The following is a 57,671-nucleotide window of genomic DNA, read 5'->3' as shown; positions in this document are numbered from 1 at the left end:
GTATGTTTAATGGGGTGAAAGATGCTTTGGATTATGGCGGTACAAACTTTGCAGCATATCCTTCAAATCAATTTACCATCGCCGAAATTCCACAATACAAAGGGGCGGCAACGGCTTACCCGGGTGTGGTTTTTAGTGCAGAGCGTATTAATTTTTTAGGAGATTATAGCCAAAGGAGTGCCATTAATCAAAGTTATGCTATTGCCGCTCACGAAACTGCGCACCAATGGTGGGCCAATAAGCTGTCGCCAATGGATGGACCAGGTTATGCCATGCTTACCGAAGCACTGGCTAAATACACCGAAAATGTGCTGATTGAAAAGCGGTTTGGTAAAATGTACCTGCGCAAATACCTTGCTTATGATAATAACCTCTATTTTTTGAACCGGAACAACAGCGAAAAAGAATTGCCACTGGTTACAACCTTAGATCAGCCTTATGTGCACTATCAGAAAGGTGGATTGATCATGTACGCAATAAAAGAATTGATAGGCGAAAAGCAGTTTAATGCAGTACTGCGGCAACTGATTGCAGATCACGAATATCCGAAGCCGAAAGCAACACCAGCCGACTTTGTAAATGCGTTGTTAAAGCAGGCTTCAGCTGAGCAAAAAAAGTTTATAAACGATTGTTTTAACCAGGTGGTAACTTACGATTTAGGCATTAAAATGCTTGCTTGTGAAACCTTAAAAAATGGTAAATATAAAATAGATTTAGAAATAGCTGCCGAAAGGTTAAGTGATGGCAATAAACAATCGCCTGATCTGGAAATAGATTTGGCCTGTTTTAACCAGCTGGAAAAGGATTGGGATGTAAAAACGAAACCGGTTTATTTTGGGAAGTATCACATCAGGCAGAAAAGAACTAAAATTTCAATTATTGCCGATCGTAAACCAAAAACGGTAGCTGTTGATCCTTATGGATATTTATTGGATGAGGATAGGAGTGATCATGTTGCTGTGGTGAAACAATAGGATTGTTATTTCTAGCGTAATTCCTTAGTTCCGTCATTTCGAGCGGAACGCAGCGTAGCCGAGAAATCTAATTAGATAGATTTCTCCGTTTCGCTACCGGTGAAAAACCGGTACGCTTCAGTTGAAATGACGATTTTACTAATGGTTTTATCTAAAGTCTAATTTCTCTAGTTTCGTCATTTCGAGCGGAGTGCAGCGTAGTCGAGAAATCTGTTTTGATAGATTTCTCCGTTTCGCTACCGGTGAAGAACCGATACGCCTCAGTCGAAATGACGATTTTACTAGTGGTTTTATTTAAAGTCTAATTCACTAGTCTCGTCATTTCGAGCGTAGCCGAGAAATCTGTTTCGATAGATTTCTCCGTTTCGCTACCGGTGAAGAACCGGTGCGCTTCAGTCGAAATGACGATTTTACTTATAGATTCTTCGTAAGTATATTTTTATTAGTTTCGTCATTTCGAGCGTAGCCGAGAAATCTGTTTGATAGATTTCTCCGTTTCGCTACCGGTGAAGAACCGGTACGCTTCAGTCGAAATGACGATTGCTCCAGATAGATTTCTCCATTTCGCTACCGGTGAAAAACTGGTACGCTTCAGTCGAAATGACGATTTTACTAATGGTTTTATCTAAAGTCTAATTCACTAGTCTCGTCATTTCGAGCGTAGCCGAGAAATCTGTTTGATAGATTTCTCCGTTTCGCTACTGGTGAAGAACCAGTGCGCTTCAGTCGAAAGGACGATTGCTCCAGATAGATTTCTCCGTTTCGCTACCGGTGAAGAACCGGTGCGCTTCAGTCGAAATGACGGCAAAAGTCAGTCTAAATGACGATTACTCAATTTGCCCTAAAGCCCTTTGGCGTACACTGCATCTGGCGTTTGAAAAATATATTAAAATTAGCCGGATATTCGAAACCCAGGCAGTAAGCAATTTGTGCAATGTTCCACTCCGTATGTTTTAATAAAGCAACGGCTTCTGTTGCAATTCTTTTCGAAATATGCTCTGAAGTAGTTTTACCGGTTACTTCCTTCACCGCATGGTTAAGGTGGTTTACATGTACCAGTAACCTGCAGGCAAAATCATGAGCAGTTTTTAACTCTAAAATATGCTCGGTAGAACCAATCGGGAACTGCCTTTCCAACAGTTCAAGAAACAATGCGGTTAAACGTGCAGATGCATTGTTCTGTTTAAATAAAATATCCTGAGGTTTAACTTTTAATGCTTCATGCACGATCAGTTGCACATAATTCCTCAGCAGATCATACTTATGGATGTAATCGCCATCCATTTCTTTCATCATTTTGCAGAAAATATCCCTTAAAGTTAATTCCTGATCCTCATCAATATGAATCACCGGACTATCGTTTATGCGCCACAATAACGAATCGCGAAGGGTTTCGTTGCGGTTATGGATAAAATTTTCGGTAAAAAGACAGAAAAAACCAGCAGGTTTTGGCGAAGTGCTTTCCCACGAATACGGAATATTCGGGTTGGTAAACAGCAATGCCCGCCCTTTTATTTCTATATCTGCATCAGCATAATGTAAAATCCCATTGCCAATAATTAACGAAATTTTATAAAAATCCCTGCGACTAAAAGCAGAGGGGATATTGGTACAAACCACACTTCTGTTAAAAACATTAAAGTGCCCAATGTCATTAATCATCCCCAGGCTTGGCGTAGGGATTTCTGGCCGGGTAATTTTTAGCCTATTATAAAAATCCTCTAAAGTTTCCTTTTTTTGAAGCGTAGAAAGCTCTTGGTTTTTTGATAACATAATTAATCCTTAGTCACGTAAAGTTATGGTTTAATCCCCATTCCTTCATGCATTTCCTCTGTTGGTTCTGCCACTAATTTGTCACCTTCTATTAAATTTCCGAACACTTCAACCTTATCATCGGTTTCCCTGCCTTTTTTTACAGCTACTTTAACCGCTTTATTATCAGCTACTTTTAATACGAATAATCCTTCGCTGGTGTCTAATAAGGCCTTTTTCGAGATGATAAAAGTACTGGCATTGGCCGGAAGCGGAATATTCAGTTCTGCTACCATGCCCGGCAACAAAACTTTCGAGGTATTTGGTACGTCCATTTCTACCCGTTCTGAACGTAAGCGCACATCTAAGGCGCCTGATAAACGTTTTACTTTCGCTTTAAATGTTTGGCTGGGTAACGATTTAACAGTGAAACTGATTTCGTCGCCAGCTTTTAAATATCCGGTGTAAACCTCTGGAATGGAAACCGCCAAACGCAGGTTTTTCTGGTCCTGCAAGGTAAATAAAGGTAAGTCAGAGCCTTTTCCTGTCGGACCAACATAAGCGCCTAAATTTACATTTCTGGCAGAGATAATCCCACTGAATGGTGCCCTGATGGTTAAATAATCTTGAACCGAACCTACTTCTTTATATGCTGCTTTTGCGGCTTCGAGTTGCGCCAGGTCTGAATTTTTCTTGGCCATCGCCTGGTCAAGATCGTTGGTAGAAATGGTGCCGGGGGTTTTGCTGGTTTCGTATAAACGGTTATAATTCGCTTTACTGGCAGTATAGATAGCTTCCTGAGCTTTAATTCTTGATTGTGTTGCAGCCAGTTGCGAAGTCATTTCTGGTGCTTCCAGGGTCATTAATAACTGACCTTTGCTCACTTCCGAACCGATATCTACTTTTAGCGATTTAACGAAACTGCTTACTTTAGCATATAGGTCAACCTGTTGATAAGCAATCAGTTCACCTGGTAAGCTGAGTTGTGTGGATAGTTTTTCTTTTTTAAGATCGAAGGTGGCTATGCTTACTTCTTTTTCTTTTTTTGCCGCAGATTTTGATTCTGAATGCCCACAACCGTATATGGCTGTTAGCATTAAAAATCCGGTACTCAATAATCCTGTTGAAAATATCTTTGTATTCATTTGTGCTGATGATTTTATTCGTTTTCTTCTAAACCTTTAATGTAGTGGATGCTCTCTGTATCTTCGGGATCAAGCGACATCGAATCGGTTGTTTGTTTGCCCTGAACCCATGCAAATACCAGCGGCAATATAATCAATACCGCGAATGTTGAGGCCAGTAAACCGCCGATAACTGCCCTGCCCAGTGGGGAAACGGCTCCTCCACCTTCGCCATGACCGATCGCCATAGGCAACATACCGGCAATCATGGCAATACTCGTCATAATGATCGGGCGTAAACGTAAAGCTGCTGCCTCGCGTGCTGATTCGAGCGCATTGCCATTGTGTTTCCTCAGTTGTTCTGCATTGGTAATCAACAACACCGCATTGGCAATGGATACCCCAACCGACATGATAATCCCCATGTACGATTGAAGGTTTAGTGTTGATCCGGTTAGGGTTAACAACAATAAAGACCCCAGAATTACAGCCGGTACGGTTGCTAAAATAACCAATGGCACTTTAAACGACTGGAAGTTTGCAGCCAGCATCAGGAATATAACCACAATGGCCACAAATAAGCCTGATTGTAAGCTATCTAAGGTATCGCCCAATACCTTGCTCATTCCAATTGCGGTAACATTTAATCCTCTTGGCAATTCGCCCAGGTTTTTAATGGCTTTATCCATATCTTTTGATGCAGTTCCCAAATCGGTATGGTAAAGGTTTGCCGTTACCGAAAGGAAAGGCATGGCTCCAATGTTATCATTTTCACCGGCAGTGGTATCTGGCGTAATTTTGGCCACATCACTTAACACGGGACGGGCCGAGTTTTTCAATAATGGAATTTCTCCGATATCATCCTTACTGGTCATCTGGTTAAGCGGAACCTGCACCTGCACATTGTATGGCAAAGCTGCTTTTTCATCCAGCCAGATATTTTTATCTGTATAACGTGATGATGAGGTAGAAGCAATCAACGACCTCGAGATATCGGCCATATCTACACCAATCTGCGCAGCACGGGTCCTGTCGATATCAATATTCAAAGATGGATATTTAATCGGCTGGGCAATCTGAACATCCCTCATGTAAGGGATTTCTTTTAATTCGGCCAGTATTTTGTTGGCATATTGTTCGTTCAGTTTTTTGTTTTTTCCGGCAATGCGGATTTCAACAGGAGTAGGAGAGCCCTGGCTCAACACCTTGTCTGTTAATTCGATAGGCTCGAAAGAAAGTTTAACATCTGGCAAAAGTTTTTTGATTTTATCCCTGAACACATCCTTAAAATCGTCCATGTCTTCCTCAAAATCTTTTAAACTTACCTGGAAAACGGCTTCATGCGGACCAGCCATGTACTGATAGATGGGGTTTACAGAAAACTGCGATGGATGCTGGCCTACATATACGGAAGAAATACCCACATGTTCAGCACCGACCATTTTTTTGAGCTCGGCCAATACCACATTTGCTTTTTCTTCAGTACGTTCTAAACGTGTTCCATCGGGTGCTCGCAAACGCATCTGGAACTGGCTTGAATTTACCCTGGGCAATACATCACGGCCAATATTGATCAATAACAGGGCAGCTGATCCAATAATTAGTACCAGATAAATTAACACAACAGATTTCCGGTAAGGGAGTATGCGATCAAGAAAACGCATAAAACGGTTCCTGAACTTATCAAAGAAGCCTATTTTGCCATCGCCACTAAAATCTTCGCGTTCTACCAGAACTCTTTTTTGGTTCAGGGTATCTTTTTCCGATTCGAGTGTAATGCCGGTTGCTTTAAAATCTGCCTCATCCTGTGTAACGCCCGGATGGTGTGCCTCGCCTTTTTTAGGGTGAGCAATCATCAGCCAGTTGGCCATAATCGGAACGAAAGTTTGCGATAACAGGAACGAGACCACCATAGAAAAACCGATTGCCAGTGCCAATGGCAGGAATAATGCTCCGGGGATACCGGTCATGGTAAAGGCAGGTGCAAATACGGCAAGGATACAGAACAGGATCAGCAATTTCGGGAAAGCAATTTCCTTACAAGCATCCCATATAGCCAGGGCCTTGGGTTTGCCCATATCAAAATGCTGGTGGATGTTTTCTATCGTCACCGTTGATTCATCTACTAAAATACCGATGGCTAGAGCCAACCCGCTCAAAGTCATGATGTTAATCGTTTGTCCGAATAGTTTCAGGAACAAAACCCCTGCAATGATGGATGTCGGGATGGTGAGGATCACAATCAAGGCTGCACGTTTATCGCCAAGGAAAAGTAAAACCATTAATCCGGTTAATATGGCGCCGATTGCCCCCTCACTGATCAAACTTTTTACCGCATTGATTACATAAACCGATTGGTCGAACTCATATGAAAGTTTAACATCTTCCGGCAATGAATTTTGAATGTTTGGCAGGTTTTTCTTTAAATTTTTCACCACATCCCAGGTAGAAGCATCTCCTGATTTGGCAATGCTTAAATAAACCGAACGTTTACCGTTGATTAAAGCGTAACCAGCCACCAGATCGGCGCCATCTTTAACAGTGGCCACATCGCGAAGCTGTAAATTCTGTACACTGCCTTTAAATAGCGGAATGTTTTCAAAATCCTTAACTTTTTTGATGGTATAATTGGTTGGCGTAAGGTAGTTTTTATCGCCAATTCTCACATTTCCTGAAGGTGCTGTCTGGTTATTTAACCTGATGGCTTCCACCACCTGATCTACCGTTAAATTATGCGAACGGAGTAAGGAAGGATTCACATTGATTTCTATCGTACGCGGACTACCACCAAATGGGGCAGGAGAAAGTAAACCCGGAATGGCCGAGAAACTTGGACGAACATAAGTGTTTGCTAAATCCTGCAATTCGTTGTTTGTGCGTATCGGACTACTCAATACCAACTGACCAACTGGTAGTGAAGAAGCATCGAAACGGATGACGAAGGGAGGTTGCGAGCCCGGCGGGAAAATGGCCTGCGCTCTGGTAGAAAGCGCACTAAGCTCGGCTGCGGCCTGGGCCATGTTTGTACCCTCATAATAGGTTAATTTCATCAGCATTAAACCCTGCGTATTTTTGGTTTCGATACTCTTGATACCGTTTGCAAAAAGCAGGATGTTAACGTATTGCTTACCGAAATAAGCCTCCATTTGATCGGGAGTGTAACCGCCGAAAGGATGGGCAATATAAATTACGGGAAGGTTCATTTGTGGCAGGATATCAACCTTGATCTGGTTGATGGCCCCAATACCGAAAAAGAACAATCCTGCTACTAAAACTAAGATGGATATGGGTTTGCGGAGTGCGAAACGTATTAAATTCATTTATATAGCCAGATTAAAATTCGTTGATAAATATGTCGTAATTGCCCAAAGCTGCCGATTTTAGCAGCAGCGCCTGCCATACATTGGTAAAGGCAATATCCCGGTCTGTTTCGGCCCTGTTTAGGGTAAAAAGTGCCTGCGTAAGATCAACCAGGGTGGTTAATCCGTTTTTGTACAGGGTGTTTTTTTGTAGATAAGCGTCAGATGCGGCTTTAACCTGGATAGGTGCTTCCCTATAATTGGCCAATGCATTGTTCAGTTTAGTTTCGGCCAGTGCCAGTTGCGCCCTCAATTGCTGATCTACCATGTTGTATTCTTCTTTCAGACCCGCGCTAATGTATTCTTGTGCACGTACTTGCGGACGATTTTTAAGTAGAGTAGATAAATTCCAGGTCATTCCTATGCCAATCAAATAGTTTCCGCGGGTGGGATTTATACCATCTGCATAACTGGTAGAATAAGCGCTCTGATCCAGGGCGTAACCCGGGCCAAAACCCGATCCCCTTCCTTGCATTACACCAAAAAAAGTAAATGTAGGGTAATAGAGTTTTTTGAAATAGTTAACCTGTTGATTACTCACATCTACCCGGTTTTGATAAAACTTTAAAAGCGGATGTGAACTTTTGACTGCAGTATCTTGCAGCAGATTACCTGGAATACGCGTAATAGAAGCGGTATCAAGATCGTAAGAGGTGGCCGTTAAACCCATTAAAACCCCTAAACGGTTGGCTTGTTCCTGCTCAAGGTCTTTTGCCTTAGTTAAAGCAATTTTAGCATTCGAAACTTCGGCTTTAGCAAAGGAAGAATCTACTCCTGCAATTAAGCCGTTTTTAGCCCTGATGATGGCGGTGTTTTGAAAGGTAATGGCACGATCGAGATTTTTCTGTTGCGATCTGGTTAAGCGCTGGGCAGCCAGTAAATTTAAATAAGCAGCAGATACGCGGATTTCCTGCTGGAATTTCTCCTGCTCCAGATCATTTTTATCCCTTTGGTAGGCAGCATTGGCCACTTTTATGCGGTCGCGGATTCTTCCGAAAGTGAAAAAGTCCCAGTTTACATTCGCTAAATATAATCCGCCAAATGCAGCATTCCAGTTTTGCTTATCTAAAGATGGACCAGATGAAGCAGTACCTAAGCCACCTAAGCCATACTGCGGACCGTTTTGGCCATTAATGGTGCCATAATCTTGCTGGGCACTTAAACTAAAGTTGGGGAGATACTCTCTTCTGGCCTGTTGTACAGAAGATTTTGATGCATTTGCATAATTATCTTTTGCCCTAATGGTGCCGTAATTGGTAATGGCGGTGTTAACAGCTTGTTTTAAGCTAAGTGTTTGAGCGCTTGTACCAACAGAGAAACTAATAAATAATAATAGTGAAAAATAAAATAAAGATATGCGTGGCATAGTGTATAATTTACACGGCAAATGTAAATTATGGCCGCAATATCAAAGTATTCAGTTCAAATCAAAAATTATGCGAATCAAATAATAATCGAAATGTTACTTAATGACCAATAAAAACACCCTTTTAACCAATTTTGATTAATCAGTTATCATGCCGAACCTCAAAATAAGACAAAAGGATTACAAAAAAGTGCCACCTTCATTTTGAATGATCATCCGTTGCTATGAACATTTACCAGTCAGGTCGTCATTTCAAGCGGAGTGCAACGAAGTCGAGAAGTCTGTTTCTAGGCAGATCTCTCCACTCCACTGCGTTCCATTCGAGAGGAGGGCGTTTATGAAATTATTACCCCTCTTCCGTATATTTTTTAAAATTATTCAGGATAGCCTGCCATCCGCCACGTTGCATTTCAACCGGATTGGTCGATTCCGGATCAAAAGTTTCAATCACCCTGGTCTGTTCGCTTAGGGGCTCGAAAATGACACTTACATTTCTACCATCTTCCAGGCTATATTCAATTTTTTTGTTGGTATCAACCGTAGTATAAGTTCCGCCAAAATCGAAACTGATGCTGCCATCTTTTGCGGCCATGGTACTTTTAAATTTACCACCTACTTTTAAATCATTTTCCGAATATGGAGTATGCCAGTCTGGCGAAGCAAAACTCCACTTGGTAATGTGATCAGGATTGTTCCAGAATTCCCAGACTTTTTCTACCGGTGCATTTACTGTTGTTTCTACGGTGATTGCTGTTGTATTTTCCATTTTTTTGTTGTTTTAAATTTTATTTAAAGTTATTGGATCTTTTACAACCGCAAAAGTGTAAATGCGACAAAATTAGGGGTGAAATGCTTCGGATAATTTGCTGGAAAAACTGAAAATTAATGTAATTCGGTATAGATAAAGGTTACCGTATCTTTCGATACCAGTCCGCTCATATTGCCACCGGTATAAATTACTTTGTAACTCGATCCTTTTTTCAAATCGTAAGCTTTAAGCAAATCTGCGTTTGCAACCAGGCTATCTCCGGCATTTACTTTCGAATAACTGGATGCAGGTGGCGGCATTACTCTTTTTGCCATCGCCCCTTTGTACTGTGCTTCTTCTCCTTTTTCGTCGGTGATGCTTAAATAACTGCTCATTAAGGGCTCAAACGGGGTATGCCAGATACAGAAACTTTTAGCAGTATCACTGTTATTGTACACCACAAACCTTAATAATAGTGGATCGCCGGGGGCAACATTACCATTAATTTTTATTTTGGCTTCAAGCGAATCTGTTTTTCCTGATGTAGTAGCCTGTGCTGTGCTGTCGCTTTTGCTGTTTGCCGTATTTCTTGTGGCTTCGCTACAGGCTGAAAATAAAACCAGAAGGGCAGGGATAATTAATTTGATGTTTTTCATGAGCTGTTTTTGTTATATAAGCAAATAAGGATGGATATTGTTTGCTCTAAACTAAATCGATTAAGTAGGGTAATTTTAATTAACCGGTTAACCGTTTGAAAAGTTGATGTTCGATCGGTATGGATTGTAAACCCATACTAACAGTTAATTATTGTTTACCAGAAAATAAGCAATACGGCAGGTATATCCTGTAGATTTTGGATGGTGATATTCGCTGGTACGCACACTTAGTTTATGCTCACCACCTCCTAACTGGTCGCCTAATAACAAATACCAGGGTAAATGCAGGCTTGCGCTTCATTGCGTGTACAGATCAATTATTTTTTCTTCTCCGCCATCAATCCGGTAGTGCAGCATGCCGGCATCAGGTCCTGATAAAACGGCGATACCTACTGCATTGCCTTTAAAAATGAAATCGAAGCTACTGTTTCGCGTGCTGCTTTCCAGTACAGGGATATTTACGAAACCAGGCCTGGCTTCTAAACCGTCAGCAGGTTTCCAGTTTTTGTTAATGCTAAAGGTATTCAGGTTTTCTGCCGCGCTAATGTTTACGTATTGACCTTTGGTATAGGCAAATTTATCAATGATTTTAGGTACACCAGAATCTGCTTTTTTATTGGTGTTCTTTTGGTTTTCTTCGAGGTAAGTTTTAATGGTATTAAAATAAAGCTGTTGTCCGAAAGGCGCAGGGTGAAGGTCTTTAAAATCAGCGGCCCAGGTAAATTCCTTGTTGGCAATGCGTTTATCAACTTCTAAAGCCAGGTTTATAAATGGCAAATGGTAATATTCGGCCAAATCGCTGTGTACTTTTACTTCAACCGGTGTTTTATCTTTATCGAAATCATTGTTTTTATCTTCATCGGCAAAAGCCATCATTACAATATTGGTTTTCGGGTTTTTGCTTAGCGTATGCCTGATGATACCCTCTAAAGCGCGACGTTGAGTTTGTTCTGCCGTTTTATTTACATGATCATTAACGGCAGATTCTACAAATAATAAATCTATTTTCCCGCTGTCGAGCACATCACGCTGCAGGCGGAAAGCATGTGGTAAACTACCTAATGAAGGAATACCTGCATTGATAAATTTAAATTTTGTATGCGGATAGGTTTTAGTTAAATAATTGCAGGCTAAACTACGCCAGCCTTCCATATTGGTAATCGATCCACCTAAAAAAGCAATAGTTACAGGTTCCTTTTTATCTATTTTTTCGGCAAAGTTGGTGCTGTAACCGTTAAATGTGATAAATGAGGCAGATTGAAGTTTGTTTTGGGCAAAACTTTTAGAAATTAGCGCCATAGCCAATAGCGTGAGGCACAGAAAAGAGCTTAGTTTCATGGTTGTTTGTGTAGCCCAAATGTAATAAAACAAATCGTCATTTTGAATTTGAGTTTATTGCATAAAATCGATATGACCTACAAAAAAATCCTATCTATAACTTCCACAATTACCGTCATTTCGAGCGTAGCCGAGCAATCTATCTCAATATAGATCTCTTCACGTTGCCATGCCAAGGAGATGATGAACTTCCCTTAACTAAATCTATAAACTTTATGCAGTTGTAATTTTCTTCCTCCTGAACCTTTTCATCTGGCCCATATGCTCTGTCGGGATGTTATCGCCCAGCAGTTTACCCCAGGGTTTCAGTCCGTCAATCCGGTCGAAAATGATTTTTAATACTGCGATAAATGGGATGGACAGGAACATGCCCGGTATGCCCCAAAGTGCGGCGCCCATTAGTACAATTACAATAGAAATTAAGGCATTAATCTGTACCTTGCTCGAAACAATGCGTGGTACGAGAATATTATTGTCGATAAACTGGATTAAAGCATAAGCCGCAATAATTAATAACTGGGTGGTAAAACCATCTTTAGTTAAGGTGGCCATCAATACCGGCAATGCAATGGCAATAATACCACCAATATAAGGGAGCAGGTTTAATATGGCGCCGATAACGCCGATGAGAATAGCATTTTGTACACCGAGGATCAATAAAGCTACAGAGTTCATTACTGCAACAATAGAAGTTTCAATCAATAAACCAATAATATAACTTTGTATGGCTGCTTTCGTTTCGCCCAAAATCTCTGCAACTTTTTCTTTGTTCTCTTCCGAAAATACTTCGTAAATGAAATTGAGGATCAGTGTTTTATATAACAAAATTAAAAAAGTATAAACCGGAATCAGGAAGACCACACTTAAAACACCCATTAAGCCGCTAAGTGTTTGGCCGATCAATGCTTTACTGCCATTCGCGGCATCATTAACCATTTGCATCTGCTTTTGTGTAGAAATACCAAAGGTGGTTTGTAACCAGCTTCTTATTTCTTCAAGTAATTGTGATAATTTATGCTTAATGCTGTCCAGGTCATCAAAAAAGTGGGCCACCTGCGAGGATAAAAAATAAAGTACCCCTGCCACAACCAACAAACCGATCAGCATGGAAAGGATAATGCTTAATATTTTTGGCATTTTTCTTTCGAAACGGTTGGTGAGCGGGTTAAGTAAAATGGCGATTAAGGCCGCGAAAGCCAATGGTACCAGGATATCTCGCAGTACGCTCATCATAAATACTATAATAACCAGGCCTAAAAGGATTACAGGCGCCTTGATGTAAAATGGATAGGTTTTATTCATGTTTTGCAGGTTCATCCGTTCAACAACCATAATGTAACAAAATTGTTTTAAAGTTTTATTTCTTTTAGAAGGCGGATTTATACACAGCAAGTATCATTTTTATTTTTAATTGTAAGAAATTGTAAAGAATATGGGGTTATTTTATAAATTTAGCATCGTATTGCCTGACCATATTATAATTTGATAATGAAAAACCACTTTTTACTCACCGTTTGTTTGTTTTTATTTACAAAAATAGTTTATGCTGCCGAAGTAGATACCGCTTTAACCTATAGCAAATCGATGAAAAAAAATATTAAAGCTGTGGTAATTAAGCCCGATAGCTACAAAACCGGAAAATCTTTTCCTGTAATGTACCTGCTTCATGGTGCGGGAGGCAATTATGCCGAATGGGTTAAAAAAGTACCTGAAATTAAAAACCTGGCAGATGAGTACCAGTTCATTATTGTATGTGCTGATGGAAATGTAACCAGCTGGTATTTTGATAGTCCGGTTGATCCTGAATGGAAGTACGAAACCTATGTTGCCAAAGAACTTGTAGGGTATATTGATGAACATTATAAAACTATAGCCGAAAAAAGAGGAAGGGCGATAACGGGATTAAGTATGGGCGGCCACGGGGCGCTTTATCTGGCCATTAAACATCAGGATGTTTACGGTGCTGCGGGCAGTATGAGCGGTGGGGTTGATATTAAACCTTTCCCGAACGGATGGAACATTCCGAAAAGACTGGGAGCGGAAGATGAATTTTCTGAACGCTGGAAACAACACAGTGTGATTGACCTGGTGAATCTGATTAAACCCAAATCATTAGCGATTACAATCGATTGCGGAACAGAGGATTTTTTCTATAAAGTTAACGTGCGCCTTCATGATGAACTGTTGTATAATAATATTCCTCACGATTTTACCACAAGGCCAGGTGCCCACAATTGGGAATACTGGGCAAATGCCATTAAATTTCAGAGCGTTTTTATGAATAATTTCTTTAATCAGAAACCTTAAGCTACGAGCTGAGCGCCTACTTTATTAATCAGGTTATTGATATCAAATGGTTTGGCTATAAAATCGTTCGGGTGGCAAACATGGCTTTTCATATCGCCCAGGGTATGGCTGGCTGATATCATAATTACAGGGATATGATCTGTTAATTTGTTCTTTTTAAGTAGATTACAAAGATCACGCCCGTCCAGCACGCCCAGCATAACGTCGAGTAAAATTAAATCTGGCTTAAAATCCGTAATCCTTTGATTCAGCTTGCTTGCATCCCATAACCCATTTACCTCGTAGCCTTCCGATCCTAAAATCAGTTCTATAACCTCTAATATCTCCTTATTATCATCAACCACCAATATCTTTTTCATTTCCTTATCCTCTAATTTAGATTAACGTATTGTAAATAAATGCGTTCTGTATAATTAAACAAAGGCATTAACTAAAAGTTTCAGTCTTTTTATATTCGTTTATAAGTATGTGATTAGGATGGCTGTGAAGCCTTATTTTGATCTTATTTGCCTGCTGTGGTTAGAATGATACGCGTTGAATTAAAATTAATACATGATTTTAGGCTAAAAATTAACTTTTAGATTACATGAAAAATAAAGCGTTACCATATTTTTGGCTGTTCTCGAAATGTTATTCATAAAACAGGAAACGAAGATTTAAAACCAAAAATGAAATACTTAGTCAAAGAAATCAGTGAAGGAAACTGCGATATTACTTTATTGCCGGAAAACCTGAATGACAGAAATCTTTTAGCCGAAACTACAAAAAGCGTTCAGCAGAATTATCAGGAAGCTATCCAGGCGCATTACGAACATGCATTGAAAAACGAAGTTCATGGCAATGCGGCATTTGTTTCCTTAAACAGTGAGGAAAGCAATTATCCGAAAAGAGTAAATGTAAATTACCAGATTATCTTAAGCTAAAAAGATACTGATCTGTAAAAAAAAAGGCTTTCTTAATGGTAAAGAAAGCCTTTTTTATTTAAGCCTGTTTACTGTGCGAAACCATCAGGCTCAAAGTCAAGCGCGATCGAATTCATGCAATAACGTTTATGGGTAGGAGCAGGCCCGTCGTCGAAAATATGCCCTAAATGCGAATTACAACGGCCACATTCTACTTCTGTGCGTTCCATACCTAAACTGTTATCTTCTTTGTAAATGGTGCTTCCCTTACGGATGGTTTCAAAAAAACTTGGCCAGCCGCATTCACTGGCAAACTTAGCGTCCGATTTAAACAAGGCATTGCCACAAACAGCACAATAGTAGGTTCCTTTCTGGTTGGCGTTCCATAACTTTCCTGTAAAGGCCCTTTCTGTGTTTGCTTCCCGCGCTACCGCATACAAAGCAGGAGATAAGATTTTTTTCCATTCCGAATTTTTAACATTTAATTTTTTAGTATTGGTGCGGGAATAATATGGGTTTTTTATTTGAGTCTTGGTTTCCTGACTACTGGCATTAAACCCAAAACTTAACAGAAATAATAGTGCAATTAATATTTTCATTGTATGTGTTTTTATATGTAAATAAACGAATAATAAGCTTAAATGGATTTGGTTAAGTTAGTCCGTAGTCTTTAGTCCCAGGTCTGGAGTTAATTGTTTGCACAGGCAAATTTCTTATTATCATTGGTTATAAACAATCACACCATTAACCAGTCAACCAATAACAAATAAACCAGATTTTATATACTTGTAAATATTTATAAGAATATGCTCGATTTCAGATTGCAGGTTTTTTATGCCGTGGCCAGGCGCCTTAGTTTTACCCGTGCGGCGGCTGAACTTTTTATTTCGCAGCCTGCGGTAACCAAACACATTAAAGAATTAGAAATACAGTATAAAACAACGTTTTTTGAACGTAGTGGAAATAGAAAAATAGCACTAACCGCTGCCGGAAAGGTGCTGCTTGCTTATGCCGAACAGCTAATTGCGGTATATGGCGAGCTGGAATATGACCTGAACCTGCTGAATAAGGAACATGGTGGTGTGCTGAGGATAGGGGCCAGTACAACCGTTGCGCAATATATCCTGCCAAAAGTGCTTGCACTGTTCCATAAAAAATTTGGGTCGGTAAATGTTCAGTTGCTAACCGGAAATACGGAAGATATCGAACAGGCTTTGTTGGCCAGAGAGGTAGAGATTGGCATTATTGAAGGTATTTCGCGTAGCCCGCAAATCAGTTATGAACCTTATCTGCGTGATGAAATTGTGCTGGTAGCCGCCTCAGGAAATACTAAAATCAGAAAGGATATTTTAAAACCCGAAGAGTTGCTTAATTATCCGTTTTTATTAAGAGAACCGGGGTCTGGCACACGCGAAGTAATTGGTGTGGCATTGGCTAAGCAACACATTAAACTTTCTGACCTGAAAATGGAAATGCAGCTGGGTGGTACGGAAAGTATTAAATCGTATTTGAGCCATAGCGATTGTTTAGCTTTTGTTTCTATTTACTCGATATTAAAAGAAATCAGGGATAACGAACTCCGGATTATTGATGTAAAGGGATTAAATATCGAACGGCCATTTCATTTTATCCGCCAACACGGCCAGGCTTCTTCGCTTGCAGAATTGTTTATCCGCTTTGCTAAAAAACAAAAAATACATTAATTAAATGTGTTATTTAATAACTTTTAGTTATCGATCATTCGTAATTGTGATTTAAAAACAGGTTTATTGTTATGGATATTTGAATATCAAAACAATAATGAAATGAATATTCATAGTCATTCTGCCCAATCTGATGAGGGGCTTATTTTCAAAGTAAATCCATTCACTAAAAAAATTGTATTTACAGGTTGCATAATACTTTGCCTTACCCCATTTGTAAGTCCAACAGTTGCGCTTTTGCTAGGTTTTGCTGTTGCCCAGTTTACCGGCCATCCTTATATGGCGCTTAATCATAAAGGTACCAGTTTATTGCTTCAGTTTTCTGTTGTAGGGCTTGGTTTCGGGATGAACGTGCATTCGGCGCTTCAGGCAGGTAAAGAAGGTATAATTTTTACCATATTCTCAATTATCGGGACGCTGGTTATGGGGTATTTTATTGGCAAATGGCTCTGTATCGATAAAAAGACTGCTTACCTCGTCTCGTCAGGTACGGCCATTTGTGGCGGAAGTGCCATTGCCGCCATTTCACCCGTAATACTTGCAGGAGAAAAGCAGGTTTCTATAGCTTTAGGCTGCATATTTATTTTTAATGCCCTGGCGCTTTTAGTTTTTCCACTCGTAGGGCATTATTTAAACCTTTCGCAAAGCCAGTTTGGCCTATGGTGCGCCATTGCCATTCACGATACCAGCTCGGTGGTGGGAGCAGCCAGTAAATTCGGGGCAAAAGCCCTGGAGGTGGCCACAACCGTTAAACTGGCACGTGCGCTATGGATTATTCCTGTAGCTTTTCTGTCTACCTTTTTATTTAAAAACCCATCCAAAAAAATCAGTTTTCCCTATTTTATTATCTTGTTTGTACTGGCCATTGTAGCCAATACCTATCTGCCGGCCATTGCCGCATGGCGTCCTTATTTAATCTCTGTTGCAAAGGCAGGGCTTACCCTTACACTTTTTTTAATAGGGGCAGGGCTATCGCGGAAAATATTGTTAGCGGTAGGTTTTAAACCTTTGCTTCAGGGTTTGTTGCTGTGGGTAATGGTTTCTTTAACAGCGCTTTATGCGGTAATGCATTTGGCATAGAAATTCAGATACAGTTAAAAAGTCTTTACACCATCCGGTTATCATCTAAATATTTTGTTTCTCATTTGGCTACCGGTCATCACAAATTAATGTGCTGTGGTATATCTTAGGTTAAGATCTTATCTTAATCCGTTAATAGCTGGTTAGTCTTTTGTTTAGTGTTTGTTAAATTTGTTTACTGATGTTGCTGATGATCTAACCATACAGAATGCGGCTTTACATCATTATATCCTTTAACAAACAAGCATCTCTTACAAATGAAGTATAGAAACAATCGCGGTTTTTTGATATTTGCCCTGGCCATATTTTACCACTTAAATTTAAATGCACAAAAAATTATAATCGGTACCGAGAAATCAGCATTGGTTTACAGCGTAAATAAAGACAAACAGTTAAACCAAATTTACTTTGGTACTAATCTGCTTGATTCTGCCTCCTACCGGAATATAAATGCATACGAATTACCAGCCTATGCTACAGGTGGGGCTACTTATCTTCAGGAGCCTGCTTTAGCCGTAACACATGCAGATGGCAATATGTCGCTGCAGCTGGCTTACTTATCAAAAGAAATAAGGAATGTAGATGATAACGTGATTGAAACTAATATCCGGTTAAAAGATCCGGCATATCATTTTTATGTAACCCTGCATTTTAAGGCTTTTCAAAAAGAAAATATTATTGAAACCTGGACGGTTATCGAAAATCAGGAGAAAGGTGATGTGTTGCTGAACCGTTATGCTTCTGTATTTTTAAATTTCCCCGGCGCTACCAATTACCTTACACGTTTTAACGGCGATTGGGGAATAGAGGCGCAGATGGAACAATTTCTGCTGCCAAATGGGCTTTACAGCATTCAATCTAAACTTGGTGTTAAAACTGTAGAAAATGGCCTGTCGTCATTTATGCTATCGAAAGAGCAGCTTGACGACGAAAATAAAGGAGAGGTTTTTGGTGGCTCACTGGCCTGGAGCGGTAATTTTGATCTACAGTTTGAGACTTTTAAAAACAACTCACGACTTGGAGAGGCACTGAAAGTGATCTGTGGCATTAACGCCTATGCATCAGCCTATCGCTTAAAAACCAAGGAAAGTTTTTCGACACCGCATTTCATCTTTACCTATACCAACGGCGGGCAGGGTCAGGTAAGCAGAAATTTTCACCATTGGGCAATTAAAAACGGCATCTGGAAGGGAGAACAGCACAGGCAGACCTTATTGAATAATTGGGAGGCAACTTATTTTAAATTTAATCAGGATACACTTGTTAATTTATTTGATGGTGCGAAAAAATTGGACGTCGATCTTTTTCTACTGGATGATGGCTGGTTTGCAAATAAATATCCGCGTGATAATGATAAAGCCGGACTTGGAGACTGGGAAGTGAATAAGAAAAAGCTAACCAACGGAATAAGTTATCTTGTAAAGGAAGCAAAAAACAAAAATATTAATTTTGGGATCTGGATAGAACCAGAAATGGTTAATCCTAAAAGTGAGTTATATGAAAAACATCCTGATTGGCTTTTAAAAGCACCAAATCGTCCTGAAGATTTGCAGCGTACCCAGCTGGTACTCGATCTTAGTAATCCGAAAGTTCAGGATTTTGTGTTTGGTGTGGTGGATAATTTAATGCAGCAATCGCCCGGTATAGCTTACATGAAATGGGATTGCAATCGCGTGATGAGCAATCCATATAGCGTTTTTCTGGGAAAAGACCAGAATGCCTTATTTGTGAAATACACTCAGGGACTTTACCATGTATTAAACCGGGTGAGAGCCAAATATCCGGATCTGGAAATGATGCTTTGTGCCAGTGGAGGCGCCAGGGTAGAGTATGGGGCACTTAAATACTTTCAGGAGTTTTGGGCAAGTGACAATACCAATCCGTTAGACCGCATAAAGATACAATGGGGATATTCCTATTTCTTTCCAGCCTTAACCATTTGTAACCATGTTACTGACTGGGGCAAGCAGTCCTTAAAATTTAAGCTGGATGTGGCAATGTCGGGCAAAATGGGTTTCGATGTGCAGGTAAAGAAAATGAGCCAGAAGGATATCGAATTTAGTAAAGCGGCAGTAGAAAATTATAAGCGATTACAACCTTTAATCAATTATGGCGACTTATACCGCCTGGTATCTCCATATAAAACGAATAGTGCCTCTTTAATGTATGTAGATAGTACTAAAACTAACGCTATACTTTTTGCTTATAATTTAATGGTGAGCGAGGCACAAAATTATCCGGCCATCATCTTAAATGGTCTGGATCCGAAAAAGAAGTACAAAATTAAGGAAATAAACCTGAGGGCAGAGGCTAAACCGCAGTTTACTGAAGACGGGCAGGTTTATAGTGGAGAAAGTTTAATGAGCTCAGGATTAAAGTGGTATTTGTTCCGTAGTGAAACAAGCTCGATATTAACATTAGAGGCTATTTAATTATACACGTGATAATGTTGTTTAAATATGCCCTGGGCTAATTAAATGCGCTAAATTGAAATTTATTTTTCAGCAGGCATAAATATAGAATGATCCTTAAATCAAAACAGTTATATGCCTCAATTTTAACGATTTAAGATGTATTACGACCAGTAACTCAACAATCTGGCAGATTATTTTAAAGAAAACCATCGCCGTAAAGGTTTTTGTGTAAGGGAACATGATTTATTGAATTTTTCGAAAAGGATAAGGTCATTTATCGGTATTTTTGAAAAAAAGAAATATTATGAGCAACAACCAGCAGAAACTTAAGCACCAGCAGGTGCAGTACCTTGAATTTCTCTCACGCGATCTGGAGAAGGTAAAAGCATTTTACACCGGGGCGTTCGGATGGAATTTTACCGATTACGGGCCGGAATATACCGCATTTGAAGGGGATTTTGTGGACGGAGGTTTTACTTTGGGTGAGCCTTCGAAAGGAAGTATCCTGGTTGTTCTTTACTCAGAGGATTTGGAAGGAACCAAAACAAAGGTGCTTAACGCAGGAGGGGTGATTTCAAAAGAAATATTTGATTTTCCTGGCGGACGCAGGTTCCAGTTTCTTGATCCTGATGGTTATGAACTTGCCGTTTGGTCACTGTAAGAATGAACTCAGGCCCTATTTTAAACTAAAATAAAAATGACTAAGACCATCCCTCAGCTTACCGTAATTGATATTGGGCAGGAAACTGCTGGTATAAGCAGCTATAAAAATATTCCGCTTTCTCTTTTTAACGACCATATAGTAAGGGTAGGGGTAATGACAGAATCTTTTTACTGGCACTACCATCCTAACAGTGATGAAACTTTTATGGCCATTGAAGGCATTTTATTAATCGATCTTGAAGACCGTACGGTTGAGCTGAAACCAGGACAGCTGTTTACCATTCCTGCAATGGTTAAGCATTGCACCAGACCGCTTGACGGGCGATCGGTTAACCTAACCTTTGAGCTTGCAGCAATGGAAACGGTTCGATGTTATGCAAGCTAGATTACAGAAAATAACATTCCCTGTTTGCTTTCCTTCTACTGCAAATCATTCCAGAATAACTTTTTATGCAACAAACCTCCTGTCGTCAGGAAAGTGGACTGATTTTTCTGCGGGTCTGAATCTGGTAAACATCGGAGCGGGATGTTTAACTTAAATAAACTGCATTATTCAACTTTCTCATATTCCAGTGTTCCGATTTTGTCGCTGCTGATGATCCTTTTTTTAGCATCAAAATACTCCACGTCAAATTTGATGGACACAATACTGATTCTGACCGTTAGTTTTTTATTGTCTTCGGAAAGTTTCCATTTGCCGGTACGTGAATTGTTTCCGTTAATCCCTTCAAATTTACCACCTTCCATAAACACCTGGTACACATTGTCTGGCGTTTTTACCACGCCATTTGTCGTCTCCTTTACCAGTTTCCATTTTCCAATAAGTTCTTTAGAGGTTTGTGCCTGGCTTACAAAACCGGTAACACAAAGTAAAAAAGTAATCAGGATTTTCATATACTATAGATTTTTGTTCCAATTTAAGGATAATAAAAATAAACAGCCAGTTGTTTTTAATTTATACAATTGTATTCGCGAGCGGATATAAAAACTTACTGCAGGTAAAGGCGCGCAGAAAATACAACGCCCAAAATCAAATGATCTTAGGCGTTATATTGATAGAAGAGTTATGATTCCGGATCTATTTTAATTAACCGATGCTGCATATTTATGCAACAGTTCTAAACTAAGCTGATAACTATTGCCTTTTGGTTTATCGGCATATTTTTGTTTTTCTAAAAGCCATTTATCTTCAAAAGCATACGTTTTTAGCTTAAAAGCTTTCTCATCAAATTTGTTTCCTTCTTTAGCACTCAGTAAAACATCATCCAAAAACATTTGCCATCTTTTTTTGTAAAAACCGCCTGTTAAGCCCGCCCAGCTGCGGTTGCCATAGTCGTTTAGCGAGCGTTGTTTGCCACCCCATACGGTAATCAGCATTCTGGCGTCCTTTTCGTAATAATCCTTTTCACGGGCATTTTTACCGAGTTTTCTGGCGTCAGCTATCCATTTTCCTAAAAGCATGCTTGGTTGCGTGGCCAGTAATTTATCAAGGTCATCAATCAGGCTTAACATCTCTTCTTTCTTTTTGGTCATTTCCGCAATGTCTTTTTTTTCATAAGCTGCTGTAAAATCGTCTCTCAATGTAATAAAATGATTGCCCAAAACCTGCCTGCCGATGTTAACCACATCATAATTGAAAGATTGATGGCTGGGATTTGGAACAGCAAGCATTTTCTGCCATATTTCGAAAAGTGCTTTGTTACTATAACTAAACTTTGGATTAGGAGTCCAGTGTACGGTACCCTTTAAACTTGGTTTTGCGTTAACCAAAATCCCCTGGCCCAATTGTGAAGGCTTGTTGTAAACTTCTTTTACCAGGTTATTCCATGCGATTTGATTTTGTGTGTTTACACTGCCCAACCGCCTGTTTGCCCAGTTATTTGTCCAGTTATCAACGTCTGTTTTTCCGGTGCTCCATGCTTTTTCAAATACATAATCGTACATAATGGGATTAACATCAAAACCTTCGAGGGTAGAGCCTATTCCGGTTAAATTTGCACCACCGTTTTTAAATGCATTTTCCATTCTGTCTTCTACTGTTTGCAGGTTGCCAACCAGCATACTGTTGCCGCCAAAATTACCCAGGTAGCACCAGATATAAGGTTGATTAAAATAAGATTCGGTGAGTTTCCATACTTCTGTACTTTCGGCATAATAATCCAAAAGTGTCATTTTATCCTGTGGTACGGCCCTTACAAACGCTTTAATGCGCTCATTTGTCCAGTCTTTGCGCATAAAATAAAATACCCAGGTCATTTGCAGCCACTCAGCGGATGGATCTACAGATTTCATCGAGCTATAAATTACATCCGCAGCACTGGCCAGGTATTTTGGCTCCCAGCTGGGTGGCGTTACTTCGTTAAATGGATCAGCTCCATAAATGTGGTCTGTACCAAATTCTTTGGTCTGCTCTTCTAAAAAAGCAGTTTGTATCTGTTTAAATAAAGGGTCGAAAGGATCGAGGAAGTGGCTGTAATATTCTTCACTAAATCCTCCCCAGGTACCCAGATCGGTAATTTTTGCATTGGGAAATTTGGTTTTAATGGCCTGTGGAACATGCCCGGCAAAAGCTGGCAAAATTGGTTTCATGTTCAGTTCACGTTCGCGTTTAACAATTTTCTTTTGCAGTGCGAGTTGATTCTCCAGCCACGATTTAGGTAATGGACCGTCCCAGTGGTCAATGTTCGACATGCGGTGCCAGGGCAAAAAAGCCGGTCCCGTAAAATAACCGCGGATCTGCTCATCGCTTAAGCCCATTTTTGTCCATACTTTGTACCAGATGGCCTCCTGCCCGGTAATGGAAAGTGGCATGTTGATGCCGTTAAGCGCCATCCAGTCTATTAAATGTTCCCAGTCTTTCCATCCCCACCAGGGCATGGTATAGCCAAATGTGCAATAATTTAAAAAGAAACGGTTTTTAACCCTGGCTTCCTGGTTAACTTTGCCCGCTAATACAGGCATTACTTTCGGAAGGTCAATTTTATCGTCTTTATACCACGAAATTGAGGTATTGCAATAATATTTGAGGTAGTGGTTAAGGCCATAAGCCATAGCGTTATAGCTGTTCCCTTTTACAAGCAGCTTGCCATTTTCACTTTCCAGCTGGAAAAAATCTTTTCCATTATTGCCTGGTATTTGTTCAAAAATGATGTTTTTGGCGTAGGGTTTGGCTATCCTTTTTGCTAAATCTTCGATAGGGGTAGCGGCATTGGAAAATAAGCTGGTAAAAAAGAAGATGAAAAATAAGTAGGGAAGTGGTTTTATGGGTTTAGTCATTTATGATCGTTTATTTAACCGTGTTTTATTAAAAAAAGGGGCGGCTACAGGGCACACCCCTTATACTTTCTGTTTATTATTGGAGCGTAGGGTCGAAAGTGCCTCCCCAATCTTTGTTCTGCTGTAGTTTATTGGCGTTTGCGATAATACTCTGCTGTATCGGAGCGAAATAATATTTATCGGGAACAACATTTATTTTATTGCCTGATTGAGGTACAGCCAGTGGAACATATTTAAAATTTTCTTCTAGCAGCTGGCTGGCCTGACCAAGCGATCTTGCCTTTTCCAATGCCATTTCTGTACCATCAGCCTCTATGGCTATGGCTTCCAATCCGGTTTTACCTTTATTATCCAGTAAACTGAACATCCGCCATCTTCGCAGGTCGTTAAACCTGAAACCTTCAAAACATAGTTCAATGTTTCTTTCGTCCATAATGGCTTTGCGCATTTGTTCGCGGGTATTTGCCACAATACCGTAATTACCGTCGGTACCAGGTTCAATGCCTGCCCTGGTTCTAATCTGCTTCAAAATATCCAGTGCTTCTGCCAAATGGTTGGTTTCGTTCGCCGCTTCTGCATAATTGAGCATTACTTCTGCATAACGCATTAATACATAATCAATTCCGTATTGTAATACTGTGGCCTGGGTTAAGCTCAGGTCGCAGTTTTTCAGGATAAAGAAGCCGGTATGTACGTTGTTATTGGTAGATCGGTCAGGCGAATTTGGGTTAATTCCGTTGTTATCCAGCGCATTGGCAATACCTAAAGCTGTGTATTGGCGATAGCCTGTAACGGTACCGGCAACAGGATACGTTTTTGCATTCCACACCATCGATTTTTCAAATCTTGGGTCTCTGTTTTTCCAGTACGATTTTAAAAAATCTGCATCAGAAACCGTGTATTTGCCAGAAACATCATTGTATAGCTTTCCATCCTTCATGGGGAAAGCCTTAACAAACTCTAAAGTTGGACCGGCTACCACATTTCCCCTTGATAATGATAAAGGGCGTGCACCATTGTCCCAGCTGGCTGTTTTATCAGGAAACTGATTGATTACGGAAAACACCACTTCCGTATTACGTTCAGCTAGTGCAATGTTGGCATAATCACTTACCAGTTTATAACCCTGCGATTTTAAATCATCATAAGCTTTTTTATTTACCGTATATGCATCGGCCCAGTAAGCATTATCCCATGGATTACCCGGATTAAATTGCGGTGAAGCTTTGTAAAGTGCCATTCTGGCTTTAAAAGCTAAGGCAAAGTTCCCGTCAATTCTTCCCCAGTTTGCTGCGGTGGGTAAATTACGTTTTGGCAATAAAGTAATGGCCTGGTCTAAATCGGCATTCATAAAATCGAAACATTCTTTAGTGGAGTTGCGGGGCACGTTTAGCTCGTCGGTGTACCTGTCCTGAGGGATTTTAATATAGGGCACTCCGCCATAGGTGCGCACCATGCCAAAATAAAAGTAAGCCCTTAAAAAATAAGCTTCCCCTAAAATCCTGTTTTTGGTGGCCTCGGGTAAAGTTCCTTTCGGAATGTTTAAAATGGCCTGGTTGACCAACCTAACGGGATTATAGTTCCAGTTGCCCAAACCTCCGTTGGTAATGGTTACGGCATCTTGCGGAAAAACAATACCCGATAACTGGTCGCTGTTGCGATCGGCACCCACATTCCAGTTGCCAAATGCTGTAGGGTAAATATTGGTTAAATAGGCATCGGCAAGCAAGGGATCATTCCAGATCTGATCAGGGTCGTAAGCCGTTAAATTATCAACATCGAGTGCTTTTTTGCATGCCGAGAACAAGGTAACGGCTATGAGGAATAGAAATATCTTTTTCATTTTTTTAAAATAACCGGTTAAAATTTAACATTTAGGCCCAGGGTAAAGGTTTTCATAATGGGGAAGGAATCATAGTTATTTTGTTCAGGATCCTGAAACTCTTTCATGGCTGAAAAGGTTAATAAGTTGGTGCCATTAAAATAAATCTGTGTACCGGCCAGTCCGGCTTTGCTTACCCACTTTTGTGGCAAATCGTAAGCCACATTGATGTTTCTTAAACGCAGGTAAGAACCATTAACCATCCAGAAACTCGAAGTCCCCGTGCCGGATTCCTGCCAGTTCTGGCCAACAGGCCTTGGATATTTGGCATTAGGATTTTCGGGTGTCCATACATCGCCGGCCCATATCGGGTAATACGTACGGAAATTACCACCATGCTGGCGCATACCACCCCCTTCCTGGTTACTGATCACCTTATCGTAAGCACCCACGCCCTGTAATAATGCATCTACAGAAAAACCTTTCCAGTTAACCCTGAAACCAAAACCAAAATTTATTCTTGGCAAAGCATTATTGCTCAGCACCTGAAAATCATTGTCGTCTATTTTATTGTTGGCGCCGGGGGCATAAGCATCACCACGTAAATCCTCGTAAAGAATGGCACCCAGATAAGGTTTTCTGCCATATTGTAAAAATCCCCTGGCGTTTAAGGCATCCAGCTGTTCCTGTGTCCTGATTAAATCAATGGCTTTTAAACCGATAATCCTGTTGTTTGGCTGACCGATTGCATTACGCCAGGCGTTTGCGCCACCCGGCAAATAATCCGCACTTTGATCCAGTACATCCCAGCGGTCTTTTGCATAACCTAAATTGCCAAATACCGAATAAGAAACTTCGCCAACCTTATCCTGCCATTCCAGGTTAAAATCTATTCCCCTAAAACTTCTGGCTGCATAGTTTTCTGGTGCTGTACCTTGTCCGAAACTTGCCGGAATGGTAACCGACCGGGTTCCCAGGATATCTTTCATGTTGTTTAAAAAAGCATCAACGGAGCCGGTTAGTTTATTGTTTAACAGACCAAAATCCAGGCCTAGGTTGTAGTTATAAATGGTTGCCCAGGTTTGGTTTGGACTGGGGATATTGCCCGGCGAAACGCCGCGGAAAAGGGTATTGCCAAAAATATAGGAGTTGCCGTTGCCATAGGTTTGTTCAAAGCCAAAAGGACTAAGTGTGTTGTTATCTGTAGTGACTAAATTTCCGGTTGTACCATATGATGCGCGTAGTTTTAAATCACTCAGCCATTTTACATGATCTTTTACGAAACTTTCCTGAGATATTCTCCAGCCTGCAGATACAGAAGGGAAGAAACCCCATCTTTTAGTTTCAGCAACCAGCGGCGTTCCATCGTACCGGAATGAAAAATCAACAAGGTATTTTTCGTCAAAATTATAGCCCAGCCTGCCGATCCATGCCATGTTCGAAATCCATGAGTTGAAGGCGTTTCCACCGTTAACGCCAATAGCTTCAGTTGCATTACCAGTTCTGTTGCCGGCCGAGGTGGAGTAGGCAAACATCTGGTCGATACTCGCTGTAGGCGCATATCCGGTAGTGGTAATGTAAGTGGTTTTAAATTCCGATTGCTCGAATATAGCCTGTGCAGTTACTTTATGTTTATCGAACGATCTGTCGTAATTTAAAAAGCCGTTTAGCTGGTACCGCCAGGCATTGTTCATTTCATAACTTAAGCTTGGCTGGGTTTGACCAAAGGTATAGGTATTTGTTCTTGCCGGATCTGGCGCTGCCGGAATAAAACGGTTGCCGCTTGCCTCTTTCGGAATAAAAACATAGTTTTTTTGGTAAGTAATAAATGTTTTCCGCATGTAATCTACTGCCTCGTAGTTTCCAACAACTTTGGCAGATAAACCTTTGGTAATGGCATCTAATTTTACATTAAACGTTAAAATAGGGTTAAACTGCCTGTTTTTAGTGTCGATATACCGGTCGCCATTCACCTGATCGATAACACTCCAGGCCTGAAAACTGCCTAACGGGGTTTGCACCGGAAATGCCGTAACATGATTGGCAGGGGTGCCATCAGCCTCTGTATAAAAAGGATATAGTTTGGTCCAGTTAAAGGTTACGCGGTAAAAATCACCCACGTTAAAATCATCGGCAGAATCGCCCTGCCAAAAAAAGCGCCGGTTGTTTTGCTGGGAGGCCGATAAATTCAAATTCATCGAAATGGCATTGCTCAATTGGGTGGTAACATCCGATCGCAAATTGAATTTTGCGAAGCTTACATTGTTATAAGTGCCCTGCTCATTGGTATAACCCGCCATGGTGTAATAAGTAATTTTATCACTGCCGCCATTAACACTAAAGGCATATTTTTGAGAATATGGATTGCGCCACACATAATCGTTTACGTTGTAGATCTTATCCTTAAAATAATCAAATTCTCTCTGGTTATTGGGCTGCACATAAGGGGTTGTTCTGGGGCCTTGTTCCCATTCAAACCTGGTTACCCTGTTTTGATAGGTGAGCTCATCAGCGGCTGTTGTAATATCGCCAAGTGGCGTTTGGGTAGTGGTAGATAATGTGTTGGTTGCCTGAAAATTAAACTGAGGCTTTTGCACCTTACCTGTTTTAGTGGTTACCACTACCACGCCATTACCCGCCTGTGCACCATAAATTGCAGCAGATGCCGCATCTTTTAAAATACTGATCTGATCTACCTCATTCGGATCCAGCGCATCAAAAGAAGCTTTGTTTTTTATTACTCCATTAATAACATACAAGGGTTCCCTGAAACTTCCCCTTACACGGATACTGGAAGTGGCACCCGCAAGGCCTGAGCTGTTGGTAACCGTAATGCCCGGAGCCCTGCCGGCTAAGGCATTTGAAAGATTAGAAACCGGAATAACAGCAATTTTATCCATTTTTACAGAAGACACTGATCCTGTAATGTTTCTCTTCTTTTGCGATCCGTAGCCTACTACAACAACTTCATCCAGGTTGGATTGAGGCACCATTTTAATCACCATACCGGCCGAAGCTTTTACTTCGAAAGGCTTATAGCCTACGTAAGTAACAATGATAATGGCGCCATCTTCGATGTTTTTGAGCAAAAACCGGCCATTGGCATCGGCCAGGGTAAATATTTTGGTTCCTTTAACCGTAACGGTTGCTGCAGGGATGGGTAACCCGTTTTCATCTACAACTTTTCCGCTTATATCAAGAAAATTGGCCTTTGAGAACTCATTATTGAATAAGCTGGCTTTTTCCAGCCTGGTTTTTCCCATATCAATTTTCGGTAATAGATTTTTAGCATTAGATTGCAGGCTAATCAGGGCAAAAGATAAGGCCAAAATTAACCACCGGTTTTGGGATAGTTTCTTAACAGGTAACCACTCTGCACATTTGTGTGAAGAATTGTGTTGTTTAATTAAAGACATAGTTTTGTTGGTTATGTTATTTGGTTTTTAAACTATTTAAGGGATTGATTATTTAAATAATTAATAGTTTTTTTTGCGCTTGTAATTGAATGCAGGTTGTCATCCTGTATTTAATTGGAATATGTTATGTTTGTAATGTGCCCTTAAGGTTTAGTAAAACTATTTGAAATATAATTTGGTGGTTAATGATTGTTGCTACAAAGTTTTTGAATTGTTTTGTATGTTTAACCATTTGATTTATAGTTGATTATTTTTTGTAATGTCGGACTCTGGAAATAAGGAAACCCATACATTTTTTGAATTGTTAGATTATTGCGTAGCCGAAATCTTAAAAAAAATGGGCGGGCTGCCTCTGGCTGAATGGCGATCTGGAAATTATACAACCCTGAGTACCCGGATTGGAAAAGAGACGAAAGTTTATTTAAGCGAAAACACACTCCGCCGCCTGCTGGGTACCTTAAAAACTTCCAACCGTTATTATCCGCAGAAAGCAACCAGAGATGTACTTGCTCAATTTATCGGGTACCGCGACTGGCAGGAACTCGAACGTTTTTACAGGGAAACTAAAAATGCCCGGGAAGCAACAGCTCAGGAATCCCAAATTGTTTTGACCGAAAAGCCAGTTAAGGTTGGGCGAAAGCTTTTTATTGTACTGGCTGCTTCTGTGGCGCTATTGCTTTTGGGTTTCATCACCTTAATCAGGTTTAGGCACAATACGCCGGTGCAGGTAAAGCTTATCTGTATCAATCCTTTTGGTACGGTACCGCATTCTGCAATTTTCAGGCTGCAAGCTGACAAGGATTTTGATCATGATGAAAAATTTCAGCTCGATCTGGCCGAAGAAGCAACCAAATCAGAAATCAGCGGCAATAAACAAGTAACAAAATTTTTTAAAAACCCGGGAGTGGTTTATGCTACTCTTTTTCATAATGGCAAGGCCATTGATACTGCCAGCGTATTTATGCAAACAAAAGGTTGGGTAGCCAACTCGGGAAATGATACTTCACGCGCTTTTCCGGTTATTGGGCTGAAAAAGCTCGATCCAAAAAATATCTGCGTTTCTCCCCGGCAACTCGATTCGGCAGGCCTCGATACCGAAAAACCTTTCATGGTTGGTTTTAGTAATATTAAACCTTCACATATTAATGGCGACAATTTTTCGTTCCACTGCAAGGTTTTCTCTGAAAAAGACAGACCGGGTACACAATGTGTAGGAACAGCGATCCTCATCCTCGGTTCGAAAGATAAACACGTTATAAACCTGTTTAGAAAAAGCTGTGCAGCTTTTTGTGATTATAAATTTTCTGAGGTAAAGGAATTAGGTACCAATAAAGATCTAAGTGCATTAGCCTTCGATCCTGAAAATGGTGGCGAGGTAATTATCAATGTACAAAACAAAATGGCCTCTGTTCTGCTAAATAATAAAAGGGTACTCACCGTAAAATATAATAAGAGTATAGGTGAGGTAATGGGGATTAAAATTCTGTTTAACGGGATTGGCAGGGCCATTTCACCCGAACTAACAGATCTCTTAACCGGCGAAAGGTTTTAGAAGCAATTTCCTTTGCTAAACGTTGAGGTAATAATGGTTGAATATATCTGTTAACTGCCTGAGGATGCAGAACAGACAACTGTTATTTGGCAGAATATTACTATTTGTTATAGATATTCACTGTTTTATATCTGATTTCTTTATTGTTGTCGCAAATTATAATCATCACAGTACAATGGATCTCTCTTGTGAAGTTTAAGCTAAACATTAACTTGGTTTAACTGACACAACATACCAGTATCAATGGTCATATTATTTCTTTTTAAATAGATTAGGGATTTGCGTAGTAAACAGGTCCCCGACAAACCGGGAATATGGGTTGGATCTATGTAACATTGAAAAGTGAACAAGAACAGTGATTTTCATTTGTACCCGAAACTGGAGACCAAGTGTTGATTGGCTTCAAATACAATAATCGAAGCCAGGCTTAAAATTATGCTGTGGTTTAAATAATGACTTAGTCAAATAGAGATAGCCAAAAGATAATTTGACAATCTGTTTTTAGCCGTAAACCTTTTCTTACCTGATGAATATCGAGCTATTGTGGTACATTGTGATTCTCTTTTTATTCCAGGACTTATAAAATTATTTTCGTTTTTGGATTATATAATATTTATTTATATGTTTAGGACTTCATCCCTGTATTATATTATTTACTACAAAAGTCAGTTTTTCTGGCGGTCGATAAACTATAGGGATGGAAAAAAAAGTATGGAAATTTGACTTAAAATATGGGATAGTTTTCTGTCTGGTATTTCTTTCCGGTTTTTATTACCCATCTTTTATTGCAAAGCAATATCAACCTTTGGTTTTTTCGTTTACAATGGTGCTTGTGGCCCTATATCTTACTACAATAGGATTTATGGAGAGGCACACTCCTGTAGTTAACCTCATAGACTTTACGGTTATTACGTTTGTTCTTTATAATTGCCTTTTGACAATAGCTTCAGGCTATAGTACAGGTTTTATCTATGATAAAGACGTTAATTTATACCTTAGTTATCTCATCTTTTATTGGTTTGTAAAGAGGCTATTATCAAAAAATAGTCTTGGATTTATAGCTGAAATAATATGTTTCTTAGGGCTGTTGATCATGGGCCAGTTCTGGATTGGATTTTTAATGGGTCACCCATATTATTTTAATGGCTTGCTTGGCAACTCCGGCATTATGGCAGGTTTTTTAGTTGTCTCGATTCCCTTAGCCCTGTCCTTGTTAGGTAGTGCAAAAGAATACTTTTACCTTCCGCTATTCTATTCATGCTTTGCCTTGGCAACAGTAATTGTTTCGGGTTCCCGCACGGCGCTTGCAGCACTGGTTTTTACTATTCTTTTCTGTTTCCTTTTCTTGCTGAATAAAATGCCTAGACTTAAGAATATTATTATAGCCGGAACCTGTTTTTTGATTTTTGTTGTGGCGATGTATGCTATCAGGCCAGGGTCATTCAATGGCAGATTATTGATATGGAAGGTCGGAAGCTATATGGTAGACGCCGATATATTTATTGGGAAAGGGCTTGGCTTTGTAGAAAAAAAATACAACGGATTTCAGGAAATTTATTTTAGCTCGGCTATAAGGTCGCAGGAGGAGAAACTATTGGCTGGAGATACCCACAGCCTGTTCAATGAGCCCTACCGAATACTAATAGAGTCGGGAATCACTGGCTTACTATTTTTTGGATACCTAATAGCTATGCTGTTTAAGGTTTCCCTAAACAAAGATTTCTCTAATAACAAGGTGTTTTTATTTGGGGTAGCTTTGGCTATCCTGATCGTATTTGGCCTTTGTTCTTACCCATTCCAGACCATACCGGTGTCCCTGTTATTTTTTACGATATCAGCAGTTATATCTTCGGTAGCCCCGGAATCTTTCAGGCAACGGTTTGTCTTTGGTAAAGTCAGATTAAAAAAAATGCTATTCGCTTTACCCCTGATCACTGTGCTGCTCATGAGCAAGTGGATATATGAAAGATTTTCTGGGTTGAAACAATGGCAGCTATTGAAAAAAGGTGCCTGGGAATATAACGAGGCATATGCATGGGGTGCATATCAAAAGCTTGAACAAACTTTGGCCAATGAATCCTTGTTTCTGTCTGACTATGGCCTTAGCCTGCAGCACCATTCTTATTACCAGGAGGCGCAGCCCCTGCTCAACCGGGCAGTAGTCTTGTCGCCCTCAGCCTATAATTATATACAGGCAGCTTACAATTATACGCTTATCGATAAAAAGGACACAGCTGAGATCTATTATAAAAAGGCTATTAATGCCTTTCCAAAAATGTTTACGGCGAAATATGCTATGTTCCAGCTCTATATAGAATGGGGACGGCAGCAGCAGGCTAAGGAACTTGCGCTTGACATACTTAACAGTCCTATAAAGGTGCCTTCAAAGGAAGTAACACAAATCAGGGCTGAAGCACTTTTATATTTAAAACGGACAAATGCTTTAAAATATACCTTATTATGAACATACTAATTTAATAACAAATCTATCTAAATCTATGAAAAATCTAATTTACAGGGCCGGTATCGGCTTTATGCTACTCACCTGCCTGGTCTATTATTCCTGCCGGAAGGAAGAAAACTTATATCCCGAAACTTCAAAAACGGTGTCCGCAAATGAAGCCCTGATAAACAAGGCCAAGACCTGGTACAAGGAAAACAGCATGCTACCAGCTTCAGACAACGGCAGCGATATCCGCGTGAAAGGTTATCTGGTCAACTGGAAAGCTTACTCTCTGGATACCAATTCAGCCGGTGTAAAGGTGATCAGCATTCCCATCTCGCCCCTGAAAGACAACTTAAAGCATAACAATGCTTTTTACATGGAGATGAGTATCCTGGTGGACAAAGCTGGCATTACCCAGGGAATGATTAAGGAGTATATGGGCAACCCCTATGTCGGGGAGTCGCAGCTGAACCTTTATACTGGAAGCGGCAGGTTGTTCATGAGTGGGATATACAGAGCGGATACAAAGGAGCTGAAACTAACCGGACCTAATGGTGGCCTATTGACAGTTTCGCAAAGGATTAATGGAAAGGCTGGTGCTAAGCTGATGTCTGGAGGAGATGGTGATGGAGGTACGCTGGAAGAGGTAACGATCCATGGTAACCCGCCGCCGCCGACACCTCCAATCATTTTCTTGCCACCAGGGAACCCCACAACCCCACCAACAAATCCGGGCATTCCGGTTAGTCCGGGTGGTGGTGGTGGCAGTAGTAGCGGAACACCCAATAGTGGAAATAAAGATATTGTTGATAACTTAACAAATGAATGCTTAAAAATTGCACTTACGAAAGCAAAGGGGGTGAATGGTCAAAATTTTACTGATACGATTAGTAAAATCATTACCAGTTTGGATGCCAATACAAAAGTAAAAGTAGGCGTTAGTAATGTATCCGAACTTTTTGATAGCCAAGGAAATGTTGTTGATGGCAAGACAACTGGATACAATTATGATGGTGGTGTTTTCAGCTGTTCAATCCTATTAAATGAAAGTGTTTTAAATAGTGCTACACAAGAATATGCCGTTGCAACCATAATACATGAAACTCTACACGCTTATCTGCAATATAAAGCAGGAAGTGATCTTAATCATGGGAAAAATCATGAAGAAATTTCTAAAAATTATATAATACCTTTTGTAAATTTAATGAAATCTATATTTCCAAACCTCGATTTAAAAGATGCTACCGCAATAGCTTGGGGTGGAGTTCGAGAAACTTCCTTATGGAAGGAAAGTTATAAAAACTATACATTTAAAGTTGGGGGAACAGATCAAACAATGGATTTTTCTACCTTGCAAGGTTTACAAAATGCACATCATTCTGGATTTGCTGATAACAGTACACCATTATGTCCTAAAAAATAAAATTATGAGATTTATAGTTTATTTATTTGCTATTTGTATTTTTTCGATAAATGTTAAGGCTCAAAATAACATAGGCATTACTCCCATGCATAAATTTTTTCAAAAAAATGCAGATAGTACCTATATATTACAAGGCTTAGGTACGTTTAACATACCAAATTATCGTATTTTAAGTATAGTTGGTGATACGATTTCAATCTATACCTACAAGCCCCGAGTAGTACTTGATTCTAAGCTTAAAACTATTCCTAAGATTTTTAAAGATGCCTTTTTAAAGAATAATGGAAATTTAATATATCTCGTGCCTATTGATATTAATGTTTTTTTTCAGCCAGAATATTTAAAAATAGATAGTTTGAAACAATTTTGGGTAAAATCTTCTAAATTAAAAATGTGGGAAATTAAGGATGATAAAATTGATGGAGAAGGTTGTGATATAAAAAAGAATGGGGATGCAGTATCTGATGGAGGTAAAATTTATCTACACCTTATCACTAAAGATAGTATTAAGGAACTATTTTTTTATGCACCGGATTACTACAATGAAAAATGTCCTGGGAGAAAAGGTAGAAAAGCCATTTTAGATTTATGGGATTTGTTCAACCTTTATTTTAAAGGAAAATAATTGGGTTTTAGCCTTCTCACTGGCGTCAGTGCTGATATCATCAGTTAAGGATGATGGCTTACCTCTATGGCTTGCTTATAGGATTATATAAAAGGGTTTAAAGATATTATAATGAAATTTAACCTAAAATTTAATGAAGATCAAGCATATGCTCAAAATTCAAAATCGAGCACACATGAAGATATCGAAATGCCTAAAATAATGCCATTGGAAAATGCTTTTATTCAAAATAAGAATAAATTGCCCACTTATTCTCAAGAATATATTTTGAGTACCATTTACCATGAGATTTTGCATGCATATATGTTTAGCAAACTAAGTAAAGGTCCAGATGGAAAATACAATATTTCAGCCCAGCATGAGGATATGGCTAATAAATATGTGACTCTAATTACGGGAGCTTTAAAGATTGCTTTTCCAAATATTAGTGATCAAGAAGCATGGGGACTAAGCTGGGAGGATTAGAAGGAACTAATTTTTATACAACTAAATTAACTCAGGAGCAAGGGATGCTATAAATAAAATAAACAGCCAGCATACTAATAAATCAGCAACTGACAAAAAGGGAACATATTGTAATTAATCATGAAATATTTACTATTTATTTTTATTGTGCTATTAGGTAGCGTAGCCTTTGGACAGAAAACACCAAAGTTGGCCGTGTATATTAGCCGATGTCTTATTAAAGGTGCGAGTGAAGACACTTATTTAAATACAAAAAAGAATTTTGCGCACTTTTTTGCGATAGCAATTTCCTTTGATGAAGAAGGAAAAATTGATACCCTGTACTACTCAAATAAATTGAATCCTGAAACAAAAAACATTCGCGCTTGACAATTCTTTATTAAAAAAGATGAAAGTAGATAACTTTAAATTTAAAGAGTATGGTTCAAAAATTGTGCTTTTTCCTTATTATTTTTACAATATAACGGATGATTCGGTAGATTATAAAAACGGTTTTTTAAATAGCATAAAGAATTTTATCCCCGATGAGGTTTCTGGAAAACCTTTAATCATACTGGAACCAATTGTTGATGCCAATCTGCCTTCTGCTCATGGAAAAATTAATTAGGCTCTGCTTAAAAACTCAGTATTTAGATTTGTAAGAAAACAATCTTTGTGTCAAGAGCTTAAATAGTTGTCAAACAGTCGATTATATAAGTAATAAAAATAAAATTAATTCATGCATTAATTCTAGCTGTTCAAAATAGAGTAAATATTTCGAGTTAATTCTTTCAAAAAAATCTACAAGATGGCAATCAAGCAAACTTTCTTGTCCGCAATAATTAAAAGACTGGTCATTACAATTTTAGTAATGACCAGCCATAATTTGTATGCTCAAAACTCAACGGTTTTGGGTGGGAAATTTGAAGTGAAGGCCAATTTTACTGTTAAAGACTCCGTCTTGGTAATAAGTTATAAGAATTCGTTGCCATTTTCGCAATTGGTATGGGCAAACGACTTTAGTATTGCTGCTATTTTTAACCAATCAGATATTTCTGGCAATTATCTGGCTTCGCCCATAACACAAGAAATCTATCTTGTAAATAAAGACTTGAGACCACTTAAAACTTCCAATTCATTTTTTTTAAGAAATGACAGCAGCGAGCTTAATCTGTATAACTATAGATTTTTAGATCCAGGTGAGCAGATAGATATCAGTTTAAAAATTATTAACGATACTCTTTGCAAGCAGATAGTCAAAAAAAAAGCTGACAGTGAAAGGAGCTTTCAGTTTTATCGATTTTACAGGCATGGAACTTTTGGCAGATCAAAGTAAGAAGAATTACAAGGAACGGATTTCGCTACTTGACGCCTATACCCAAAAGCCAAACGTTAGCAATACTCAAAAGACGATTCTTTTAAAGAACATAACCTGGCATTTTAACAGAAAGGAAGATGTATTAGCCGTAAACGGCCTATCTTGGGGAACTACACAAAAAGGAAATTTTTCAAAAGATAATCTGATATATCCAGAAGTAAAAGATAATGGTAAGCTGATACTATTTTCTTTAGGCGAAATGTACAGATTCTCGAGCAGGCAGATTTTTGACATTGAAATAGGACTCAAATAACTTTAAAACTTAGTGATATAAAATGCTTTTTAAAGAAATTCATCAACTTATAACCTATTTTAGAAGTATCGGTTTTATATTAATGTTCGCATCTCTATCCATATCGACATTCGCACAAAATAACCAAAGAGAAATTATAAATAAAAAAATCCAGGCATGCGTTGTGATTGATGCAAAAAAGCTGAGTGATTCTGCTGGCTTCTATGGCTTAGCTATCCGGATAGAACTTATGAAAACGAAGGGTAAGACGATTGTGGAAAAGATAGTTGTCAATGATAGTTTAGGAAATGCGATAATCAAAAATTACGAAGGCCTTAAAAAATTGGATTATAGTTCTTTGGTTCCGTCTCAGGGAAAAAGCATCTTGGTTTTACCCATCTCCGTGCTTGTGGTCAACTATAGTTCTAAAAAGATTGATGGTCATAAAATCTCCCTCGACATGCTTATTCCAAAAATAAATAAGCTGTTCGATTACGATCCGCTTAGAAAGAACGCTGTAGAAGGTTATATTTACCTCAGCCCACTACTCATCAGCATAGATAAAACGGTCTACAATTAAACAATCATGGAGTAAATGTTACTCAATAATTCAATCCGGATTGCCTGCTTAAGCGAGCAGTCCGGATATGATAGTTCAATACCACCTCACTGTATTGTTAACCCATATGAATGGTCTTTCCAGCCGTTTGGATTTATCGTTGCATTTAAGCAGGTATAGTCCTTCAAGGGAAATATTGGAAAAGTTGATTACGGAATCTTTAACAGCTGTACGGGTCTGGATGTCTCGCCACGCGCCTTTTTCGTCGATTGCCCGCAGGGTGTAGCTTTTATTTTTTTGAATCCATGCCTCACTTCCATAATTTATCTTACTCAGCGCAATTGATCTTGCTGGTGCACCATTTGCCTTTTTAATCATCTTTATTACTCCTGCACTGTCCAGGAGAAAGACGCTGCCGGTCAGTTTAAACCCTTTACCCTCAGGAATTGCAGTTTGATATATCACGTCAAGGCCTAAGTCGCGGAAGGAAAAAGCGCTTTCTTTGTTTTTTGTTCCATAATAAACAGGACGCCAGTTGCCATAAGTATAGGTGCATATATAGGCGTAGTTCAATCTGTTGCCGGGCATAGGCATTGTAACTGTTGAAGTTTTGATATGCTCCCGGGTTACATCATACCAATGGTTATTTTTTAATTCTTCTATGCTGAAATTATCCGGGCTACCTACAAGGTTGAGAATGGTATCCTGCCAGATTTTTTGCTTAAGAAAACTCAGTCTGAAAATTTTCGAAGCTTTGTAATCGGGATTAAATCCCTGACCTGCCTTAGGCGTAAATGCCTGCTTTTGGGAATCCCAGAAGACGGCTGAAGAATGCCCCGCATTCCCACCTCCATAAAATGGTGTAAAATCCACTGCAGCTGGTATTCCAAGTGACCTGTAGAGATAGGCATTCCGTAGTGACTCGCTATGACAATCAGCACTCCTGGCCGTCAGCATCTCCTGGAGTGAGGGCCAGGTGGAGAATCGGAAATCGCCTTTATTTCCGCTGAATACATTAGGCGGTGCGAGGGTTATAATCCCTTTTTCGATATAGCTATCTATATCTTTCCGTGCCATAGGCGTATCAGAAGTTTTATTTATGGGCAGTAGGAACTTAAAAACATTGAAGAAGTAGCTGCGCCAGTTACCAACTGGAGACTCATTCATTACCTTGTAAGGGAGCAGATAGTTGAGATAGATCTCCTTGGGAATGTTAAGCTTCCAGGGGTTATCCTTCCAGATTTTGTAGGAGTCATCTATGGTTCTGCGTATATCCTCTGTTGAAAGTGAAGTAATGTCATAGCGGTGATAAGCTAAGGTATTTAACCGCTCAGTTTTTATATAGTTATTAAGTTCAGTTGGATTTTGGAAGGAATCCAGTGAAAGTTTTTTTATCTGCCCTGTGTTATAGTTATAAAAAACGGGTTCTGTAAAGCTGATATCGGATATGTTCGATTTTAGAAAGGCAACTGCATCCAGTTTTATGGAATCCTGGGGTTGCATTCTATAAGCCTTATCCAATTCTCTCCAATCGATGCCTTCTTGATCCTTTTTTATACAGGAGTTTGCTGAAAGTAAAGCTGACAAAACTAAAAATCTACCGAGCAACCTATTTATTTGCATTTATTCTCAACTTGTTAGACGATATTAATTTTAATGTCATTAAGTTAGTGAAATAAATTAATTTTTACACTATGTATAGTCATTTAGAAGCCCGTTTTTTAGGTAATAATCTGCTCTTTTGGCTACCAAAACTAAGCAAAGATCGAAAATAACCTCTCTATCTTTATTAAACTGCAATTCTATTTTATTGAAATATATACTATTGTATGTTTTATATAGTTTTTTGTCACAACTAATTTGTAGCTAGTTTATTCCTCAATTTCTGCATATCTCCACTGATCGTAAAGTCAACTATCCTGGTATAATGCTGTATTTGTTTTTTAATTTATGCTCTAGCTTTTGGATGCGGTTTCTAATGGAACTCCATTTGTTAATGTTATCGTAGATGGTATGAACTAGTACATTTACAGTTTTTTATATGTAAATCGTGGCAATTTATTCAGAAATAAAAACTGCCACGATTTACCCTAGCTATTTTTATGCATTATTAAAGAAATGGGCGTAGCACATAAAAATAAAAGCCTGCAAATGTATCATTTGCAGGCTTTTATAATTCTTGTTGATGGTTATTGCGGACTGTAACGGAGTTGAACCTAGCTTTGAAATACTTGCCAGGTTTGTTTTTGTCTTGTCCGGTTAAATTTACCACGATTTACTTGATAAATTTAAAACCAATGTGTGTACTCGGGGCGGGAATCGAACCCGCACGCCTTTGAAAGCACAGGATTTTAAGTCCTGCGTGTCTACCAGTTCCACCACCCGAGCATTAGCCGCTGCCGATCTCCATCGGCCTGGTTAGTTTAAAATAAAATGCCTTCTGGTAGGAAGGCATTTTGGAGCGAAAGACGAGATTCGAACTCGCGACCCCGACCTTGGCAAGGTCGTGCTCTACCAACTGAGCTACTTTCGCAAATTTACACATCAGCTGTGTTCCTTTGGGGTTGCAAATATAGAAATTAAACTTTTCAATGCAAAAAAAAATAAAATAAAATTTAGGGTTGATGTATTAATGCTTAAAAATCAGGACGATAAATTTAAACTGGGTAAAATAAATTTATTGATTTGGTGAAAATATTAACCATCCGGTATTTGAAATTAGCAACAGGTTTTTTTGATTTTAATTGCCAATCTTTCTTGTCGGATTTTACCCCTTAAGTTGTCGTTTCTTCACGCGATTGAATTTTAAAATGAACCTCATCTTTGTATTGTTTACTAGAATCAAATATTGCAAGATAGCAACAGCAACTTCTAAAATAGCTGCTGCCAATTAATTTAAACATAAATCTATATGATATGAGAAAAATAACTGTTTTAACCATGATTACATTAGATGGTGTAATGCAGGCCCCGGGTGGTCCTGAAGAGGATACATCAGGTGGTTTTGAATACGGGGGCTGGACTGCATCTTACGGCGATGAAGTTTTTGGCAAGATTATTACCGAAGAACTGAAACCGGCAGAATACCTCCTGGGCCGAAAAACGTTTGAGATTTTCGAGTCCTACTGGCCACAGCATGCCGATTTTTGGCTTGGCATTAATGAAGGTGCAAAGTATGTATTATCGGAAACCAGGGAAAAATCAGACTGGAAAAATAGCAATTTCCTAAAAAATGTAGCAGATATTAAAAAACTTAAAAATTCGGAAGGTGCCGACATTCAGGTGTGGGGCAGTGGTAAGCTGATTCAGCTTCTACTCAAAAATGACCTGGTAGACGAATTACGCCTCAAAATATATCCTTTAACCTTAGGTCAGGGGAAAAAGCTGTTTGATAACGGTGCTATCCCTGCTGCACTTACTTTAACAGAGAGTGTAGTAACGCCAAGCGGAGTAATTATTGTTACCTATAAAAGGGCAGGAGAAGTAAAAACAGGTAATGTTGGTGCTTAGAATTTTGAAGATTAAATATGTCCCGGAAGAGATTCGGACCTTAAACAAAAAAACCTTTCATTTCTGAAAGGTTTTTGTTCGATTTTTTTTGATGTACTCGGGGCGGGAATCGAACCCGCACGCCTTTGAAAGCACAGGATTTTAAGTCCTGCGTGTCTACCAGTTCCACCACCCGAGCATTAGCCGCTGCCGATCTCCACCGGCTTGGTTAAGTTTAAAATAAATGCCTTCTGGTAGGAAGGCATTTTGGAGCGAAAGACGAGATTCGAACTCGCGACCCCGACCTTGGCAAGGTCGTGCTCTACCAACTGAGCTACTTTCGCATTAACAAAACTGATGTTGTTGTTTCGTTTTGGTGATGCAAATATAGGCAGATTTATATTTCTGTCAAGAGATTTCTTGTTAAAAATTTAATATTTAATTTAAATTGCTGGCTTTCAGTACAAGTAAAATTAAATCAGTTTCAAAACCTTTTGCCTGAAGGTAGCTCATCAGCTTGTTTTTTCTTTTAAAAGGATCATTTTCACCTAAACTTTCTGCTTTTTTGAGGGCTAACTTTTCTATCGTCTGCAAATAATCATCATCATCGATGCTGTAAATTGCCTTTTGTAAAATTTTATCAGGTACGCCTTTTAATTTTAATCCCTGCTTAATTTTAACCCTGCCCCAGTGTTTAATGTTAAATTTGCCCGATGCATAGCTTTTGGCAAACCTTTCTTCATTCAAAAAATTGTTGATGATCAGGTCGGTAATAATTTCTTCCAGCTCATCACCACGCATGCCCCATTCTACCAGTTTATAACGTACTTCTTTTTGAGAGCGTTCCTGATAAACGCAAAAACTTTCCGCTTTGGCCAAAGCTTGTTTTTTATCCAATAATATTGCCTCTTGTTTACCGCTTTTCATAATTAATTACTGAAATTCGTAAAAATAATAGCGATTACCGTATTTTTCTGAATATAATAGCATGCAAAACCCGATATATACCTTAGCCAAAATAGCCGAAATTTTAAATGCCGACACGAAATTAGTTGATGGAGAGGTAATTATTCACTACCTGGTGATCGATAGTCGTTCGGTTTTGGTGCCGGAAAATTCTGTATTTTTTGCCTTGTCGTCGCACCGTAACGGGCACGAATTCATAAAAGATGCTTATGCAAAGGATATCCGCAATTTCGTAATTACCGAAGCCAAATATGTTAATCAATATCCCGATTGTAATTTTTTATTGGTAAATGATGCTTTGGCTGCCTTACAACAGCTCACCATTTATCACCGTAATCAGTTTAATCTTAAAGCCATTGGCATTACCGGAAGTAACGGAAAAACGATTGTGAAAGAATGGCTCTATCAGCTTCTGGCTGCTGATTTCAGTATCGTAAAAAGCCCAAAAAGTTATAATTCACAGATTGGGGTGCCACTTTCCGTTTGGCAGATTGAAGCCGACGATACGCTGGGCATTTTTGAAGCCGGAATTTCTTCGGTAAACGAAATGGATCGCCTGGCCGAAATTATCCGCCCCCAAGTCGGAATTTTAACCAATATCGGCGAAGCCCATGCAGAAGGATTCAGCTCTAAAAAAGAAAAACTCACGGAAAAGCTGAAACTTTTTGCAGCTTCAGAATTATTTATTTATGCTCCAGAATATGTAACTGAGGTAAATACAAAAGATCTACCGGGGAAGAAAAAGTTCAGCTGGAGCAGTAAACAGGTGGCCGATTTACAGATTACTACTGTTGAACCTATTGAGGGAAATTGTTATTTAAGAGCCATTTACCAGAACGCAGAAATAGAATGCATGTTGCCATTTAAGGATAAAGCCTCAATTGAAAACGGCATGATCTGTTGGGCAACTTTACTGGCTTTAGGATATACTCCGGAGCAGGCCGATCAGCGTTTGGAAAAATTAAGCCATGTAAGCATGCGCCTCGAACTGAAAAATGGCATTAACCAATGTTCGATTATTGATGATTCGTACAGTGCTGATATTTCTTCTTTAGCTATTGCACTCGATTTTTTAAATCAGCAAAACCAGCATCCTAAAAAGACTGTTATCCTTTCCGAATTGTTTGAAACAGGCAGGGACGATATGGATTTGTACACCGAAATTGCTGAACTGCTTTCACAGAAAAAGGTAAACAGGTTAATTGGTGTCGGAACGCACATTTCGCGTTATGCTGATCTCTTTAAGTTCGAAACACAATTTTTTAATGACACCAACGCTTTTATTGAAGCTTTTCCAGGTTTGCAGTTTAACCACGAAACCATATTGGTAAAAGGGGCAAGGCGTTTCGAATTTGGCCGGATTAGTAAACTTCTTACACAGAAAATACACGATACAGTTTTAGAAATCGACCTCAATGCCATGGTGGGCAACCTGCAGTTTTACCGCTCTAAGGTGAAGCCAGGAGTTAAAATTATGGCTATGGTTAAGGCCTTTTCTTACGGAAGCGGAAGTTTTGAAATTGCCAATTTACTCCAGTTTCACAAGGTAGATTACCTGGCGGTAGCTTATGCAGATGAAGGCATCGCTTTGCGCAAAGCAGGAATTACGCTGCCCATTATGGTAATGAGTCCTGAAGAATCTGCTTTCGAAGCCATTATTAAACACAGGCTCGAACCCGAAATTTACAGTGTAGAAATTCTGAACAGCTTTTTAAACGCCTTATCGGATTATGACTTTGATTATCCGATCCACATCAAGATCGATAGTGGCATGCACCGTTTAGGTTTTGATCAACCGGAAATGGATGCCTTATCTGGCCTGTTAAAAGATTCGGCAAGGGTAAAAGTGCAAAGTATCTTTTCTCATTTAGTGGCCAGTGATGCCGCAGAGCATGACGGCTTTACCGGGCAACAGATCGACAAATTTAAGAGCATTGCAGATCAATTGGTCAATGTTTTAGCTTATAAACCATTGCTGCATATTTCCAATACTTCTGGTATTTCGCGCTGGCCCGAAGCACAATTTGATATGGTGCGTTTAGGTATTGGTTTATATGGTTTTGATTCTGCCCTGGCTAATAATCGTGGCCTGCAAACGGTAATGGTACTTAAAACAACCGTAACACAGGTAAAAACTTTAGAACCTGGCGAAACCGTGGGATACAGCAGAAAAGGCGTGATGCCCAATGGCGGAAAAATAGCCACCGTAAAAATTGGCTACGCTGATGGTTATACGAGGTATTTTGGTAATGGTGTAGGCAAAATGCTCGTTAATGGCCATTTAGTGCCGGTAATAGGCTCAATTTGTATGGATATGACCATGCTGGATGTTACCGGTATCGACGTAAAACCGGGTGATGAAGCCATCGTTTTCAATCAGCAACACACCATTATGCAGCTTGCAAAAGACATTAATACCATTCCTTATGAAATTTTAACTAATATCTCGCAAAGGGTAAAGAGGGTTTATTTCTACGAATAAGAAAGATTGTTAAATTGTTTTATTGCTTCATTGTTGGTAAAACGGGCAAAAATACAGTTGAAAAGTATGAGAAATCATCAATTAATAGCCAAGCAAGCAAACAATATAACAATCCTAACCATTTAACCATATTTTTCCTAATTTTGCACCATGAATAAAGTCGGGAAAGCTATTTTAAACTATTTGATTAAAGGTTTATTAATTGTTGTGCCCATTGCTGTGAGTATTTTTATTGTAGTTTGGGCAGTTACAACTGTTGATAGCTGGTTAAACGTAAATAATATTTTAGGCGTAAATCCACGAACAGGAGAAAGTCGCAACATCCCGGGTTTAGGACTATTAACGGTTTTAACGATTATCTTACTCGCCGGTATTTTTGTAACCAATTTGGTAACCGAGCCAATGTACAATTGGTTCCAGCGGATGATGCAACGGTTGCCGCTTCTGAACTTTATTTATTCCTCCATAAAAGACTTAACAGAAGCTTTTGTAGGCGACGAGAAAAAATTTAATCACCCTGTACTGGTAGAAGTGGAAGGGGGATTAAAAAAAATTGGTTTTTTAACACAGAATGACCTGCATAAACTCAATCTGCCTGATGAAGTAGCGGTATATTTCCCACTCTCTTACTCCTTCGCAGGTCAGCTTTGCATTGTAAAAAGAGATCAAGTTACCGATTTAAATATGACTGCTGCCGACGCCATGAAACTGGTGGTAAGTGGGGGAGTAAGCGGACTTTAGGCGTTTTTCTTCAGAAGTCTGAAAGGGAAAGCGTGAAGGGAAGACTTCGGAAGTTTTTCTTTAAAAAAAGTCGTCATCTCGACTGAAACGTAGTGGAATGGAGAGATCTATCTCGAGTTAGATTTAGCTTCGCTGAGCCTTGGGGTTCTGGACTACGTTACCGATGTGAAATCGGTACAAGTTGCACTTCGCTCGAAATGACGGTGTTTTTTGAGTGTATACTCATTAACTTCTCTGTCAATATATTGATTTTTTACAATAAATTGTTCGGGATGACGATCGTTTATCTATTAAAAAATACTTTTAAAAGTCAGCATGCAGCATATAAAGACGATAAGTCCAAAAAGTAACCTCGAATAGTATTCACGGATAAAAAGCCCTGTCAAAACCAGCATATCGTCATCCACATTGGTATGGATCAATCCATTTCCTGCTGAGGCGTTAAAAAGAATCTGTTTGTCTTTATGGTTATTTAACGACCAGCGGCTTAACCAGCTGTTTTGATAGCTCCAGTCGAAAGTTTCGCCAGAGGCAAATTCAATTCTTGCTTTAAAACCCAGCCAATCGTAAGTAATTACAGCTAAAACCGTATTTTTATTATCAATGATTTTGGTTTCAGGCTTAGAAAAACCTTCACTTTTTAACAGGTAAATTCCCGCCTGTGTAGTGGCGATGGCCGTATTTTTCCATGAGCCAAAATTCAGCGAAAATTTTAAATAGCCATTATTAATTACCTGATAATTACTATCAAATAAACCTTTTCTCCAATTCAATACCTGTTCCATCTCACAAAAGGATTTTAATTTATTTTTTAATGACGGTTAATTGATATCATTATAAGGGGCATAAAGCAAGCAACAAGTACAACAACACGTTTATTGTAAATGTGTTTGATGAATAAACCCGCAATAATCAATAATTCATTATCTGTATCAGAAGATATTGTTCCGGTATTGCTATTCGAGCTGTACATAATATGCTCATCTTTATAATTGCTTACGGTAAACTGCGATTTCCATATACCAGTTGATCTCCATTCGTACTGCTCGCCTGATTTTAAGCTGATTACCGCCTTCGATTTCCAGCTATCGTAAGTAATGATTGCAACCACTTCATGGGTTTTCCTGTTGATTACATTGGTTTGTGACTGCCAGAAACCCACATTTGAGAAAAAATAGTTTTTATCTTCAAACATGCTTTCTGCATCGCTTCTCCACCTACTGAAAGAAATTATACCTTTTTGAACACCATCTGTGAAAAGCTGAAAATCACCGCTGAGCCAGTTACTTCTCCAATTGATAAATTTCGACATATTAATTGCGTTTCATTTTAGATGGAAGTGGCTTGGAATTGTTACAGTTACACCTTAAAAGGAATAAAAAAAGTGCTTATTGTTTGTAAGCACTTTTTTTTACAAATGACCAATTATCAAAGTTCAATAATCAATTTACAATTCTCAGTTTGATTATTTTTGTCATCCTGAGCGTAGTTGAAGGATAAACAATTAACCATCCACAAAGGACTAATAAACCAATGGCAAATGAACGATTAAACCAATCTAGAAATTCGGTTTAAGTACATATTTATCATAAAAACGGAAAATATGCTCAGCAGCTTCCTCTGCTGTATCTACCAATCTGAAAAGATTTAAATCTTCTTCGTGGATATTGTGTTCTTTTTGCAACATCGTTCCTTTAATCCAGTCAATTAACCCGCCCCAATAATCAACACCAACTAATACAATAGGGAAACGTGCAATTTTTCCGGTCTGGATTAACGTTAAAGCTTCGAAAAGCTCATCCATGGTGCCAAAACCACCTGGTAAAACCACAAAACCCTGACTATATTTCATGAACATTACTTTGCGCACAAAGAAATAATCAAACTCCAGTAATTTATTATGATCGATGTATTTATTGTGGAACTGCTCAAAAGGTAGCTCAATGTTTAAACCCACCGATTTACCGCCATTAGTATGCGCGCCTTTATTACCAGCCTCCATAATACCCGGACCACCGCCAGTAATTACACCATAACCACGATCGGTTAATAATTTACCGCATTGTTCTGCCAATTGATAATATCTATGTGTTTGGGCCGTACGGGCAGATCCGTAAATGGTAACACATGGGCCAATTTTAGCCAGTTTTTCAAAGCCATCCACAAATTCGGCCATGATTTTAAAAATTTGCCAGGAATCGGTTACTTTAATTTCCTGCCAGTCTTTGTTTTCGAAAGCACTTCTAATTTTTTCTTCACTCGTCATATACTGTTATTCTAATATTAAAATTTGGTTTGCGCATCAGTTTTTTTGCTGATGAACAACAAGCCTATAAATGTGATTAAACCGTTAATTAAAATCAGTTCGACACTAAAAACGTAACCGCCCAATAAAGTGGTCGAGTTCGTTGCAAGCAAGTAACATAAAAAAGGTGATAATAAGCAAACTATCGGCACTAATTTATCATGAAGTCCGCGTTTTTTGACAAATAATCCAAAACTGTATAACCCTAAAAGCGGTCCGTAGGTGTAAGAAGCAATGGTAAAAATTAAACTCACTACCGACGAACTGTTAAATGCATTGATGACGATGATCACTAAAAACATCAGAATAGAAAACGCTACGTGTACGGTGTGACGCTTTTTTACAGCATCTTTTGCATTTACATTTTCTGCTTTATCCATCCCTAGAAAGTCGACACAAAACGACGTGGTTAAAGCTGTAAGTGCCGAATCGGTAGTGGCAAAAGTGGCAGCAGTTAAACCCAGCATAAAAATAATGGCCGGTATGGCGCCCAGATTATTTAAAGCAATTTCGGGAAATAGTAAATCTGTTCTTGGTTTACCGGTAATGTGATCCAAAGGAATATCGATGCCGTTTTTTGTAGCGAAAATGTATAATAAAGCACCTACACTTAGAAAGAATACATTTAGGATTACAAATACCCCTGTAAACGTAAACATGTTTTTCTGTGCTTCCTTAATGGTACCCATGCTCAGGTTTTTCTGCATTAAATCCTGATCTAAACCCGTCATGGCGATGGTTACAAAAATACCACCGATAAACTGTTTACTGAAATAGAATTTGTTGGTCAGGAAATCATCTAAAAAGAATATTTTAGAATAACTGCTGTTTTTTACCGTTTCAAATGCCTGTGGAATGCTAAAATTTAAACTGTTACAGATGAAATAAATCGTAAGGAAAACCGATAAAACCAGGAAAAACGTCTGTAAGGTATCCGTAATAATGATGGTTTTTAAACCGCCTTTAAAAGTGTACGACCAGATCAGCGCCAATGAAATCAACACGGTTAACCAGAACGGAATGCCATAATTATCAAATATAAAACGCTGTAAAACAATTACTACCAGGTATAATCTGGTGGCCGATCCCAGTGTGCGGCTTAGTAAAAAAATAGAGGCTGCGGTTTTATAGCTATAATGGCCTAATCGTCTTTCAATATAGCTGTAAATCGACGTAAGGTTCATCCGGTAGTAAAGCGGAAGCAAAACCGTTGCGATAATAATAAAACCGACCGCGTTCCCCAGAACAAACTGAAAATACTGAAACTGGTTTCCGCTGGGTGCGCCAACTTCTCCCGGAACGGATATAAAGGTAACACCAGAAAGTGCCGTGCCAATCATCCCAAAAGCAACCAGGTACCATTTAGAATTCCGGTTGGCAACAAAGAAAGTCGAATTATCGGATGAGTTTTTTGAGGTTACAAATGAAATAATGATCAGCAGTAAAAAGTAACCGATCAGGAAACATAATAGAATGGTTGGAGACATAGTTTCGTATTAAGCTGATAAATGTAAAGAAAACTATCAAATCAAGCAATATTCTTGAGTCCGAAGTCGGAAGTCCGAAGATTAGTCCATAGTCCTCAGTCTACAGTCCAAAGTTCAAGCGCCTAATAACCAAATCTCCAATTATCAATCACCAATATGCAATAACCAATAATTAATTTACAATGATCAATAGCAAAGAGAAAAATCTTAATGTCCTTAATTTCTTAATGGTCGGAGACGGAAAATGTAAGATGTAATATGGATAATGGAGGAAAATCCAATGAACCAATATTCGATTAACAATGAACTACTAAAGCAATATGCAATTTTCAGTTAACCAATTTAAACAATTAACCGCTTAACCCTTTCACTAATGACTATTGAACCAATGAACGATTTTACCTATTTTTGTACCATGAATTTTTCATCCAAACTGCTGGAAGATGCGGTAAACGAATTCTCGAAACTTCCTGGTGTAGGGCAAAAAACAGCTTTGCGTTTGGTTTTACATCTTTTAAACAAAGAGCAGGAAGAAGTGAATCAGTTTGGCAATACCTTTATCAGGTTAAAACAGCAGATTAAACATTGCAGCACCTGCCATAATATTTCTGATTATGCCGTGTGCGAAATCTGTACCTCAATTAAACGCGATAAAGAAACCATTTGTGTAGTAGAAGATACCCGCGATGTAATGGCGATCGAAAACACCGGACAATATTTCGGGGTGTACCATGTTTTGGGTGGATTAATTTCTCCAATGGATGGCATCGGCCCTTCTGATTTGTTTATTGATGGATTGGTGGCCAGAATGGTACACGGTGGCATTAAAGAAGTGATTTTAGCTTTAAGCCCGAACATGGAAGGCGATACCACCTTGTTTTATCTGTACAAAAGGCTAAAAGAATTTAATGTACCGGTAACCACCATTGCCCGCGGAATTGCCTTTGGCGGAGAACTGGAATATACAGATGAAATTACGCTGGGCAGATCGATCATTACCCGCGTACCTTACGAAACCGCAATGATGAAATAATCACAATATAACCCTAGCGATATCAAATCTTAATACTTGCTACCAATACTTGTTACAAAATACTCGCTACTCAATACTTGATACTTGCTACTTAATACTTGCTACTCAATAACTCACTACTACAAATGAACCTAAAAAATAAAGTAATCATCATCACCGGAGCTTCGAGCGGAATTGGAAAAGCCTGTGCCGAAGAATTTGCAAAACGTGGCGCCAATCTGGTTTTAGCTGCACGTCAATATGTAACCCTTTGCGAAATCACAGCCGATCTGGAGAAAAAATATGGCATCAGGGCGGTAGCGGTTCAGGCCGATGTGAGTAAAGAAGCGGATTGCGAACTGATTATTAAACAAGCTTTAGTTTCGTTTCAACAGATTGATATTTTGGTTAATAATGCCGGATTATCGATGCGTGCCCTGTTTAACGACCTGGATTTATCGGTACTTAAAAACCTGATGGATGTAAATTTCTGGGGAACAGTTTATTGTACCAAATATGCCTTGCCTGAGATTTTAAAAACCAAAGGAACAATTGTTGGCGTTTCATCAATTGCTGGTTACCGTGGTTTACCGGGCAGAACAGGTTATTCGGCCTCTAAATTTGCAATGAACGGCTTTCTCGAATCTTTGCGTACCGAATTGTTAAAAACCGGCGTAAATGTGCTGCTGGCCTGTCCTGGTTTTACCACTTCTAACATCCGTGTTACCGCTTTATCTAAAGATGGCGCTGCGCATGGCGAAACCAGTATGGACGAAGGTAAAATGATGTCGTCAGAAGAAGTGGCCAGCATTATCGCCGATGGGATCGAACAACGTAAACGCACGCTCATCATGACCGGACAAGGCAAATTAGCAGTATGGATGAATAAACTTTTCCCGGCTTTTGTAGATAAAAAGGTATTTGATTTGTTTGCGAAAGAAAAGAATCCGTTGATTAAGGCTTAAGGTTTAATAAAAAGTCGTCATCTCGACCGAAACGTCCCGAATATTCGGGAGAGAGATCTACCTCGATATAGATTTTGCTTCGCAGAGCCTTCGGGTTCTCGACTGCGTTGCACTTCGCTCGAAATGACGATCAAGCGGCCTGTCGTATTCCAAAAATCCACCACCTCAACAATTTCGTTTATTTAAGCTGAGATGAAAACCTTGTTTATGTACAAATACCTTGTTTTATTGATGCTCCTATTTCAAACGATACTTTCTTCTGCACAGGTTAAAAAAGTAAAAAACATCAATTACGCAGGCAATACCGATGAGGCCAATACGCTGAATATTTTTTACAAAAACGATAGCGTTAAAAATAAACCTGTTTTAATTTTTATTCACGGTGGTTCGTGGAGTAGTGGTAAAAAGGAAACATATTGGTGGCTGGGCAGAAATTTCGCTCGGAAAGGCGTGGTTACCGTAATCATCAATTACCGCTTGGCGCCAAATGTTCAGTACGAAAAAATGGCCGATGATTGTGCTTTGGCCGTAAAATGGGTTAAGGAACATATTGCCGACTATACAGCAAGTCCGGACAAAATCTTTGTTATGGGACATTCGGCCGGAGCACACCTGGGCGAACTGATCAATGCTGATCCTAAATATTTTAAAAAAGCCGGAATTAAAAACCCAATCAAAGGCGTAATCCTGAACGATCCCTTTGGTTTGGATATGCAAGAATATTTAACCACAGCCGAAAAAGATCATTTTTATTTCGATTTCATCAGGACTTTTACCGATCAGCCGGCGGTTTGGAAAGTGGCCTCGCCGCTGGATTATGTAAGCAATATCAAAAATCCGCATCTGCTTTTTTATGGAAGTAAAACTTATGGTGCCATTAAATTGCAGACACCAAGGTTATACGAAAAGCTTAAAGCGAACCATGTTCCTGTCGAAATAAAGGAGATTAAAGGCAAAAGCCATGTTCCGATGATTAGTCAGATGATTTTTGGTGGAAATCAGTTGTATAAAGATATTGTGGAATTTATAGGGCGTTAATTAACACCCCGTCCTGCGGACACCCCTCTGGGAGAGGGGAATACAAATCGCATAGAAACTACGAGGGGCAATTCCCCTCCTTTGGAGGGGTGCCTGAAAGGCGGGGTGGTTCTATTCATTGCACCAACACAACCCACCTAAACCCGGTAGCAGCGAAAATCCTTTTTGTTTGCAGCAACCCTGAATAGGCTGTCACGCTGAGATACGAGGCATCTGCAAGCTATGGAACAGATCCTTCGTGCCTCAGGGATGACAGCACCACAAAAAGATTGTAGCGAATGGCGGGACTATCGCAACCGATTAGCACAGAACCTTGCTTTCCTAAAAAAACAAAGCTTTCCTAAAAAACTCAAACCTTTTCAAAAACAGAAAACCTTTACACTGTTGGCGTTACCTTATCCAGCTTACTATAATCCATCACCATTTTGCCTTCTTCGTTATGGTAATACATTTTATCAAACTTAGCGTCCATTTCTATTTCTTCGTCCTGATAACTCGTTCTGGTATGGATCGTTTGCGAAAAGGTATCATCGAAAGCTTTTAACATCACAAAAATTTCGACCTCCGCCTGTTGCAGTTCCGTTAACGATTTTTCGTAAAACGGGCTATCTTCGGTAATGGCATGCACCAGTGTCCAGTTTAAAGATAAAATACCGATTTTATCGCGTTCTAAAGCCAGTGGATAAAACCTCCGCACGTGTTTACCATCAACGGTTTCGTTGTACGACATCACCATCTGCACTTCCACCTCGATAAGCTGGTTGCGACGCAAATTAACCAAACGACACATTAAGCCGTGACCATTTTCGTAAGGAGCGATCACCATCTTTTTACTGAAACTCACCTTAGACGTAGGTCGGCTGAAACGGCCATACAGCAAGCCTGTGGCCAATGCAAATGCCAGTAAACCCAGCATGCTTTCGAAAGCGGCCAATACGCTGGTAATAAAACCCTGTGGCGAAATATGACCATAACCTACCGTAGAAATGGTTTGTGCTGAAAAGAAAAACGCATCAAAAAACTGATCGCGGAGGGTTACACCTTTGGCGCCATCTAAATTTTCAATCCCAACAACATTGTATAAAACCGCGAAAATGGTATTTACTATAAGGTAGGCGAGAAGAATTACGAAGAAAAACCGCGTCCAGCTCATGGTAACCAACCGGGTATAGGTATCATCAAACTTAAACCATGGCAAACCCGTACGTTCGATATTTGCTGAACCATCGGGATTTAGCATGCGCTGATTTTTGGTTACCGGATTGGATCCGAAACCGAAATCATCATTAAACTGTACTTTTCTTTTAAAGAAAGACATATATTTTTAGAAAGATTTTGGAATATTAAAAAACTATATCAATATTTGCTTTATACAAACATGATAATTAAAAACTTAAATAACAATTGGTGGTGGCATAACGAAATTCGTTAGGCAAATTCTATTGTTATATATTTTAAAATATTTTAAACACAACGAAGAGGATTGCCCAAAAAGCAATCCTTTTTTTATGCGCCACGGTTCGTGTCTCCACGAACCGGAATAAACACAAACCATGGCGCAAAACAAGATAAATGAAAAAGTAACCACAGATGAGCACAGATACACACAGATTCTATCCGTGTTTATCCTTTTCATCTCTGGTTAAATAATATTGGCAATAAACATGAAAAAAATATTAAACCATTTATTCGAGAACAAGAGCTTTAGCAGGGAAGAGGCGAAAAATATCCTGATCTCCATATCAGAAGGTGCTTTCAATTCTTCGCAGATTGCCGCTTTTATTACCGCTTATGCCATGCGCAACATTACGGTGCAGGAATTACAGGGTTTCCGCGATGCGATGCTGGATATGTGCGTAAAAACAGACTTGTCTGGTTACGATCTGATTGATCTTTGTGGCACCGGAGGGGATGGAAAGGACACTTTCAATATTTCTACCTTATCGTCTTTCGTAGTGGCAGGTGCCGGTCATCCGGTGGCTAAACATGGTAATTATGGCGTTTCATCCGGCTGCGGATCTTCCAATGTGATGGAATATCTGGGCTATACTTTTACCAATAATGAAAGTATTTTAAAACGTAATTTAGATAAGGCGGGGATCTGTTTTCTGCATGCTCCTTTGTTTAACCCTGCAATGAAAATTGTAGCACCGATCCGTAAGGAACTGGGCGTGAAAACGTTTTTCAATATGTTGGGGCCGATGGTTAATCCCGGACAGCCAAAATACCAGATGGTAGGTGTTTTCAGTCTGGAGCTGGCCCGTTTATATGCTTATTTATATCAGGATACCGATAAAAGTTATACCATTGTACATGCATTAGAAGGCTACGACGAGATTTCGTTAACCTGCGATGTAAAAACTTTTAGCAACAGGGGGGAGCAGATTTTAACGCTTGATGATATGGGTTTCGAAAAAGTAGATGTTAATGCCATTAAAGGTGGCGATACCGTAGAATCATCAGCCAAAATATTTATGGATGTACTTAACGGCGAAGCTACCGATGTACAGAACAATGTGGTGCTGTGCAATTCTGCACTGGCCATTAAAACCATAAAACCTGAGCTGTCTTTTGCTGATTGTTATTACAAAGCCGAAGAATCGTTAAACAGTAAAAAGGCCTTAAACAGTTTCAAAAACTTACTGGCATGTTAAAGTTAAAAGTTTGCGGAATGCGTTTGGCAGCGAATATTGCTACGGTTGCTGAGTTGCAGCCGGATTACATGGGTTTTATTTTTTATGAAAAAACGCCAAGGGTAATCAGTGAGGTTTCTGCAGAATTGATTAAATATATTCCCTCAGAAATTAAAACTGTAGGTGTTTTCGTCAATGAAGACTTAGAAAAAGTAAAGGAAAGGGTACACTTATTAAAGCTGAAAGCGGTTCAGTTACATGGAGGTGAGTCTCCTGAATATTGTGTGGAACTAAAATCAACATTTCCTGTTCTTGAAGTAATTAAAGCTTTTGGAATAGATGAAGATTTCGGTTTTTCAGCTTTAGAGCCTTACTTGGATGTGGTGGATTATTTTCTTTTTGATACCAAAACGAAAATACATGGCGGATCCGGAAAAACATTTAATTGGTCTGTTTTAGACCGATATACTCACACCAAACCCTACTTTTTAAGTGGTGGAATTGATTTAGAACATGCCGCTGCTATAAAAAACATAAACGACGAACGTTTATATGCACTCGATATCAACAGCCGTTTCGAAACCGAACCTGGCCTGAAGGATGCAGAAAAGATTAAAGCATTTATTAAAGAAATGAATAAATAAGTTGTTATTCATAACCCCTGGTTTCAACCAAGGGGGAAAAGAAAAGAAATATGAAATACAAAGTAAACGAAAAAGGATATTACGGAGATTTTGGAGGTGCTTACATCCCCGAAATGCTTTATCCGAACGTAGAAGAATTGCGTCAAAACTATTTAAAGATTATTGATGATGCCGGTTTTCAAAAAGAATTTCATCAATTATTAAAAGATTACGTTGGCCGCCCTTCGCCATTATACCTTGCTAAAAGGTATTCTGAACGTTATGGTGCCAATATTTTCTTAAAAAGAGAAGATTTAAACCATACCGGGGCACATAAGATCAACAATACCATCGGACAAATTTTATTGGCCGAAAAACTGGGTAAAAAAAGGATTATCGCCGAAACAGGTGCTGGGCAGCATGGGGTAGCCACGGCAACGGTTTGTGCTTTGCGTAACCTCGAATGTGTAATTTACATGGGCGAGGTTGATATCGAACGTCAGGCACCAAACGTGGCCCGTATGAAGATGCTGGGGGCAAAGGTTGTTCCGGCAAGTTCTGGTAGTAAAACCTTAAAAGACGCTACTAACGAGGCGATGCGCGATTGGATCAATAACCCGGTTGATACGCATTATATTATCGGTTCGGTAGTGGGACCTCACCCTTATCCTGATATGGTGGCGATTTTTCAATCGATCATCTCCGAAGAAACCAAAAAACAATTATTGGAACAAACCGGAAGCGACCAGCCTGATTATGTTCTGGCCTGCGTTGGCGGTGGAAGTAACGCCATGGGCATGTTCTATCATTTTATGGATGATGAAAATGTTAAACTGATTGCTGTTGAAGCAGCCGGAAAAGGCGTATCGAGCGGATTTTCTGCCGCTACGACTTATCTGGGTAAAGAAGGTGTTTTACACGGTAGCAGAAGTATTTTAATGCAAACACCAGACGGTCAGGTAGTTGAACCGCATTCGGTTTCAGCCGGATTAGATTATCCGGGCATTGGTCCGCAACATGCGCATTTGTTTAAAACCGGCCGCGGACAATATGTTTCTATTACCGACGAAGAAAGTTTAGATGCAGGTTTGCTTTGTACACAACTGGAAGGAATTATTCCTGCCATCGAAAGTGCACATGCCCTGGCTTATTTAGAAAAAATGGAATTTAAAGGCGGTGAAAATGTAGTTGTTTGCCTTTCAGGTCGTGGCGACAAGGATTTAGATACCTATATTAAATATTTTAACCTATAGATAGATTTGAGACGCGAGATATGAGACAGTAGATTTCCTTACCAGGTCATCAATCTCATATCTCACATCTCCAATCTCACATCTCAAAAAAAATGAATAGAATTAAACAACTCTTCCAGGAGAAGAAAAATATATTATCAATTTATTATACCGCTGGTTATCCAAATACAGGCGACACTTTAGAAATTGCTGAATTACTAGAGCAATCAGATGCCGATATACTCGAAATCGGTTTCCCTTACTCTGATCCTGTTGCTGATGGACCGGTAATTCAGGCGAGTAGCAAACAATCGCTTGATCAGGGCATGACACTTCAGCTGCTTTTCGAACAGTTAAAAGATCTGCGCAAAAAAGTAAGCATCCCGGTTTTGTTAATGGGTTATGTAAACCCGGTTTTGCAGTTTGGCGTAGAAAAGTTCTGCGAGGCCTGTGCCGAAGTAGGCGTAGATGGCTGTATTGTGCCCGATCTGCCTATGGTAGAGTATGAGGAATCTTATAAAGATTGCTTCGAAAAACACAACCTGAGCAATGTCTTTTTAATTACCCCTCAAACCGCTGAAGAACGTATCCACAAAATTGATGGTTTAACCAACGGATTTATTTATCTGTTGTCCTCATCAGCTACTACGGGTAAAAACCTCGAAGTTGGCGATACTACCGAAGCCTATTTCAGCAGGATTAAAAACCTGAACCTTAAAAACCCTACCATGATCGGTTTCGGAATCAGCGATAAACAAACTTTTGATAAAGCCTGCTCGTATGCAGACGGCGCAATTATCGGTACTGCTTTCGTTAAAGCCATCGCCGAGGGAAATTTAGAGGAAAGCGTGAGTAATTTTATGAAGAAGTTTAAAGATTAGTATTTTAACTCCTTTCAAGTTAGCGGAATTCACCCCCGCACCGTCATTTCGAGCGGAGTGTAGCGAAGTCGAGAACCCGAAGGCTCTGCGAAGCAAAATCTGTCTCGAGGTAGATCTCTCCCTGCCCGAAGCAGGCGGGCACTCCACTGCGTTCCGGTCGTATTCTAGGTTTACCACAATTGCAAATTTATTTTAAGAAAAACTCCAAATAAAGAGTTTTTCTTATCTTTTATGACGCTCTCCTATAATTCTCGACAT

General features: G+C 39.3%; 50 protein-coding genes and 4 tRNA genes (1 of these 54 running past the window's edge). 28 read left to right on the top strand and 26 right to left on the bottom strand.

Translation table 11 applies throughout. From position 1 onward, the window contains the following. Positions 1-974, top strand: partial view of a M1 family aminopeptidase gene (locus ACTJKC_RS22255; protein ID WP_440795436.1) — the 3' portion only. It extends 2,548 nt beyond the left edge of the window; 974 of the gene's 3,522 nt are visible here — the last part of the coding sequence; its start codon lies beyond the left edge, outside the window; the stop codon is at positions 972-974. A gap of 831 nt (positions 975-1,805) precedes the next feature. Here ACTJKC_RS22255 and ACTJKC_RS22250 read toward each other — a convergent pair. The 9 genes from ACTJKC_RS22250 to ACTJKC_RS22210 all read right to left on the bottom strand — a co-directional run bounded on the left by ACTJKC_RS22250 (position 1,806) and on the right by ACTJKC_RS22210 (position 12,619). Further along, entirely contained in the window at positions 1,806-2,747 is a 942-nt protein-coding gene (locus ACTJKC_RS22250; RefSeq protein WP_344849919.1) for a helix-turn-helix domain-containing protein, read from the bottom strand. A 23-nt stretch (positions 2,748-2,770) separates the two neighbouring features. Beyond that, positions 2,771-3,871: an efflux RND transporter periplasmic adaptor subunit gene (locus tag ACTJKC_RS22245; protein WP_440795433.1), complete on the bottom strand. Its 1,101-nt coding sequence runs from the start codon at positions 3,869-3,871 to the stop codon at positions 2,771-2,773. 14 nt (positions 3,872-3,885) lie between these two features. Continuing rightward, a complete protein-coding gene (locus tag ACTJKC_RS22240; RefSeq protein WP_440795431.1) occupies positions 3,886-7,170 on the bottom strand; it encodes an efflux RND transporter permease subunit in 3,285 nt (1,094 codons plus the stop codon). Between the two features lie 13 nt (positions 7,171-7,183). Further along, the gene (locus ACTJKC_RS22235; RefSeq protein WP_440795429.1) at positions 7,184-8,575 is read right to left on the bottom strand and encodes a TolC family protein; all 1,392 of its coding nucleotides are present in this window, start codon (positions 8,573-8,575) and stop codon (positions 7,184-7,186) included. Between the two features lie 346 nt (positions 8,576-8,921). Then, positions 8,922-9,341: an SRPBCC family protein gene (locus ACTJKC_RS22230; protein ID WP_440795427.1), complete on the bottom strand. Its 420-nt coding sequence runs from the start codon at positions 9,339-9,341 to the stop codon at positions 8,922-8,924. Between the two features lie 116 nt (positions 9,342-9,457). Then, on the bottom strand, positions 9,458-9,979 hold the full coding sequence (locus ACTJKC_RS22225; RefSeq protein WP_344849926.1) for a protease: 522 nt from the start codon (positions 9,977-9,979) through the stop codon (positions 9,458-9,460). Between the two features lie 144 nt (positions 9,980-10,123). Next, positions 10,124-10,249, bottom strand: a complete 126-nt coding sequence (locus ACTJKC_RS22220) for a hypothetical protein (RefSeq protein ID WP_440795425.1) — start codon at positions 10,247-10,249, stop codon at positions 10,124-10,126. A 27-nt stretch (positions 10,250-10,276) separates the two neighbouring features. Next, positions 10,277-11,317 (bottom strand): SGNH/GDSL hydrolase family protein, encoded by a 1,041-nt coding sequence (locus ACTJKC_RS22215; protein ID WP_440795423.1) that lies wholly within the window; start codon positions 11,315-11,317, stop codon positions 10,277-10,279. Positions 11,318-11,530: 213 nt separating this feature from the next. Beyond that, positions 11,531-12,619: an AI-2E family transporter gene (locus tag ACTJKC_RS22210; RefSeq protein WP_344849930.1), complete on the bottom strand. Its 1,089-nt coding sequence runs from the start codon at positions 12,617-12,619 to the stop codon at positions 11,531-11,533. 186 nt (positions 12,620-12,805) lie between these two features. Between ACTJKC_RS22210 and ACTJKC_RS22205 the strand changes: the two genes are divergently transcribed. Continuing rightward, entirely contained in the window at positions 12,806-13,624 is an 819-nt protein-coding gene (locus tag ACTJKC_RS22205; protein ID WP_440795421.1) for an alpha/beta hydrolase, read from the top strand. Here ACTJKC_RS22205 and ACTJKC_RS22200 read toward each other — a convergent pair. After that, complete coding sequence (locus tag ACTJKC_RS22200) at positions 13,621-13,983, bottom strand: response regulator (protein ID WP_344849935.1); 363 nt, start codon at positions 13,981-13,983, stop codon at positions 13,621-13,623. The genes ACTJKC_RS22205 and ACTJKC_RS22200 overlap by 4 nt on opposite strands. 309 nt (positions 13,984-14,292) lie before the next feature. Between ACTJKC_RS22200 and ACTJKC_RS22195 the strand changes: the two genes are divergently transcribed. Continuing rightward, complete coding sequence (locus ACTJKC_RS22195; RefSeq protein WP_344849937.1) at positions 14,293-14,547, top strand: hypothetical protein; 255 nt, start codon at positions 14,293-14,295, stop codon at positions 14,545-14,547. A gap of 68 nt (positions 14,548-14,615) precedes the next feature. On the opposite strand, the gene msrB is transcribed toward ACTJKC_RS22195, so the two are convergent. Continuing rightward, entirely contained in the window at positions 14,616-15,125 is a 510-nt protein-coding gene (msrB, locus tag ACTJKC_RS22190; RefSeq protein WP_440795418.1) for a peptide-methionine (R)-S-oxide reductase MsrB, read from the bottom strand. 207 nt (positions 15,126-15,332) lie between these two features. On the opposite strand from msrB, the gene ACTJKC_RS22185 reads away from it, so the two are divergent. The 5 genes from ACTJKC_RS22185 (at position 15,333) to ACTJKC_RS22165 (ending at position 20,771) form a co-directional block, all read left to right on the top strand. Beyond that, positions 15,333-16,229 carry a LysR family transcriptional regulator gene (locus ACTJKC_RS22185; protein ID WP_440795416.1) on the top strand — a complete coding sequence of 299 codons (897 nt, stop codon included), beginning with the start codon at positions 15,333-15,335 and terminating at the stop codon, positions 16,227-16,229. Between the two features lie 102 nt (positions 16,230-16,331). After that, entirely contained in the window at positions 16,332-17,309 is a 978-nt protein-coding gene (locus tag ACTJKC_RS22180) for a YeiH family protein (protein WP_440795414.1), read from the top strand. A gap of 257 nt (positions 17,310-17,566) precedes the next feature. Then, complete coding sequence (locus ACTJKC_RS22175) at positions 17,567-19,741, top strand: alpha-galactosidase (protein ID WP_440795412.1); 2,175 nt, start codon at positions 17,567-17,569, stop codon at positions 19,739-19,741. A gap of 286 nt (positions 19,742-20,027) precedes the next feature. Beyond that, a complete protein-coding gene (locus tag ACTJKC_RS22170) occupies positions 20,028-20,384 on the top strand; it encodes a VOC family protein (RefSeq protein ID WP_440795410.1) in 357 nt (118 codons plus the stop codon). A gap of 36 nt (positions 20,385-20,420) precedes the next feature. After that, entirely contained in the window at positions 20,421-20,771 is a 351-nt protein-coding gene (locus ACTJKC_RS22165) for a cupin domain-containing protein (RefSeq protein ID WP_440795408.1), read from the top strand. A 164-nt stretch (positions 20,772-20,935) separates the two neighbouring features. On the opposite strand, the gene ACTJKC_RS22160 is transcribed toward ACTJKC_RS22165, so the two are convergent. The 4 genes from ACTJKC_RS22160 to ACTJKC_RS22145 form a co-directional block, all read right to left on the bottom strand. Continuing rightward, positions 20,936-21,280: a lipocalin-like domain-containing protein gene (locus ACTJKC_RS22160; protein ID WP_344849950.1), complete on the bottom strand. Its 345-nt coding sequence runs from the start codon at positions 21,278-21,280 to the stop codon at positions 20,936-20,938. Between the two features lie 189 nt (positions 21,281-21,469). Next, entirely contained in the window at positions 21,470-23,662 is a 2,193-nt protein-coding gene (locus ACTJKC_RS22155; protein ID WP_440795406.1) for an alpha-N-acetylglucosaminidase, read from the bottom strand. 76 nt (positions 23,663-23,738) lie between these two features. Continuing rightward, complete coding sequence (locus tag ACTJKC_RS22150) at positions 23,739-25,505, bottom strand: RagB/SusD family nutrient uptake outer membrane protein (protein WP_344849954.1); 1,767 nt, start codon at positions 25,503-25,505, stop codon at positions 23,739-23,741. A 17-nt stretch (positions 25,506-25,522) separates the two neighbouring features. Then, positions 25,523-28,900 carry a SusC/RagA family TonB-linked outer membrane protein gene (locus tag ACTJKC_RS22145; RefSeq protein ID WP_440795404.1) on the bottom strand — a complete coding sequence of 1,126 codons (3,378 nt, stop codon included), beginning with the start codon at positions 28,898-28,900 and terminating at the stop codon, positions 25,523-25,525. 259 nt (positions 28,901-29,159) lie between these two features. On the opposite strand from ACTJKC_RS22145, the gene ACTJKC_RS22140 reads away from it, so the two are divergent. From ACTJKC_RS22140 to ACTJKC_RS22095, 10 genes are all read left to right on the top strand, one after another. Beyond that, entirely contained in the window at positions 29,160-30,452 is a 1,293-nt protein-coding gene (locus ACTJKC_RS22140) for a hypothetical protein (protein ID WP_440795402.1), read from the top strand. Between the two features lie 697 nt (positions 30,453-31,149). Further along, positions 31,150-32,916 carry an O-antigen ligase family protein gene (locus ACTJKC_RS22135; RefSeq protein WP_440795400.1) on the top strand — a complete coding sequence of 589 codons (1,767 nt, stop codon included), beginning with the start codon at positions 31,150-31,152 and terminating at the stop codon, positions 32,914-32,916. 34 nt (positions 32,917-32,950) lie between these two features. Beyond that, positions 32,951-34,321, top strand: coding sequence for a SprT-like domain-containing protein (locus ACTJKC_RS22130; RefSeq protein WP_440795398.1), 1,371 nt, complete (start codon positions 32,951-32,953; stop codon positions 34,319-34,321). A 4-nt stretch (positions 34,322-34,325) separates the two neighbouring features. After that, a complete protein-coding gene (locus ACTJKC_RS22125; RefSeq protein WP_440795396.1) occupies positions 34,326-34,946 on the top strand; it encodes a hypothetical protein in 621 nt (206 codons plus the stop codon). 111 nt (positions 34,947-35,057) lie between these two features. Continuing rightward, on the top strand, positions 35,058-35,411 hold the full coding sequence (locus ACTJKC_RS22120; protein WP_440795394.1) for a hypothetical protein: 354 nt from the start codon (positions 35,058-35,060) through the stop codon (positions 35,409-35,411). 120 nt (positions 35,412-35,531) lie between these two features. Further along, positions 35,532-35,780, top strand: coding sequence for a hypothetical protein (locus tag ACTJKC_RS22115; protein ID WP_440795392.1), 249 nt, complete (start codon positions 35,532-35,534; stop codon positions 35,778-35,780). Positions 35,781-35,799: 19 nt separating this feature from the next. Further along, entirely contained in the window at positions 35,800-36,018 is a 219-nt protein-coding gene (locus tag ACTJKC_RS22110) for a hypothetical protein (RefSeq protein WP_440795390.1), read from the top strand. 180 nt (positions 36,019-36,198) lie between these two features. Next, positions 36,199-36,726 carry a hypothetical protein gene (locus ACTJKC_RS22105; RefSeq protein ID WP_440795388.1) on the top strand — a complete coding sequence of 176 codons (528 nt, stop codon included), beginning with the start codon at positions 36,199-36,201 and terminating at the stop codon, positions 36,724-36,726. Beyond that, the gene (locus ACTJKC_RS22100; protein WP_440795387.1) at positions 36,701-37,021 is read left to right on the top strand and encodes a hypothetical protein; all 321 of its coding nucleotides are present in this window, start codon (positions 36,701-36,703) and stop codon (positions 37,019-37,021) included. The genes ACTJKC_RS22105 and ACTJKC_RS22100 overlap by 26 nt, the downstream gene beginning before the upstream one ends. 22 nt (positions 37,022-37,043) lie before the next feature. Beyond that, complete coding sequence (locus tag ACTJKC_RS22095) at positions 37,044-37,580, top strand: hypothetical protein (protein WP_440795385.1); 537 nt, start codon at positions 37,044-37,046, stop codon at positions 37,578-37,580. A 75-nt stretch (positions 37,581-37,655) separates the two neighbouring features. Here ACTJKC_RS22095 and ACTJKC_RS22090 read toward each other — a convergent pair whose 3' ends face one another. From ACTJKC_RS22090 to ACTJKC_RS22080, 3 genes are all read right to left on the bottom strand, one after another. Continuing rightward, positions 37,656-39,182 carry a hypothetical protein gene (locus tag ACTJKC_RS22090; protein ID WP_440795383.1) on the bottom strand — a complete coding sequence of 509 codons (1,527 nt, stop codon included), beginning with the start codon at positions 39,180-39,182 and terminating at the stop codon, positions 37,656-37,658. A gap of 681 nt (positions 39,183-39,863) precedes the next feature. After that, positions 39,864-39,947, bottom strand: a tRNA-Leu gene (locus ACTJKC_RS22085). 69 nt (positions 39,948-40,016) lie between these two features. Beyond that, positions 40,017-40,092, bottom strand: a tRNA-Gly gene (locus ACTJKC_RS22080). 383 nt (positions 40,093-40,475) lie between these two features. Here ACTJKC_RS22080 and ACTJKC_RS22075 point away from each other — a divergent pair. Continuing rightward, positions 40,476-41,069, top strand: coding sequence for a dihydrofolate reductase family protein (locus tag ACTJKC_RS22075; RefSeq protein WP_440795381.1), 594 nt, complete (start codon positions 40,476-40,478; stop codon positions 41,067-41,069). A 94-nt stretch (positions 41,070-41,163) separates the two neighbouring features. Here the strand turns inward: ACTJKC_RS22075 and ACTJKC_RS22070 are convergent. The 3 genes from ACTJKC_RS22070 to ACTJKC_RS22060 all read right to left on the bottom strand — a co-directional run bounded on the left by ACTJKC_RS22070 (position 41,164) and on the right by ACTJKC_RS22060 (position 41,975). Beyond that, positions 41,164-41,247, bottom strand: a tRNA-Leu gene (locus ACTJKC_RS22070). Between the two features lie 69 nt (positions 41,248-41,316). Continuing rightward, positions 41,317-41,392 (bottom strand) — tRNA-Gly (locus tag ACTJKC_RS22065). 94 nt (positions 41,393-41,486) lie between these two features. After that, positions 41,487-41,975 carry a regulatory protein RecX gene (locus ACTJKC_RS22060; protein ID WP_440795379.1) on the bottom strand — a complete coding sequence of 163 codons (489 nt, stop codon included), beginning with the start codon at positions 41,973-41,975 and terminating at the stop codon, positions 41,487-41,489. Positions 41,976-42,036: 61 nt separating this feature from the next. On the opposite strand from ACTJKC_RS22060, the gene ACTJKC_RS22055 reads away from it, so the two are divergent. Continuing rightward, a complete protein-coding gene (locus ACTJKC_RS22055) occupies positions 42,037-44,496 on the top strand; it encodes a bifunctional UDP-N-acetylmuramoyl-tripeptide:D-alanyl-D-alanine ligase/alanine racemase (RefSeq protein WP_440795377.1) in 2,460 nt (819 codons plus the stop codon). 150 nt (positions 44,497-44,646) lie between these two features. Further along, positions 44,647-45,237 (top strand): DUF502 domain-containing protein, encoded by a 591-nt coding sequence (locus tag ACTJKC_RS22050; protein WP_344849982.1) that lies wholly within the window; start codon positions 44,647-44,649, stop codon positions 45,235-45,237. A 290-nt stretch (positions 45,238-45,527) separates the two neighbouring features. Here ACTJKC_RS22050 and ACTJKC_RS22045 read toward each other — a convergent pair whose 3' ends face one another. The 4 genes from ACTJKC_RS22045 to ACTJKC_RS22030 form a co-directional block, all read right to left on the bottom strand. Then, positions 45,528-46,022: a hypothetical protein gene (locus tag ACTJKC_RS22045; protein ID WP_344849985.1), complete on the bottom strand. Its 495-nt coding sequence runs from the start codon at positions 46,020-46,022 to the stop codon at positions 45,528-45,530. Positions 46,023-46,048: 26 nt separating this feature from the next. Continuing rightward, positions 46,049-46,549 (bottom strand): hypothetical protein, encoded by a 501-nt coding sequence (locus ACTJKC_RS22040; RefSeq protein WP_440795374.1) that lies wholly within the window; start codon positions 46,547-46,549, stop codon positions 46,049-46,051. A 246-nt stretch (positions 46,550-46,795) separates the two neighbouring features. Beyond that, positions 46,796-47,503 carry a TIGR00730 family Rossman fold protein gene (locus tag ACTJKC_RS22035; RefSeq protein ID WP_029278019.1) on the bottom strand — a complete coding sequence of 236 codons (708 nt, stop codon included), beginning with the start codon at positions 47,501-47,503 and terminating at the stop codon, positions 46,796-46,798. A gap of 17 nt (positions 47,504-47,520) precedes the next feature. Further along, the gene (locus ACTJKC_RS22030) at positions 47,521-49,029 is read right to left on the bottom strand and encodes a sodium:solute symporter (protein ID WP_440795369.1); all 1,509 of its coding nucleotides are present in this window, start codon (positions 49,027-49,029) and stop codon (positions 47,521-47,523) included. A 415-nt stretch (positions 49,030-49,444) separates the two neighbouring features. Here ACTJKC_RS22030 and recR point away from each other — a divergent pair, with 415 nt between their 5' ends. The 3 genes from recR to ACTJKC_RS22015 all read left to right on the top strand — a co-directional run bounded on the left by recR (position 49,445) and on the right by ACTJKC_RS22015 (position 52,044). Next, entirely contained in the window at positions 49,445-50,062 is a 618-nt protein-coding gene (gene recR, locus ACTJKC_RS22025) for a recombination mediator RecR (protein WP_344850280.1), read from the top strand. Between the two features lie 125 nt (positions 50,063-50,187). Beyond that, positions 50,188-51,006: an SDR family oxidoreductase gene (locus ACTJKC_RS22020; RefSeq protein WP_440795367.1), complete on the top strand. Its 819-nt coding sequence runs from the start codon at positions 50,188-50,190 to the stop codon at positions 51,004-51,006. Positions 51,007-51,198: 192 nt separating this feature from the next. After that, positions 51,199-52,044 (top strand): alpha/beta hydrolase, encoded by an 846-nt coding sequence (locus tag ACTJKC_RS22015; RefSeq protein WP_440795365.1) that lies wholly within the window; start codon positions 51,199-51,201, stop codon positions 52,042-52,044. 376 nt (positions 52,045-52,420) lie between these two features. On the opposite strand, the gene ACTJKC_RS22010 is transcribed toward ACTJKC_RS22015, so the two are convergent. After that, on the bottom strand, positions 52,421-53,362 hold the full coding sequence (locus ACTJKC_RS22010) for an ion channel (RefSeq protein ID WP_440795363.1): 942 nt from the start codon (positions 53,360-53,362) through the stop codon (positions 52,421-52,423). Positions 53,363-53,708: 346 nt separating this feature from the next. Here ACTJKC_RS22010 and trpD point away from each other — a divergent pair, with 346 nt between their 5' ends. From trpD to trpA, 4 genes are all read left to right on the top strand, one after another. After that, positions 53,709-54,698, top strand: coding sequence for an anthranilate phosphoribosyltransferase (trpD, locus tag ACTJKC_RS22005; protein WP_440795361.1), 990 nt, complete (start codon positions 53,709-53,711; stop codon positions 54,696-54,698). Continuing rightward, on the top strand, positions 54,692-55,321 hold the full coding sequence (locus tag ACTJKC_RS22000) for a phosphoribosylanthranilate isomerase (protein ID WP_440795359.1): 630 nt from the start codon (positions 54,692-54,694) through the stop codon (positions 55,319-55,321). The genes trpD and ACTJKC_RS22000 overlap by 7 nt, the downstream gene beginning before the upstream one ends. 50 nt (positions 55,322-55,371) lie before the next feature. Then, positions 55,372-56,553 carry a tryptophan synthase subunit beta gene (trpB, locus tag ACTJKC_RS21995; RefSeq protein WP_440795357.1) on the top strand — a complete coding sequence of 394 codons (1,182 nt, stop codon included), beginning with the start codon at positions 55,372-55,374 and terminating at the stop codon, positions 56,551-56,553. Between the two features lie 92 nt (positions 56,554-56,645). Then, the gene (trpA, locus tag ACTJKC_RS21990) at positions 56,646-57,413 is read left to right on the top strand and encodes a tryptophan synthase subunit alpha (RefSeq protein ID WP_440795355.1); all 768 of its coding nucleotides are present in this window, start codon (positions 56,646-56,648) and stop codon (positions 57,411-57,413) included. Positions 57,414-57,671: the final 258 nt, after the last annotated feature.

The sequence above is a fragment of the Pedobacter sp. 22226 genome (assembly GCF_052045455.1).
GTDB lineage: Bacteria > Bacteroidota > Bacteroidia > Sphingobacteriales > Sphingobacteriaceae > Pedobacter > Pedobacter jeongneungensis.
The sequence above is the reverse complement of the archived record's forward strand: the minus strand, read 5'-3'. Positions and strand labels throughout refer to the sequence as shown.

Excerpts from the sequence above, each read along its gene's own strand:
- ACTJKC_RS22250 (WP_344849919.1), bottom strand. The coding sequence starts at position 2,747 with ATGTTATCAAAAAACCAAGAGCTTTCTACGCTTCAAAAAAAGGAAACT.
- ACTJKC_RS22245 (WP_440795433.1), bottom strand. The coding sequence starts at position 3,871 with ATGAATACAAAGATATTTTCAACAGGATTATTGAGTACCGGATTTTTA.
- ACTJKC_RS22240 (WP_440795431.1), bottom strand. The coding sequence starts at position 7,170 with ATGAATTTAATACGTTTCGCACTCCGCAAACCCATATCCATCTTAGTT.
- ACTJKC_RS22235 (WP_440795429.1), bottom strand. The coding sequence starts at position 8,575 with ATGCCACGCATATCTTTATTTTATTTTTCACTATTATTATTTATTAGT.
- ACTJKC_RS22230 (WP_440795427.1), bottom strand. The coding sequence starts at position 9,341 with ATGGAAAATACAACAGCAATCACCGTAGAAACAACAGTAAATGCACCG.
- ACTJKC_RS22225 (WP_344849926.1), bottom strand. The coding sequence starts at position 9,979 with ATGAAAAACATCAAATTAATTATCCCTGCCCTTCTGGTTTTATTTTCA.
- ACTJKC_RS22215 (WP_440795423.1), bottom strand. The coding sequence starts at position 11,317 with ATGAAACTAAGCTCTTTTCTGTGCCTCACGCTATTGGCTATGGCGCTA.
- ACTJKC_RS22210 (WP_344849930.1), bottom strand. The coding sequence starts at position 12,619 with ATGAATAAAACCTATCCATTTTACATCAAGGCGCCTGTAATCCTTTTA.
- ACTJKC_RS22205 (WP_440795421.1), top strand. The coding sequence starts at position 12,806 with ATGAAAAACCACTTTTTACTCACCGTTTGTTTGTTTTTATTTACAAAA.
- ACTJKC_RS22200 (WP_344849935.1), bottom strand. The coding sequence starts at position 13,983 with ATGAAAAAGATATTGGTGGTTGATGATAATAAGGAGATATTAGAGGTT.
- ACTJKC_RS22195 (WP_344849937.1), top strand. The coding sequence starts at position 14,293 with ATGAAATACTTAGTCAAAGAAATCAGTGAAGGAAACTGCGATATTACT.
- msrB (WP_440795418.1), bottom strand. The coding sequence starts at position 15,125 with ATGAAAATATTAATTGCACTATTATTTCTGTTAAGTTTTGGGTTTAAT.
- ACTJKC_RS22185 (WP_440795416.1), top strand. The coding sequence starts at position 15,333 with ATGCTCGATTTCAGATTGCAGGTTTTTTATGCCGTGGCCAGGCGCCTT.
- ACTJKC_RS22180 (WP_440795414.1), top strand. The coding sequence starts at position 16,332 with ATGAATATTCATAGTCATTCTGCCCAATCTGATGAGGGGCTTATTTTC.
- ACTJKC_RS22175 (WP_440795412.1), top strand. The coding sequence starts at position 17,567 with ATGAAGTATAGAAACAATCGCGGTTTTTTGATATTTGCCCTGGCCATA.
- ACTJKC_RS22170 (WP_440795410.1), top strand. The coding sequence starts at position 20,028 with ATGAGCAACAACCAGCAGAAACTTAAGCACCAGCAGGTGCAGTACCTT.
- ACTJKC_RS22165 (WP_440795408.1), top strand. The coding sequence starts at position 20,421 with ATGACTAAGACCATCCCTCAGCTTACCGTAATTGATATTGGGCAGGAA.
- ACTJKC_RS22160 (WP_344849950.1), bottom strand. The coding sequence starts at position 21,280 with ATGAAAATCCTGATTACTTTTTTACTTTGTGTTACCGGTTTTGTAAGC.
- ACTJKC_RS22155 (WP_440795406.1), bottom strand. The coding sequence starts at position 23,662 with ATGACTAAACCCATAAAACCACTTCCCTACTTATTTTTCATCTTCTTT.
- ACTJKC_RS22150 (WP_344849954.1), bottom strand. The coding sequence starts at position 25,505 with ATGAAAAAGATATTTCTATTCCTCATAGCCGTTACCTTGTTCTCGGCA.
- ACTJKC_RS22145 (WP_440795404.1), bottom strand. The coding sequence starts at position 28,900 with ATGTCTTTAATTAAACAACACAATTCTTCACACAAATGTGCAGAGTGG.
- ACTJKC_RS22140 (WP_440795402.1), top strand. The coding sequence starts at position 29,160 with ATGTCGGACTCTGGAAATAAGGAAACCCATACATTTTTTGAATTGTTA.
- ACTJKC_RS22135 (WP_440795400.1), top strand. The coding sequence starts at position 31,150 with ATGGAAAAAAAAGTATGGAAATTTGACTTAAAATATGGGATAGTTTTC.
- ACTJKC_RS22130 (WP_440795398.1), top strand. The coding sequence starts at position 32,951 with ATGAAAAATCTAATTTACAGGGCCGGTATCGGCTTTATGCTACTCACC.
- ACTJKC_RS22125 (WP_440795396.1), top strand. The coding sequence starts at position 34,326 with ATGAGATTTATAGTTTATTTATTTGCTATTTGTATTTTTTCGATAAAT.
- ACTJKC_RS22120 (WP_440795394.1), top strand. The coding sequence starts at position 35,058 with ATGAAATTTAACCTAAAATTTAATGAAGATCAAGCATATGCTCAAAAT.
- ACTJKC_RS22115 (WP_440795392.1), top strand. The coding sequence starts at position 35,532 with ATGAAATATTTACTATTTATTTTTATTGTGCTATTAGGTAGCGTAGCC.
- ACTJKC_RS22110 (WP_440795390.1), top strand. The coding sequence starts at position 35,800 with ATGAAAGTAGATAACTTTAAATTTAAAGAGTATGGTTCAAAAATTGTG.
- ACTJKC_RS22105 (WP_440795388.1), top strand. The coding sequence starts at position 36,199 with ATGGCAATCAAGCAAACTTTCTTGTCCGCAATAATTAAAAGACTGGTC.
- ACTJKC_RS22100 (WP_440795387.1), top strand. The coding sequence starts at position 36,701 with ATGGAACTTTTGGCAGATCAAAGTAAGAAGAATTACAAGGAACGGATT.
- ACTJKC_RS22095 (WP_440795385.1), top strand. The coding sequence starts at position 37,044 with ATGCTTTTTAAAGAAATTCATCAACTTATAACCTATTTTAGAAGTATC.
- ACTJKC_RS22090 (WP_440795383.1), bottom strand. The coding sequence starts at position 39,182 with ATGCAAATAAATAGGTTGCTCGGTAGATTTTTAGTTTTGTCAGCTTTA.
- ACTJKC_RS22075 (WP_440795381.1), top strand. The coding sequence starts at position 40,476 with ATGAGAAAAATAACTGTTTTAACCATGATTACATTAGATGGTGTAATG.
- ACTJKC_RS22060 (WP_440795379.1), bottom strand. The coding sequence starts at position 41,975 with ATGAAAAGCGGTAAACAAGAGGCAATATTATTGGATAAAAAACAAGCT.
- ACTJKC_RS22055 (WP_440795377.1), top strand. The coding sequence starts at position 42,037 with ATGCAAAACCCGATATATACCTTAGCCAAAATAGCCGAAATTTTAAAT.
- ACTJKC_RS22050 (WP_344849982.1), top strand. The coding sequence starts at position 44,647 with ATGAATAAAGTCGGGAAAGCTATTTTAAACTATTTGATTAAAGGTTTA.
- ACTJKC_RS22045 (WP_344849985.1), bottom strand. The coding sequence starts at position 46,022 with ATGGAACAGGTATTGAATTGGAGAAAAGGTTTATTTGATAGTAATTAT.
- ACTJKC_RS22040 (WP_440795374.1), bottom strand. The coding sequence starts at position 46,549 with ATGTCGAAATTTATCAATTGGAGAAGTAACTGGCTCAGCGGTGATTTT.
- ACTJKC_RS22035 (WP_029278019.1), bottom strand. The coding sequence starts at position 47,503 with ATGACGAGTGAAGAAAAAATTAGAAGTGCTTTCGAAAACAAAGACTGG.
- ACTJKC_RS22030 (WP_440795369.1), bottom strand. The coding sequence starts at position 49,029 with ATGTCTCCAACCATTCTATTATGTTTCCTGATCGGTTACTTTTTACTG.
- recR (WP_344850280.1), top strand. The coding sequence starts at position 49,445 with ATGAATTTTTCATCCAAACTGCTGGAAGATGCGGTAAACGAATTCTCG.
- ACTJKC_RS22020 (WP_440795367.1), top strand. The coding sequence starts at position 50,188 with ATGAACCTAAAAAATAAAGTAATCATCATCACCGGAGCTTCGAGCGGA.
- ACTJKC_RS22015 (WP_440795365.1), top strand. The coding sequence starts at position 51,199 with ATGAAAACCTTGTTTATGTACAAATACCTTGTTTTATTGATGCTCCTA.
- ACTJKC_RS22010 (WP_440795363.1), bottom strand. The coding sequence starts at position 53,362 with ATGTCTTTCTTTAAAAGAAAAGTACAGTTTAATGATGATTTCGGTTTC.
- trpD (WP_440795361.1), top strand. The coding sequence starts at position 53,709 with ATGAAAAAAATATTAAACCATTTATTCGAGAACAAGAGCTTTAGCAGG.
- ACTJKC_RS22000 (WP_440795359.1), top strand. The coding sequence starts at position 54,692 with ATGTTAAAGTTAAAAGTTTGCGGAATGCGTTTGGCAGCGAATATTGCT.
- trpB (WP_440795357.1), top strand. The coding sequence starts at position 55,372 with ATGAAATACAAAGTAAACGAAAAAGGATATTACGGAGATTTTGGAGGT.
- trpA (WP_440795355.1), top strand. The coding sequence starts at position 56,646 with ATGAATAGAATTAAACAACTCTTCCAGGAGAAGAAAAATATATTATCA.